50 protein-coding genes, 1 tRNA gene and 1 pseudogene (2 of these 52 running past the window's edge) are annotated in these 57,671 nt (G+C 65.8%); 20 read left to right on the top strand and 32 right to left on the bottom strand.

The window, feature by feature from the left end:
* The 3 genes in view from BFL43_RS24525 to argS are tightly spaced (each overlapping or abutting the next) and all read right to left on the bottom strand, a layout consistent with a single transcriptional unit that may run on beyond the window.
* Positions 1-262, bottom strand: the 5' end (the start) of a protein-coding gene (locus BFL43_RS24525) for a homoserine dehydrogenase (RefSeq protein ID WP_084895621.1). The gene continues 1,049 nt to the left of window position 1, outside the view; only the first 262 of its 1,311 coding nucleotides appear in the window; it begins with the start codon at positions 260-262; its stop codon lies beyond the left edge, outside the window.
* Positions 259-1,683 (bottom strand): diaminopimelate decarboxylase, encoded by a 1,425-nt coding sequence (gene lysA / locus BFL43_RS24520; RefSeq protein ID WP_084895619.1) that lies wholly within the window; start codon positions 1,681-1,683, stop codon positions 259-261. Before lysA ends, BFL43_RS24525 begins: the two co-directional genes overlap by 4 nt.
* Positions 1,680-3,332 (bottom strand): arginine--tRNA ligase, encoded by a 1,653-nt coding sequence (gene argS, locus BFL43_RS24515; RefSeq protein ID WP_084895617.1) that lies wholly within the window; start codon positions 3,330-3,332, stop codon positions 1,680-1,682. Before argS ends, lysA begins: the two co-directional genes overlap by 4 nt.
* Before the next feature lie 191 nt (positions 3,333-3,523).
* On the opposite strand from argS, the gene BFL43_RS24510 reads away from it, so the two are divergent.
* Positions 3,524-4,399: a DUF3105 domain-containing protein gene (locus BFL43_RS24510; protein ID WP_084895615.1), complete on the top strand. Its 876-nt coding sequence runs from the start codon at positions 3,524-3,526 to the stop codon at positions 4,397-4,399.
* A gap of 5 nt (positions 4,400-4,404) precedes the next feature.
* A complete protein-coding gene (locus BFL43_RS24505; protein ID WP_240498454.1) occupies positions 4,405-5,232 on the top strand; it encodes a DUF305 domain-containing protein in 828 nt (275 codons plus the stop codon).
* 75 nt (positions 5,233-5,307) lie between these two features.
* Here BFL43_RS24505 and BFL43_RS24500 read toward each other — a convergent pair whose 3' ends face one another.
* From BFL43_RS24500 to BFL43_RS24465, 8 genes are all read right to left on the bottom strand, one after another.
* Positions 5,308-5,688, bottom strand: a complete 381-nt coding sequence (locus tag BFL43_RS24500; RefSeq protein WP_084835164.1) for a DUF5313 family protein — start codon at positions 5,686-5,688, stop codon at positions 5,308-5,310.
* Positions 5,689-5,738: 50 nt separating this feature from the next.
* On the bottom strand, positions 5,739-6,221 hold the full coding sequence (locus BFL43_RS24495; protein WP_084895611.1) for a MarR family transcriptional regulator: 483 nt from the start codon (positions 6,219-6,221) through the stop codon (positions 5,739-5,741).
* A 44-nt stretch (positions 6,222-6,265) separates the two neighbouring features.
* Positions 6,266-6,631: a hypothetical protein gene (locus BFL43_RS24490; RefSeq protein WP_084895609.1), complete on the bottom strand. Its 366-nt coding sequence runs from the start codon at positions 6,629-6,631 to the stop codon at positions 6,266-6,268.
* Between the two features lie 91 nt (positions 6,632-6,722).
* A tRNA-Arg gene (locus tag BFL43_RS24485) sits at positions 6,723-6,795 on the bottom strand.
* A gap of 66 nt (positions 6,796-6,861) precedes the next feature.
* The gene (locus BFL43_RS24480; RefSeq protein WP_084895607.1) at positions 6,862-9,471 is read right to left on the bottom strand and encodes an AAA family ATPase; all 2,610 of its coding nucleotides are present in this window, start codon (positions 9,469-9,471) and stop codon (positions 6,862-6,864) included.
* Complete coding sequence (locus BFL43_RS24475) at positions 9,468-10,670, bottom strand: metallophosphoesterase (RefSeq protein ID WP_084895605.1); 1,203 nt, start codon at positions 10,668-10,670, stop codon at positions 9,468-9,470. Before BFL43_RS24475 ends, BFL43_RS24480 begins: the two co-directional genes overlap by 4 nt.
* A 115-nt stretch (positions 10,671-10,785) precedes the next feature.
* On the bottom strand, positions 10,786-12,447 hold the full coding sequence (locus BFL43_RS24470) for a hypothetical protein (protein ID WP_143695526.1): 1,662 nt from the start codon (positions 12,445-12,447) through the stop codon (positions 10,786-10,788).
* Positions 12,444-13,745, bottom strand: coding sequence for a hypothetical protein (locus tag BFL43_RS24465; RefSeq protein WP_143695524.1), 1,302 nt, complete (start codon positions 13,743-13,745; stop codon positions 12,444-12,446). The genes BFL43_RS24470 and BFL43_RS24465 overlap by 4 nt, the downstream gene beginning before the upstream one ends.
* 102 nt (positions 13,746-13,847) lie before the next feature.
* On the opposite strand from BFL43_RS24465, the gene BFL43_RS24460 reads away from it, so the two are divergent.
* Entirely contained in the window at positions 13,848-15,416 is a 1,569-nt protein-coding gene (locus BFL43_RS24460; protein WP_084895599.1) for a molybdopterin-dependent oxidoreductase, read from the top strand.
* Positions 15,417-15,422: 6 nt separating this feature from the next.
* On the opposite strand, the gene BFL43_RS24455 is transcribed toward BFL43_RS24460, so the two are convergent.
* The 3 genes from BFL43_RS24455 to BFL43_RS24445 are packed head-to-tail and all read right to left on the bottom strand — an operon-like array spanning position 15,423 to position 18,366.
* Entirely contained in the window at positions 15,423-16,067 is a 645-nt protein-coding gene (locus BFL43_RS24455; RefSeq protein WP_084895597.1) for a TetR family transcriptional regulator, read from the bottom strand.
* Between the two features lie 58 nt (positions 16,068-16,125).
* Positions 16,126-17,661 (bottom strand): MFS transporter, encoded by a 1,536-nt coding sequence (locus BFL43_RS24450; RefSeq protein WP_084895595.1) that lies wholly within the window; start codon positions 17,659-17,661, stop codon positions 16,126-16,128.
* Between the two features lie 3 nt (positions 17,662-17,664).
* Positions 17,665-18,366 carry a PadR family transcriptional regulator gene (locus BFL43_RS24445; protein WP_084895758.1) on the bottom strand — a complete coding sequence of 234 codons (702 nt, stop codon included), beginning with the start codon at positions 18,364-18,366 and terminating at the stop codon, positions 17,665-17,667.
* Positions 18,367-18,459: 93 nt separating this feature from the next.
* Here BFL43_RS24445 and BFL43_RS24440 point away from each other — a divergent pair, with 93 nt between their 5' ends.
* The 4 genes from BFL43_RS24440 to BFL43_RS24425 all read left to right on the top strand — a co-directional run bounded on the left by BFL43_RS24440 (position 18,460) and on the right by BFL43_RS24425 (position 28,136).
* The gene (locus tag BFL43_RS24440; RefSeq protein WP_084895593.1) at positions 18,460-19,512 is read left to right on the top strand and encodes a glutathione S-transferase C-terminal domain-containing protein; all 1,053 of its coding nucleotides are present in this window, start codon (positions 18,460-18,462) and stop codon (positions 19,510-19,512) included.
* 7 nt (positions 19,513-19,519) lie between these two features.
* Complete coding sequence (locus tag BFL43_RS24435; protein WP_084895756.1) at positions 19,520-20,299, top strand: hypothetical protein; 780 nt, start codon at positions 19,520-19,522, stop codon at positions 20,297-20,299.
* Between the two features lie 83 nt (positions 20,300-20,382).
* Entirely contained in the window at positions 20,383-24,132 is a 3,750-nt protein-coding gene (locus BFL43_RS24430; RefSeq protein ID WP_240498463.1) for an ABC transporter ATP-binding protein, read from the top strand.
* A gap of 134 nt (positions 24,133-24,266) precedes the next feature.
* A complete protein-coding gene (locus BFL43_RS24425) occupies positions 24,267-28,136 on the top strand; it encodes a multifunctional oxoglutarate decarboxylase/oxoglutarate dehydrogenase thiamine pyrophosphate-binding subunit/dihydrolipoyllysine-residue succinyltransferase subunit (protein WP_240498453.1) in 3,870 nt (1,289 codons plus the stop codon).
* A 69-nt stretch (positions 28,137-28,205) separates the two neighbouring features.
* Here the strand turns inward: BFL43_RS24425 and BFL43_RS24420 are convergent, their stop codons facing one another.
* Positions 28,206-28,814, bottom strand: coding sequence for a TetR/AcrR family transcriptional regulator (locus tag BFL43_RS24420; protein ID WP_084895588.1), 609 nt, complete (start codon positions 28,812-28,814; stop codon positions 28,206-28,208).
* A 72-nt stretch (positions 28,815-28,886) separates the two neighbouring features.
* Here BFL43_RS24420 and BFL43_RS24415 point away from each other — a divergent pair, with 72 nt between their 5' ends.
* The 3 genes from BFL43_RS24415 to BFL43_RS24405 are packed head-to-tail and all read left to right on the top strand — an operon-like array spanning position 28,887 to position 32,193.
* Positions 28,887-30,404: an NAD(P)/FAD-dependent oxidoreductase gene (locus BFL43_RS24415; RefSeq protein WP_084895586.1), complete on the top strand. Its 1,518-nt coding sequence runs from the start codon at positions 28,887-28,889 to the stop codon at positions 30,402-30,404.
* Complete coding sequence (locus BFL43_RS24410) at positions 30,401-31,261, top strand: SDR family NAD(P)-dependent oxidoreductase (protein ID WP_084895584.1); 861 nt, start codon at positions 30,401-30,403, stop codon at positions 31,259-31,261. The genes BFL43_RS24415 and BFL43_RS24410 overlap by 4 nt, the downstream gene beginning before the upstream one ends.
* Positions 31,258-32,193 carry an alpha/beta hydrolase gene (locus BFL43_RS24405; RefSeq protein WP_084895582.1) on the top strand — a complete coding sequence of 312 codons (936 nt, stop codon included), beginning with the start codon at positions 31,258-31,260 and terminating at the stop codon, positions 32,191-32,193. Before BFL43_RS24410 ends, BFL43_RS24405 begins: the two co-directional genes overlap by 4 nt.
* On the opposite strand, the gene BFL43_RS24400 is transcribed toward BFL43_RS24405, so the two are convergent.
* The 3 genes from BFL43_RS24400 to BFL43_RS24390 form a co-directional block, all read right to left on the bottom strand.
* The gene (locus tag BFL43_RS24400; RefSeq protein ID WP_143695522.1) at positions 32,173-33,048 is read right to left on the bottom strand and encodes a glycine betaine ABC transporter substrate-binding protein; all 876 of its coding nucleotides are present in this window, start codon (positions 33,046-33,048) and stop codon (positions 32,173-32,175) included. The two genes, BFL43_RS24405 and BFL43_RS24400, sit on opposite strands and share 21 nt — an antisense overlap.
* Complete coding sequence (locus BFL43_RS24395) at positions 33,045-34,238, bottom strand: NADP-dependent malic enzyme (protein WP_084895580.1); 1,194 nt, start codon at positions 34,236-34,238, stop codon at positions 33,045-33,047. Before BFL43_RS24395 ends, BFL43_RS24400 begins: the two co-directional genes overlap by 4 nt.
* Positions 34,239-34,337: 99 nt before the next feature.
* The gene (locus BFL43_RS24390; RefSeq protein WP_084835137.1) at positions 34,338-34,958 is read right to left on the bottom strand and encodes a MarC family protein; all 621 of its coding nucleotides are present in this window, start codon (positions 34,956-34,958) and stop codon (positions 34,338-34,340) included.
* A gap of 109 nt (positions 34,959-35,067) precedes the next feature.
* Between BFL43_RS24390 and corA the strand changes: the two genes are divergently transcribed.
* Positions 35,068-36,138, top strand: coding sequence for a magnesium/cobalt transporter CorA (gene corA / locus BFL43_RS24385; RefSeq protein WP_084895752.1), 1,071 nt, complete (start codon positions 35,068-35,070; stop codon positions 36,136-36,138).
* Here the strand turns inward: corA and BFL43_RS24380 are convergent.
* Positions 36,135-36,746 (bottom strand): suppressor of fused domain protein, encoded by a 612-nt coding sequence (locus BFL43_RS24380; protein ID WP_084895750.1) that lies wholly within the window; start codon positions 36,744-36,746, stop codon positions 36,135-36,137. The two genes, corA and BFL43_RS24380, sit on opposite strands and share 4 nt — an antisense overlap.
* A 73-nt stretch (positions 36,747-36,819) precedes the next feature.
* On the opposite strand from BFL43_RS24380, the gene BFL43_RS24375 reads away from it, so the two are divergent.
* The gene (locus BFL43_RS24375) at positions 36,820-37,554 is read left to right on the top strand and encodes a metallophosphoesterase (RefSeq protein WP_084895578.1); all 735 of its coding nucleotides are present in this window, start codon (positions 36,820-36,822) and stop codon (positions 37,552-37,554) included.
* A complete protein-coding gene (locus BFL43_RS24370) occupies positions 37,544-38,407 on the top strand; it encodes a chromosome partitioning protein ParB (RefSeq protein ID WP_084895575.1) in 864 nt (287 codons plus the stop codon). The genes BFL43_RS24375 and BFL43_RS24370 overlap by 11 nt, the downstream gene beginning before the upstream one ends.
* 73 nt (positions 38,408-38,480) lie before the next feature.
* Here BFL43_RS24370 and ugpC read toward each other — a convergent pair whose 3' ends face one another.
* From ugpC to BFL43_RS24345, 5 genes are all read right to left on the bottom strand, one after another.
* Positions 38,481-39,653 carry a sn-glycerol-3-phosphate ABC transporter ATP-binding protein UgpC gene (gene ugpC, locus BFL43_RS24365; RefSeq protein WP_084895573.1) on the bottom strand — a complete coding sequence of 391 codons (1,173 nt, stop codon included), beginning with the start codon at positions 39,651-39,653 and terminating at the stop codon, positions 38,481-38,483.
* Positions 39,654-39,656: 3 nt separating this feature from the next.
* Positions 39,657-40,487: a carbohydrate ABC transporter permease gene (locus tag BFL43_RS24360; protein WP_084835141.1), complete on the bottom strand. Its 831-nt coding sequence runs from the start codon at positions 40,485-40,487 to the stop codon at positions 39,657-39,659.
* 8 nt (positions 40,488-40,495) lie between these two features.
* Positions 40,496-41,431: a sugar ABC transporter permease gene (locus BFL43_RS24355; protein WP_084895571.1), complete on the bottom strand. Its 936-nt coding sequence runs from the start codon at positions 41,429-41,431 to the stop codon at positions 40,496-40,498.
* A complete protein-coding gene (locus BFL43_RS24350) occupies positions 41,428-42,912 on the bottom strand; it encodes an extracellular solute-binding protein (protein WP_240498452.1) in 1,485 nt (494 codons plus the stop codon). The genes BFL43_RS24355 and BFL43_RS24350 overlap by 4 nt, the downstream gene beginning before the upstream one ends.
* Before the next feature lie 232 nt (positions 42,913-43,144).
* Positions 43,145-43,630, bottom strand: a complete 486-nt coding sequence (locus BFL43_RS24345) for a general stress protein (protein WP_084835144.1) — start codon at positions 43,628-43,630, stop codon at positions 43,145-43,147.
* Between the two features lie 395 nt (positions 43,631-44,025).
* On the opposite strand from BFL43_RS24345, the gene BFL43_RS24340 reads away from it, so the two are divergent.
* The 4 genes from BFL43_RS24340 to BFL43_RS24325 all read left to right on the top strand — a co-directional run bounded on the left by BFL43_RS24340 (position 44,026) and on the right by BFL43_RS24325 (position 48,339).
* Complete coding sequence (locus BFL43_RS24340; RefSeq protein ID WP_084835145.1) at positions 44,026-45,318, top strand: CBS domain-containing protein; 1,293 nt, start codon at positions 44,026-44,028, stop codon at positions 45,316-45,318.
* A complete protein-coding gene (locus BFL43_RS24335; RefSeq protein ID WP_084895567.1) occupies positions 45,318-45,962 on the top strand; it encodes a DUF1003 domain-containing protein in 645 nt (214 codons plus the stop codon). Before BFL43_RS24340 ends, BFL43_RS24335 begins: the two co-directional genes overlap by 1 nt.
* A gap of 209 nt (positions 45,963-46,171) precedes the next feature.
* On the top strand, positions 46,172-47,119 hold the full coding sequence (locus BFL43_RS24330) for a lytic murein transglycosylase (protein WP_143695541.1): 948 nt from the start codon (positions 46,172-46,174) through the stop codon (positions 47,117-47,119).
* Positions 47,120-47,181: 62 nt separating this feature from the next.
* Positions 47,182-48,339 (top strand): Mrp/NBP35 family ATP-binding protein, encoded by a 1,158-nt coding sequence (locus tag BFL43_RS24325; protein WP_084895746.1) that lies wholly within the window; start codon positions 47,182-47,184, stop codon positions 48,337-48,339.
* A 28-nt stretch (positions 48,340-48,367) separates the two neighbouring features.
* Here BFL43_RS24325 and BFL43_RS24320 read toward each other — a convergent pair whose 3' ends face one another.
* Positions 48,368-49,147, bottom strand: a complete 780-nt coding sequence (locus BFL43_RS24320) for a TetR/AcrR family transcriptional regulator (RefSeq protein WP_084895565.1) — start codon at positions 49,145-49,147, stop codon at positions 48,368-48,370.
* 118 nt (positions 49,148-49,265) lie between these two features.
* Here BFL43_RS24320 and BFL43_RS24315 point away from each other — a divergent pair, with 118 nt between their 5' ends.
* Both BFL43_RS24315 and BFL43_RS24310 read left to right on the top strand, forming a co-directional pair.
* Positions 49,266-50,171 (top strand): ATP-binding cassette domain-containing protein, encoded by a 906-nt coding sequence (locus BFL43_RS24315; protein ID WP_240498451.1) that lies wholly within the window; start codon positions 49,266-49,268, stop codon positions 50,169-50,171.
* A complete protein-coding gene (locus BFL43_RS24310; protein WP_240498450.1) occupies positions 50,168-50,890 on the top strand; it encodes an ABC transporter permease in 723 nt (240 codons plus the stop codon). The genes BFL43_RS24315 and BFL43_RS24310 overlap by 4 nt, the downstream gene beginning before the upstream one ends.
* 383 nt (positions 50,891-51,273) lie before the next feature.
* Here the strand turns inward: BFL43_RS24310 and tatB are convergent.
* The 4 genes and pseudogenes from tatB to sigE form a co-directional block, all read right to left on the bottom strand.
* A pseudogene (gene tatB, locus BFL43_RS29945) lies at positions 51,274-51,570 on the bottom strand (Sec-independent protein translocase protein TatB); the annotation flags it as partial.
* Positions 51,571-51,616: 46 nt separating this feature from the next.
* Positions 51,617-53,050: a trypsin-like peptidase domain-containing protein gene (locus tag BFL43_RS24300; protein WP_240498462.1), complete on the bottom strand. Its 1,434-nt coding sequence runs from the start codon at positions 53,048-53,050 to the stop codon at positions 51,617-51,619.
* A gap of 205 nt (positions 53,051-53,255) precedes the next feature.
* Positions 53,256-53,759, bottom strand: coding sequence for a hypothetical protein (locus BFL43_RS29800; RefSeq protein WP_084895744.1), 504 nt, complete (start codon positions 53,757-53,759; stop codon positions 53,256-53,258).
* A 158-nt stretch (positions 53,760-53,917) separates the two neighbouring features.
* The gene (gene sigE / locus BFL43_RS24290; RefSeq protein WP_240498461.1) at positions 53,918-54,532 is read right to left on the bottom strand and encodes an RNA polymerase sigma factor SigE; all 615 of its coding nucleotides are present in this window, start codon (positions 54,530-54,532) and stop codon (positions 53,918-53,920) included.
* A gap of 411 nt (positions 54,533-54,943) precedes the next feature.
* Between sigE and BFL43_RS24285 the strand changes: the two genes are divergently transcribed.
* Positions 54,944-55,591 carry an O-methyltransferase gene (locus BFL43_RS24285; RefSeq protein ID WP_240498460.1) on the top strand — a complete coding sequence of 216 codons (648 nt, stop codon included), beginning with the start codon at positions 54,944-54,946 and terminating at the stop codon, positions 55,589-55,591.
* Between the two features lie 40 nt (positions 55,592-55,631).
* Here the strand turns inward: BFL43_RS24285 and BFL43_RS24280 are convergent, their stop codons facing one another.
* The 3 genes in view from BFL43_RS24280 to BFL43_RS24270 are tightly spaced (at most 11 nt apart) and all read right to left on the bottom strand, a layout consistent with a single transcriptional unit that may run on beyond the window.
* On the bottom strand, positions 55,632-56,426 hold the full coding sequence (locus tag BFL43_RS24280) for an SGNH/GDSL hydrolase family protein (RefSeq protein WP_084895557.1): 795 nt from the start codon (positions 56,424-56,426) through the stop codon (positions 55,632-55,634).
* Positions 56,419-57,522, bottom strand: coding sequence for an NDP-sugar synthase (locus BFL43_RS24275; RefSeq protein ID WP_084895740.1), 1,104 nt, complete (start codon positions 57,520-57,522; stop codon positions 56,419-56,421). Before BFL43_RS24275 ends, BFL43_RS24280 begins: the two co-directional genes overlap by 8 nt.
* 11 nt (positions 57,523-57,533) lie before the next feature.
* Positions 57,534-57,671, bottom strand: the final stretch of a protein-coding gene (locus tag BFL43_RS24270) for a glycosyltransferase family 2 protein (protein ID WP_084895738.1). 801 nt of this gene lie beyond the right edge of the window; the window shows 138 of its 939 coding nt (coding positions 802-939); its start codon lies off the right edge, out of view — the gene reads right to left on this strand; it ends in the stop codon at positions 57,534-57,536.

The raw sequence follows: 57,671 nt of genomic DNA, 5'->3' as shown, positions 1-57,671 counted from the left end.
GATCGATCCCGCCGATCAGTTCGACGACGATGTCGACATCGTCCCGGACGATCAGATCCTCGGGCTTGTCGGTGAGCAGCGCGGGGTCGATCCCACGGGGTTTGCTGACATCGCGCACCGCGACACCACGCAATTCGACGGGGGCCCCTACCCTCGCCTCGAGGTCAGCGGCGTTGTCGGTGATGATGCGCACCACCTCGGTCCCGACATTTCCCATTCCGAGCACCGCGACACCGATCGGGCGCGCTTTCTTCTCCGTCACTCGTTCACCTCCAAGCTCAGTAGATCCTCGACGGTTTCCCGACGCAACATCAGCCGCGCCTCACCGCCGCGGGTGGCGACCACCGCGGGTCGCGTGATCATGTTGTACCGGCTCGACATCGAGTAGCAGTAGGCGCCGGTCGCACCCACCATCAGCACATCCCCGGGCGCCACGTCGTCGGGTAGCCAGCAGTCGCGGATGACGATGTCGCCACTCTCGCAGTGCTTTCCGACTACACGACTGACAACGGCACGGGCCTGCGAGACACGCGAAGCCAGGCGGACGTCGTACTCGGCCTGATACAGCGCCGTACGGATGTTGTCGCTCATGCCACCGTCGACCGACACGTAGCGACGGTGCGCGCCGCCCGGTCCCAGCTGCACGTCCTTGACCGTGCCGACCGTGTACAGGGTGACCCCGGCCGGGCCGGCGATGGCCCGCCCGGGCTCCACGGCGATGGTCGGCGTGGGCAGGCCCAGCGCGGCCGATTCCCGCTCCACGATCACCGCCAGCTTGTCGGCGACCTCCTGAACCGGCGGCGGATCGTCGGACGGCAGGTACGAGATACCCAGGCCACCACCGAGGTCGAGGATCGACAACTGGGCGGTCTTCTCGACACCGAACTCAGTGACGACGTCGCGTAGCAGCGAGAGGACTCGATGCGCCGCGAGTTCGAAGCCACCGACGTCGAAGATCTGCGATCCGATGTGGCTGTGGAGGCCGACAAGCCTGAGATTGTCCGTCGAGAACACCTGCCGAACCGCGTCCATGGCCAGCCCGCCCGCTAGAGAGAAGCCGAACTTCTGGTCCTCGTGTGCGGTCGAGATGAACTCATGGGTGTGCGCTTCGACGCCCACGGTGATGCGAACCAGCACATCCTGGACCACCCCGAGGCGGCCTGCGATCTCGTCGAGTCGATCGATCTCGATCATCGAGTCGAGCACCACGTGTTCGACTCCCGAGGACACCGCCAGCTCCAGTTCGGCGGACGATTTGTTGTTGCCGTGCAGTGCAATCCGATCGGCGGGGAACCCCGCCCGCAGTGCCACCGACAACTCGCCTGCCGAACAGACGTCGAGCGAGAGTCCTTCGGAGTGCACCCACCGCGCGATCTCGGTGGACAGGAACGCCTTCGATGCGTAATGGACGTGCTGGGCAGATCCGAACGCCTGCGCCATCTCGGCACATCGCGCACGGAAGTCGTCCTCGTTGATGACGAACAGTGGCGTGCCGTACTTCTCGGCCAGCTCGGTCACCGGGATCCCACCGATCCGCGCGACATCGTGCTCGTCGCGATCTGTGCCCTGCGGGTAGACATGGGCCGGTAACTGTGCCAGTTCTGCAGGACTGTTCGGCCTTTCGGCCAACTGCGGAGCCGCCAAGACCTCCGCGTGCCGCGGGCCTGCCGGGTGTGCGTTCACATTCTCTCCGGTGCGCTGACGCCGACCATCGCCAAACCGTTGGCGATGACCTGCTGGGTGGCGCCGCACAACGCGAGTCGCGCGGCGTGGAGTTCGGTCGGCTCTTCGTCGCCTTGGGGCAGTACCCGGCAGCGGTCGTAGAACTTGTGATAGGTGCTGGCCAGCGACTCGAGGTAGCGGCAGATCCGATGTGGCTCACGGAGTTCCGCGGCCAACGCTGCCACTGCCGGGAAGTCTCCGATGGTGCGGATCAAGTCGCCTTCCGCGGCTTCGGTCAACAGTTCCAGGTGGTCGCAAGACAGCGAGAGCCCCAGCGAGGCGGCGTTGCGCCCGATCGCGGCGAGTCTCGCGTGCGCGTATTGCACGTAGTAGACCGGGTTTTCGTTCGACTGACTGACCAGCAGATCCAGATCGATGTCGATGTTGACGTCTACCGACGAGCGGATCAGCGAATAGCGTGCGGCGTCGACCCCGACCGCATCCACCAGATCGTCGAGCGTGATGACGGTGCCCGCCCGCTTGCTCATCCGCAGCGGCTGTCCGTCACGCACGAGGTTCACCATCTGACCGATGAGCACCTCGAGCCGGTCCGGGTCATCGCCGAGGGCGGCCGCAGCAGCCTTGAGCCGCACCACATATCCATGGTGATCGGCACCGAGCATGTAGATGCACAGGTCGAATCCGCGATCGCGTTTGTCCTTGAAATACGCGATGTCGCCGGCGATGTACGCGGCTTCGCCGTCACTCTTGATGACAACCCGGTCCTTGTCGTCACCGAATGCGGTCGACCGCAGCCACCACGCACCGTCGTTCTCGTACAGGTTCCCGTTGGCCTTGAGTTCGGCGATCGCCCGATCGACCTGGCCCGACTCGAACATCTTGTTCTCGTGGGTGTAGACGTCGAAATCGGTGCCGAACTCGTGCAGGTTCGCCTTGATCGCAGAGAACATGAGGTCGACGCCATGAGCCCGGAACGCCTCGAGGCGCTCGGCCTCCGGCAGTTCCAGGACATCGGGCACAGCCGCGACCACAGCCGCCGCGATATCGCCGATGTACGCACCGGCGTATCCGTCGTCAGGCGTGGGCTCACCCAATGCGGCGGCCAGCAACGACCGCGCGAACCTGTCGATCTGCGCGCCGTGGTCATTGAAGTAGTACTCGCGGGTCACAGCAGCACCCTGCGCGGAGAGAACCCGCCCGAGGGCATCACCGACGGCAGCCCACCTGGTGCCACCGAGGTGGATGGGTCCGGTCGGGTTGGCGGACACGAACTCGAGGTTCACCTTGAGACCGTCGTAGAGGGCTCCGGTGCCGAAAGCGTCGGCGCCGGCCAGGACATCGGCGACGACGGCGTTCTGGGCGTCCGCGGCGAGCCGGATGTTCACGAATCCCGGGCCGGCGATCTCTGCGGACGCGATGCCGTCGCGGGTGAGCAGCTCTTCGGTCAGCCATCCGGCCAGCTCACGCGGGTTCACGCCGACCTTCTTACCGAGCTGCAGCGCGATGTTGGTGGCGTAGTCGCCGTGCTCGGGGTTGCGCGGTCGTTCCACCACAACAGCCTCCGGCAGCGCGGACGAATCGAGTCCGTGGTCGGTGAGCACTGTGGAGGTGGCGGCATGCAGCAGTACCGCGAGGTCGGCGGGGGTCACGATGCACCATCCTATTGGCCGGTGCCTCCTCGATGACAATCGCATTGCTTTCGCCTTGACCCGGGCCGAGGAGTTCGGGGGGCTCGGACCGAGTTTGCTTACGTTTCGGCCCAAGTACACTGTGTGATCGCCGGTGGACCTCCTCGGCAGCGTCATGTGCGCACCCCATAGAACTGCACCGAAAGAGATCCATGGCTGACGCCAAGAAGCAGGGCGGCAACGTTCCCAAGAAGCCCAGGAATTCCGGCAAACCGGCCAAGAAGAAACCCGGTCAGATCCCGGTCGTGAAAGCCGGCGGGGGTGGCAAAGCGATTCCGTGGGCGACCATCGGCGCGGTTGCCGTGGTGCTGCTGATCGTGGCCGGCCTGGCCGTCTATCTCGTGCCGAAGTACATGGACCAGCGGGAAGTCGCGAAGTTCACGCCGTCGTCGTCCAACCCCGATCCCTCGGACAAGATCGACGGGGTCGAAAAGATCTTCTACCCCGCCGGACAGCACGTGGAACCCACCCAGCGCGTCGCGTACGACAAGTCGCCGCCCTTCGGCGGTCCGCACGACGCGGTGTGGGCCACCTGCACGGGCATCGTCTATCCGAACGCGTTGCGCACGGAGAACGCGGTGCACGCCCTCGAACACGGGGCCGTGTGGATCACCTACAACCCGGACACCATCGCTCCGGGCGATCTCGACACGCTCAAGAGCAAGGTCGAGGGTGAGCAGTACCTGCTGCTCTCGCCGTACCCGGAACTCGACAAGCCGATCTCGCTGCAGTCGTGGGGACACCAGCTCAAGCTCGATTCGGCAGGTGACGAACGCGTCGACCAGTTCATCGAAGCCCTGCGGCGCAACTCGAACACCGGCGTGTACCCGGACAACCCCGAGGAAGCGGCGTACCCCGAGGTCGGCGCCGAATGCGCGGCAATCCCAGGCGCCTTCGACCCGAGCAATCCGCCGCCGGCCGACGTCGGCCCGGTGCCGGCCGATGCAGTACCGATGACCGGTGCGGGATCGACCCAGGCAACCGACGAGAACGGCATGGGGATCCCCGAGCCTGCTCCGGCCGGCTGATGCCTGTGGGCACACCCGACGAAGAATCGCACAACCCGCCGGACTCGGACTCCACGCCGGAGACCGATACGGAGTCGACAAAGGACGAGGCAGAACCGGCGACTGCGTCCGCCCCGGCTGAACCGGCGCCCGACCACAACCGAAAGCAGCTGTCCGCGTTACTCGTATTGGGTGCGGTCGCGCTGCTGCTGGTGGGCGCGGTTGTCGGTTTGTTGCTGCGCACCACGTTCGATGGTGGCGACGACAATCGACCTGCCGCGGACTCTGCCGCGGTGGGCTTCTCGCAGGACATGATCCGCCACCACCAGCAGGCGGTCGAGATGGCAACCATCGAGCTGTACGGCGGGAGCGATCCCCAGGTGCGCAGCCTCGCCTACGACATCCTCACCTCGCAGACCAACCAGGTCGGCCAGATGCAGTCCTGGTTGTCGCGCTGGGACTATCCCCTGGACAATCCCGGTGAGCCGATGGCCTGGATGGAAGGTCACAGCGGGGGCCACGCGCACGGCGGTTCAGGTATGGAACCCAGTACCGGCATGACCATGGACACGCCCGATTCGGGAGTGCCGATGCCAGGGATGGCGAGCACCGACGACATGAACAAGCTCCGAACCCTGCAGGGCGCCGAATTGGACAAGTACTTCCTGCAACTCATGTTGCGCCACCACCAGGGCGGGCTCGAGATGATGGAGTTCGCGACCGAGCCCGACCACGTCAGCGAGGACTACGTGCGCAGGCTCGCTCAGCAGATGGTCAACGTCCAGGAATCCGAGTCGGACACGATGACGAAGATGCTCGAAACACGTGGAGCGCAGCCACTTCCGATGAACTGAATCGCCCCGTCGACGGCTGTATCGGCACGGCCGGATCGGCACGGCCGGATCGGCACGGTCGGCGGCTGGCCGGGATCAGTCGCGGCCGTGCAGCCGCTCGTAGGTCGTGCGATCGGTCGCATGACGGCGCGCCCGTTCGGGACTTTCCAGGTCGACGGGCAGACCGTGCAGTTCGAGCCTGTGCGCCCGGTTCATCGGCATGTACGCCGCGCAGTAGAACACCGCGAGGATCAACCCGAGCAGGATCATTGCCAACCGCAGATAGATCGGCCCGGGGAAGAGCAGGAACGCCGCGAACACCGGGGTGAACGGGATCATTCCGCGCACCAGGTGTCGTGGCACTCGCCAGGGCCCGGTCAGATCACGGCGCACCCAATCCTGCATCGAGTCGGGCAGTTTCCGTCCGGCTGTGTAACCGAGCCACTGCCATGGTGTCGGCCTGGTCCGTTCGGTCATGTCACTTTCTCCCTGTCGTAGAGACGCACTCCGCGCGTCCGCTGAGGTGGTCACGGCTCGAGTGAGATGGAGCCGGATGCGATGGCTGCAGAGGCCGCTTCATTGACCTCGGTCAGCACTCGGCGCAGTTCCTCCAGAGCCGCCAGCTCGACTCCCAGGGTGCGAACCACTGCCGGCGGGATCTTCTCCGCCTGTGTGCGCAGCGCCCTCCCCTGCTCGGTGAGTTCGATCGCCAGCTGCCGTTCGTCGGCCGCGGTGCGGGTACGGGTGATCAGGCCGGCCGCTTCCAGTCGCTTGAGCAACGGCGAGAGTGTCGGGGAGTCGAGCTGGAGCGCTGAGGCGATCTCCCGCACGGACATCGGCGCCCGCTCCCACAGGGCGAGCATCACGAGATACTGCGGATGGGTGAGCCCCAGCGGCTCGAGCAAGGGTCGGTACACACCGAGCACGGTCCGATTGGCGACTGCCAGCGCGAAACAGACCTGCCGTTCCAACGCCAACGGGTCACGGTCGAGGACCACGTTTTGTTCCATCGGCTTCGACCCCTTAGTTATGACACTAATAGTTAGTGCACTAACTATATCTCCGGAGTAGGCGAGCCGCAAGGCCCATCGATGCGCCGCTCAGGCGCCTCGGTGGGCGGGAAGTCGATGACCGAGCGCCAGTACGACTCCGGCACCTGCTCACCCGCGCGCAGGATGATCGACAGCCCGGTCGCCATGAAGATGCCGAGAATCCCCAACCAGAGGCCGAACAGTCCGATGGCGATCCACGCAGCGACCACCAGGGGCGGCCACGGGTCGAGGATGATGAGCAGCGGCGCGAAGGTGAATCCCATCCCGATGTACCAGGAGGATCCGGCCCGATCCATGATCAGTACCGCGCGCAGCCAGCGCGGGGTACCCGGTGGCAGAAGAGTCGTCGAGACCGAGGGAGTATCCATGGCTTCAACGATGGCGGCGACAACGTCTGCGATCGATTACCCGCGAGGTAAGAAAACTCGCAGACGCCGGGAAGGGGTACGAGAAGATGTGTGCCCCCGGCAGGATTCGAACCTGCGGCCTTCCGCTCCGGAGGCGGACGCTCTATCCCCTGAGCTACGGGGGCTCGTTGGGCGAGAGTCAGCCTAGCGCATCTGCGAACCGCAACCCAAAACGCCTGCGGCGCGCCACCTCAGACTGCAACGAGATGCGCTCCCCCGACACTGCTGTAGCGCGCAGGCGTGCAGGTCAGCACGATCACCTGGGTATGGCGACCGGCGTGGCCGAGCACCGCGCCCATGCTCGCCAGCCGCTCCGGATCGGTGTATCCCAGCGCGTCGTCGATGATCACCGGTACCCCGTCGTCCGGGTCGACCAGCATCGCGCACGCCAGCCTGCTGATGATCCCCAGCTGCTCCTTGGCGCCCCCCGACAGCGCGTCGTGGTCCACGGTCACCCCACCTACCGTGCGCGTGGTGATCCGCAACTCTTCGTCGACCCCGACCTGCAGGGTCGGACCGAACACGACCTTCCCGAGCCGCAGGATCTGGTCGGTGAACGGCTGAACATATGTGCGCCGAGTGGCATCTCGATGTCGCTCGAGAGTCTGCAACAACAACCTGGCCGCCTGCGCACGAGTGTTGATGCGATCGAAATCACCACGGGCGCCGACCAACTCGGTCTCTGCCTGATGCACCTGGTCGAGTTTGCCGTCGTCACGGCGGATCTCGATCCTGGTCCGCAGCTCCGCGATCTCGTTGCCGAGTTCGGCCAGCCGCGGTTCGCCGCGTTCCACCACCGACTGCATGTTCGCGTGCTGCAACTCCAGGGATTCGAGGTCGGCATCGTCGATCCTCGCGACGACGCGACGAACCTCGGAGTCTGCGTGAGCCAGCTCTGCCAGCAGCCGCTCGCGCAGCCTGTCCGGGTCGTCGCCGGGATGGTCAGCACCGTCCAGACTGCCGATCTCGTCGTTCTGCCGCGCGAGTTCCGCGCGGTCGGCGACCAGTTCATCGCACCGTGCCCGCAGAATCCGCAACTCGCTGTCGACGCTGCGGTGCTCACTGCGCAGTTCGGCTGTCCGTGCCGCGGCTGCGGCCAACCGTGCCGCGGCGGTGCCTGCGCGTCGTTCGGCTTCCTCGACGTCCGGAACATCAGGATCTGCGGCTGCGGTGACCTCGAGACGACTCACGAGCTCCGACAGCTCGGCACGCAGCGCACCTTCATCACCGCCGGCGATGATCGCCGCGAGCCGGCCACGCAGGTTGTCGACCTCCGTTTCGGCTCGCTCACGAGCCCGAACCAGCCCGCGCAACTCGGCGACGTCGTCGACCCCCGCTTCGGCCAACGCGTCGGCGAGTTCCCGTTCGGCACGGGAAAATCGGTCGATCAGGGATGCCGATTCGGCGCCCGCGGACAACACGAGGCGAACCACGCCGGCCACCTCGACGACTGTGTCGCCGGTGATCGCCAATTCGGACTCGTCGGTCTCGGCTCCGTTGACCGTGACCGGCGCGTCGCCCAGCCTGCACACGCTCACGGTGGCTGCCGCCGACTCCAGTTGCGCACGCGTGATGGTCACCGTCTGCAGCAGCTGTTCGACGGCCTCGAGGTCCTCACGGTCGTGCACGAGGCCCGCTACTTTGCGCTGTTCGTCCGAGAGCGCACTGCGTACGTCTGCCACGCGCGCCAGGAGCGCGGTCAGTTCGTCACGGCGGGCGACGAGGTTCGCCGAACGGGCCGCGGCGCGCGCGCTGCGCACCAGGGACGTGGCTTCGGTATCGGCCCGGCGCAACTCATCGAGCTCTCGCTCGACGTCTGCAAGGACAGCGGCGGCCTCCGCATCCTTGCGTTCGAGCGTCGCGATGGCGCGTCTGGTGACGTCCACGGCCTTGTCGCAGTCCGCGATCCGCTTACGGGCGGCGGCGCGCTGTGCGACATCGCGTTCGTGCAACCGCAACTGACTCCTGAGCAGAGCGGCGGCCGACGTCGCTTCGGCGTGCTGCCGTTGCAGGCCGCTCGATTCGGCGGACCGTTCGGTCAATGCCGACAGTTCCACCTTCGCGAACTCGAGCGAGTTCGCCAGTTCGCGACGGTTCCCGGTCAACGTCTCCAGACGCGCGTGATCGCCACCCAATTGTTCCATCGCGGCTGCCAGTTCGTTGCTCAGTGCCAGCGCCTCTTCGAGACGGGTTGCTGCCGAGGCCAATTCACGTGACGGGCGACCCTGCCCTGCAGTGAAGTACCTTTCATATTCGGCCCTCACCGCGTCGAGCAACATCGCGTCGCCCTCGCCGTCGCCGACGCCGGCCTTGGTCGTTCCCGCCGCCGCATCCAGTGCGCGTGACAGCGCCGAGCTGGCAGCGAGATCGCCCACCGTCGGATCCCCGGCCTGCAGCAGCCGCAGAGCCTTGAACAGGGTCGCATCCACCTCATCGGCGAGAATCGAACCCACCCTGTCGTGGGCGGTACGTCCCGAGAGCTGCTCTGGCGCAGGTTCGTGGATGACCAATTCTGTGCGAGCCGCCTTGTTGTACTGCTTGGTATAGGTGAACCGGTAACGGCCGCAGGTGATGTCGGCTTCGACTACCGTCCCGGCGTCCACCCCTGCCGGCGATACCGCCCGCACCTTCGCGCTCTTGCTGTCCGAACGCACTTCGAGCAGGAGATCGAGAGCCTCGATCATCGACGATTTCCCGGCCTCGTTGGCGCCTTCGACGACGGTGACTCCGTTCTCGGCGAAGTGCACCTCCCGTTCGACGACACCGCGGAAGTGACTCAGCCGCAACCGGTGCAGCTTCATGCGCTCCCACCCGCCAACCGGAAGAGCAGAGCGAGCGCCTCCTGAGCCGCGATCGCATCCTCACCGTCGCCGGCTGCGCTGGCCGACAATTCGGCGGCGGCATCGCCGATGAAACCACTCAACTGCAGGTGCGCGAAGTCGTTGTCGTCGGGCCTGATGACCAGATCATGACGCAGTTCCCACCAGGTGAGTGCCGCGAAGCGATCGGTGAACTCCTCGATCATCGTGTCCAATTCGGACCGTTCGGTGATACTCACCGAACCACGTAGCGCGAGCTGAACGACGGTCTGAGACTTGTTGCCGAAGGCATCGAGCCTGCGGCGGAGTTCTGCGATGTCGTCGCCGCCGTTCACATCGTGCTCGACGGTGCGAAACGCCCACTCGCCCACCTGATGTGGGGTCACCGTCACCGACTGGGCGGGAGCGCTGTCGGAGGCGGACTCACCACGGGTCAACTCGACGACGAGCACCTGGCCCGGTTCCGCCTCGCGATGGTCGTAGTTGGTGACCTCCTGGGCACCGGAGTACCAGATCCGGCCGGAGTCACCGATCTCCGTCGTCGAATGCCGATCACCCAGTGCCACATAATCGACCAATCCGGCGGCAACCGCGCGCTCGAGCTCATCCACCTCGATCAGCGAAGGGTCTGCGGATTGCGGGGCGAAGACATCGACCCTGCCATGACCCGCCAGGATACGGATGTCATCGCTGGGTACCAGGCAATCGAGTTGCTGGGTCACCAGATCGGACAGAGGAACCTTGGTGGTCCAAGGGGCCGCGATCAAAGAAACACCGGGGCGCACCTGCACCACACCGGCCGTATCCAGCACATGGACATGATCGGGCTTGTTGTCGGCGAACACCCTCGAGTTGTAGATACTTGCAGCGTCCATCGGATCGTGGTTGCCCGGAAGGAGATACACCGGGCACGGCACCTGCCGCAGATGATCAAGACTCCGGCGGATCACCCGTGAGGAGACCTGCCGATCCTCGAACACGTCGCCGCATACGAGGACGAACTCCGCGTGGTGGGCGTCGGCGAGTCTGCCGATTCGTCCGATGGCCTCCTGCCGCGCGGCGGTGTAGCGGGCCTGGGCGTCGCCACGCAGAAAATGCCGGGTCATCCCCAGTTGCCAATCGGCCGTATGGATGAAGGTCACGTGCTGTTCGGGCAAGAACAACGGCAGCGCTGCACTCACAGTGACCTCCTCTCCGATCGCCGGTGACAGCGACGATCCTACGAGGGGTCTCCGACAGACCGTTGGACGTCGGCCGGTGGGTCACCTGCGAGTACCGACACCTCAGGTGGCGCGGCTAACCCGGCGCACTCTCGACGACGACCGTACCTGCCACCCCGGCGACCAGCAGGCGCGTCGGCCCCGGCACCGCATATCCACTTCGGTAGCCGTCCCCGACATCGTAGTTCGACTCCATCTCAATCCTGCGGCCCTCGGCATCGACGACGACGATCTCGCAGAAGTACGGTGCGTTGTCGCTGGTACAGGAGTAGTCGACCAGGTCCGCCGAGGGCTCTGCCTCGATCACGCTCACCCCCGCGTAGATCGCGCTCGACACGGGAGCTATTTGCACCGTGATCTCGTCAGAGACCCCGATACGTCCCACCGGTTCACGCGCAGCCAACCGTGAGAAGTCCATGTGCACGACTGCTGTGAGCAGGTCGGCGTCGACGCCGGCCAGTTCACGCACGGCGATTCCCATCCAGTCGAAGTAGGTGGCGACGGGGCTGACCTTCCAACCGCCGTCCTGCGGGATCGCGACGAGGTGCCCGAGCGACCGGTAGAGCCTGCTCGCGAACTCTCCGCCATCGGAGATACATCCACCCTCGTCCGGTTCGTCGTCGGCGACGAACCGGACGCAATCGCCGTCGAAGTCGATCGTCGACCGCCGCCCGTCCGCCCCCAACTCGAGCCCGATGTGCGAAATCTTGATGCGGGCCTGCCTGTTCTCCCCCGGCGTGACGTCGAAGTCGGTGTCCCGCACCGTGATCTGCACATCGGCACCCAGACCCAGGTCAGGGTCGGACTCGAGTTCCGCGTTGATACCCGCGGCGTAGGTACGCAACAGCCGCGCCTCCACGCCGCCCATGGCGTCGGCCACGTACCCGATGTCGGCGGTCGCGATCGTCTCGGCCAACCCCTCGACGAATCCGGCTGCAGCTTCGTCCGGTGAGTCGAAGGTGACGTCCGATTCACCAGAATCCGCGGTCTCCCAGCCGGACTCCTCCGCCAGGTACTGCGCGCCGGTGAACATGGGACTGACGAACCAGCCACCACCACGGCGTACCGACATCAGAAACGGAGGTTGAGCGTCACCACCGATGACCACGGACTCGCTGCCGGAATCGCGCTCGGATCCGCCCCGGTATTCGTACGACACCTCGGGCCCGTCGATCGACACCGTGACCCCGATGGACCCGAGGCCCTCTATCCCGGCGTCGGGGATCAGATCGGCCAGCGATTCGGTTGTCTTCTCGTCGATCTCGATCACGATCGTCGCCTGCTCTATCGTCACCTTCGACAGGTCTTGCGCGATCTCGTCGCTCGACAGGGACAGGTCCGACACGTCGATGTTCACGCCGTCCAACTGGTCGGTCATCGAGTCCGCAGAGCCGCCGATCGACCCCTGCAGATCCGCTGTGTCGCGTAGCAACCCGGCGACCTGCAATGTCTCGTCGGGCGGCAGCAGCAACCCCAGAGCCGTCCAGTCCTTGTCCTCGAGAGCGTCGAAGAACCGCTGAACCGATGCGGTGGCCGACGTCGCTCCTCCCACCGCGTTGACCAACAAGCGATTGGCGACGAACCCGGCCGTCGTCAGGAGCGCGATCACGACGAGGACGATGAGAACCTTTGCGGCGGCGCGGCCGCGCCGCCGCGGCGGCGGCCCGGACGGCGACTGCCACTGTGGTGGAAGCCCGCCGGTCGGGTATGGCGGGGCACTCGGGGGTACGTGGCTCATCGCCCGGTCCCGTCGGGCTGCGCGCCGGGGCCCGGTGCTGCCCAGCTGATGAATCCGTCCGGTGGTGACCCGGGTTGGGGGCGCGAGTGCAGTCCGGGGGCCAGCAGCTCACGCCAGAAGATCAGCGCGGGGACGATCACACCGGTCAGCCACAGCGCCATCGGCGCCGGATAGTTCCAGTTGATACGAACGCCCATGGTCACGAGTACCGCGAGGCCGATCGCGAAGAGCACCGCAGCCACTGCGAGCAGTGCGCCGCGCTGCGGGGCGGCACTCCCTGACAGGCGCTCCCGGAGGTAGGTCGCACCTGCGACGGCCACCGTGAAGAACACCAGTGCCGCCAGGGTGGCGACGGACGCCGAGTACAACGTCAGCCGAACCACCGACACCGCCACCCACAGCGTCGACACCACGAGTACCAACCTCAGTGGGGGCAGGTAGTAGTCGCGCTGTGTCATGGCGAGAGGGGTGGCGAGCGCCGGAGATGCCGCGGCCGCCCCGAGACCACCGAGGAACCCGATCCCGAGGTAGCCGAGCTGGACCGTGTCCACGGAATCGAAAGGGGCCCCGGGGATCGAGACGACCAGGGCCCAGGTCGCCGCCGCCCAGCCGAGGAGGGACAGGCACAGAGCCCCGCCACCCCTGCCTGCCGCAGCGGCCGCCACGAGCTGCCCGACGATGGCGAGCCAGCACAGGGCGACCAGAGCCGTGACGAGTGGATCGAGGACCCCGACCCTGATACCGGCGATCGCATCGACGCCGTCGACAAAGCGGTACAGCGCCGTCGCCACCGCGGACAGCGCTGATGCAGCGAACAGGCCGCCGGTGATTATCAGTACTGTCCGCGCCTGTGAGCGGGTCCTGCGCAGATCTACGACGTCGAAGAGTTCGGAATCCCGTGGCTGGGCGGCCAGCACGGCACCGGCGAAGCCGATCCACACCGCGGGACCCAGACCTGTGCTGCCGTAATCCCATTCGGCCCAGCGGCTGAACACGTCCCAGCCGAGGTACACCGCGACAAGTGTCAGATAGGGAACACCGAAGAGAAGTTTGGTCAGCCGCAATCTCGCCGGGGTCCAGCGCGGACCGAACACACCGCGACGGCTGGCCGCGGGCAGCATCAGGGAGAGCAACGAGAGCGCGGTGACGATGGCGACATCGACGCGGAGGGCACCGACGTCGTCGGCATTCCATTGCAGCGCAAGCGACACGAGCAGTGCCACAGCGGCGAGGACGTCCCGCGTGCGGTCGGCCCGCGTCGGTATCGCCCCCGGCATCAACAGTTGCCCCGGTGTCAAATCTGCCTGACTTCTCCTCCCCGAGCCCCACGAGAGTTCACATCGTAGGTCATCGATCGGCCGATCAACCCGCACGCGGCGCCGACGCGGATACTGGATCGCATGTCCTTCACTCCTCGCCAGGGCGCAGCGGCCGCCGCGCTCGCCGGTATCCTCGGCGCCGCCTTGGGTGTCGGGGTGGGTTATGTGCTCGCGCCGCTGGTGGACAGGGGCGCGGCTCCTCTCACGGCAGTCGGTGGCGCGGTCATCGATCGTGCGCCCGAAGCCGCCCGCGAGTTCGCCATCGAAGCGTTCGGGACCTCGGACAAACCGGCGTTGCTGGTGCTCATCGCGCTGATCATGGCGGCGCTGGCGGCCTGCGCCGGGCTTGCGGAACTTCGCAGGCCACCGGTCGGGCTCGTCCTGTTCGCGCTCGTCGGGGTCCTGGGCTCCATCGCCGCGGCGACGCGGCCGACCGCAGACATCACCTGGGCGGTGCCGACGATCCTCGGGGTCGTGGTGGGTCTGGCCGCCCTGCGCGGACTAAGACGTCGGATCCGACCCCGCACCGACCCGACTCCGCGAGACGCCGGAGCCGGCATCGGACGGTCGGACGACGCGGCCGACGCAACCGACAGGAGAAAGTTCCTGCTCGGCGCGGGGGCAGTCGGCGGCGGTGTGATCGTCACCGGCCTCGGTGGTGTGGCCCTGCGACGTTCTGTCGGCAATGTCGGAGCGGACCGCGCCGCGTTCGACGTACCGACCGCAACCAACTCGGTGACCACCGCGGCGCCGGGCGCCTCGCCCGGCACACCTTTCCTCACCCCGAACGACGACTTCTATCGCATCGACACCGCGCTCACGGTGCCGCAGGTCGACAGCGAACGCTGGTCGCTGCGCATCCACGGCATGGTCGAGCGGGAGGTCCGTATCGACCTTGCCCAGTTGCGTCGCGAGCACACCGCTGTCGACGCTGTCGTGACGCTCACCTGTGTGTCGAACTCGGTCGGTGGCGATCTCGTCGGCAATGCCACCTGGACCGGCTACCGCCTTCGAGACCTGATCGCCGCGGCAGGGCCCGCCGCGGAGGCGGACATGGTGCTCTCGACCAGCGCCGACGGCTGGACGGCCGGCACCCCGCTGGCTGCACTCACCGACGGCCGTGACGCCATGCTCGCAGTCGGGATGAACGGTGAGCCTCTGCCGATCGAGCACGGGTACCCGGTTCGGATGGTGGTCCCGGGGCTCTACGGCTACGTGTCCGCGACCAAGTGGGTCGTCTCGTTGGAGGTCACCAGATTCGATCGCGCACAGGCATATTGGACGACCCTGGGGTGGGCCGAAAAGGGACCGATCAAAACGAGTTCGCGTATCGACGTCCCACGCCCCAACTCGTCGGTCTCGACGGGACCGGTCACCGTCGGCGGGGTCGCCTGGGCCCAGGGCCGCGGCATCAGCGCGGTGCAGGTGCGCGTCGACGACGGCCGGTGGCAGGACGCCGAACTGATCGACCCCGACCTGGTCGACGCGTGGCGGTTGTGGAAGTGGGAGTGGGACGCAGAGCCCGGCCGCCACCAGTTGACCGTCCGCGCCATCGACGGCGAGGGGAATCCGCAGACCGAGACCAAGGCCCCCTCGGTCCCCGATGGAGCCAGTGGACTCGACACGATCGGTGTGACCGTCCGCAGCTGAACCGCGTCAGCGCGGTGTGGCGCTCGCGGCGATCCAGCCGGCGATCTGGGCGAGAGATGCACGGGCTGCGTCATCGTCGCGGTCCACGAGCCACCACTGGACCGTTCCGAACAAAGTCTGCAACGCAGAGCGGACAAGAATCCGCTCCGACACCTCCCACCGCATCTCGCAGCGATCCCCGATTTCGCGGAGATAGGCGTGTCCGTACTTCTCGGCGATCTCGTTCTGCATCTTCGCCTGCCCCGCCGACGCCGACTCGGTCGGCTGCCGCAGCGAGAACAACATCGATTCGAGCATCAACAGCCACCGATTCGGGAACTCGGACGCCCGTCGCCACACCGCGATGAGAGCTTCTTGTATCCACTCTCGCAACGCCTCTCGGCCGGTACCCAGATTTACAGTCGGCACCGACGCCAACAGGGCCTCGAGTTGTTCGGCGACCACCTTTTCGATCATCGCCGCGACGAGTTGCTCTTTGTCGTCGAAGCAGTAGTGCACGACACCGAGCGAGACCTTGGCCTCTTCGGCAACGCCGCGCACGGTGACCGCGCTCATCCCGCCGCGATCGGCCAGCGCGAGGGCACAGTTGATCAACTGCGCACGCCGGGCCTCCATCGACAATCGTCGTGATCCCGGGACGTCACTGCGCATGGCGCACAGTACATATCGCAGCGGCAATCGCGTCAACCGGGCAACGCGTCCTCACTGGTCAATCCCGCGTCGCGGCCGCTGCCGCAGCGGACTCGGTCTCGACCGGCCTTTTGTCCGCCGGCGCAATCATGTGACGCGGCTTGGCCATGAAGGTCGCGGCCACCACACCCAGCAGTAGTGCGGCGGCAGGCAGGAACAACGACTGGCCCATGGCCGAGGAGAAGCCGTCCCGCACCGCTTCGGGCAGTTGGCCCACCACCGCGTCCATCGACTGCGCGCCGAATGCCGGCACCTCGGCGGCGATGCGGGTCTGCATCAGGGCACCGACAGCGGCGCTTCCGAGCACCGAGCCGATGAGCCGGGTCGTGTTGTAGACGCCGGCTCCCGCGCCGGCGCTGCTCATCGGCAGATTGCGGGTCGCTGTCGCACCCAGTGGTGCCCAGATGCCGGAACTGGCGACACCCATCAGCGACACCGGCAGGAGCAGCTGCCAGATCGGTGTGGTGGGGGTGGCGATCACGCCGAGCCAGGCAATCGCTATCGCGTTGAGCAGCAATGCCGTCGCGATGATGTTGCGCGGATTGACCTTGTCCACCTGTCGGCCCACGATCGGGGCGAGCACACCGGTCAGGACTGCCATGGGGACGGTGACCACGGCCGATTCGGTCGGAGACAGGCCGCCGACCAACTGCAGGTAATACATGAGCGGCACCATCATCCCGGCCGTCGCGAATCCCATCGTCGCGATGCCGAGACTGGCGAGCGAGAAATTGCGGTCGAGGAAGAGTTTCAACGGTACCAACGGTTCGGCGGACGACCGTACCTGCAGGATCTTGTGCTGCCAGTAGACGAACAGGCCCATGACGGCGACCCCGATCCCGATGAGGGCCCAGATCCAGGGCGCCCAGTGGTACTTCTCGCCATCCTGGATACCGAATACCAAGGCAGTCATGCCGATACCGCTCAGCGCCACCCCGATCAGATCGAAGTTGCGCTTGTTGGTGGGCACGGTGGGGACGAGCTTCCAGGCCAGCACCAGACCGATGATCCCGACCGGGACGTTGACGAAGAAGATCCATTCCCAACCGAGACCGTCGACCAGGATGCCACCGGCCAGCGGGCCGAGCAGCGTGGCCACACCGGCCACTGTCCCCCACACCCCCATCGCCGCACCGCGTTTCTCGGCGGGAAACATCCTCGTGATGAGCGCCATCGTCTGGGGGGTGATCAGTGCCGCGCCCACCCCCTGCAGACCGCGGGCGAGAATGAGCATCTCGATCGACTGAGCCAGCCCGCACAGCACGCTGGCGACGGTGAAGACGATCAGGCCGAGCTGGTAGGTGCGCTTGGGGCCGAACCGGTCGCCGAGTCGCCCGGCAACCAGCATCGGCACCGCGTAGGTCAACAGATACGCACTGGAGACCCAGATGACGCCGTTGACGTCGGTGTCCAGCGCTCGTTGGATCGCGGGCTGGGCGACCGCCACGATTGTCATGTCGACCAAGATCATGAAGAAGCCGATACACAGGGCGCCGAGCGCGAGCCAGGGCCTGGTGGAGATCGGTGCGGTGGGAGCCGCGGTGGGACTGCTCATCGATCAGACCTCGTTCCGTGATGGTGTGCCCGACCCCGGGGTCGGTGCCTCGTCTGCGTGGTGGCTGTCTGCATGGTGGCGCTCGTCGTGGTGTTCGTTGTTCGCTCGGCGGTGCCATTCGTCGAGCCACATCAGTTGTCCCGTTGCGAGACGGTCGCGCAACTGCCCGATCCATGCGATCTGGGCTGCCAGTGCGACCCGCCGACAGCCGGCGTCGAGCATGAACATCTCCGGTAATTCCCTCGCTTCTGCGAGCGAAACCTCCGCGTCGATCGCATCCAGATGGTTCTGCATGGCGTGCAGTCGCTGTTCGAGGAGATCGACGACCTCACCACGACCGATCGTGTGCGCTTCGGCCAGCGCCAGATACAGCGCCGGGTATTCATCGGCAGGCGTGCTCAGCATGACCGCGATGTTGTCGCGCAGCATCGCTCTGCCGTCGTCGGTGATCGCATAGACCGTACGCTCAGGCCGATTGCCCTCGCGCTGAACCTCGCTGACGAGCAGCAGTTTTCGGTCGTGGAGACGATCGACGGTGTGGTAGAGCGAGCCAGGGCGCAGCTTGGCGAATCGGTCTTCCCGGCGTTCGACGAGGGTCTGGAACATCTCGTACGGGTGCATCGGCCGTTCGGTGACGAGGCCCAGGACGAGGACCGCGAGAGGGGTCAACTCGACGCGTGCTGCTCGACCCTGCCGCCCCGACATCGTGCCCACCCCCGTCAACCCGAATACTCCGGACGGAATGTACCGCTCCGAACCCACAAAGCCCAACCGCGACGAGCGACTACTCTGGGAGCGATGAGCATCGAGGAGGCAGACGCGGGGACCGAGTCCCCCGGCAGCTATGTGACCACCGGCGAGGAGTTCGTCCGTGACACGAACTACATCGACAACCGGATCACCCGCGACGGCGTCGGCCCCGCCGGCGAGACCTTCCGGGTCGAACCGGGCCGTTACCGGCTGATCGTCGCGCGGGCCTGCCCGTGGGCCAATCGCGCGATCATCGTGCGCCGACTGCTCGGCCTCGAGTCTGCGCTGTCGATGGGGATGTGCGGACCCACCCACGACTCCGACAGCTGGACGTTCGACCTCGATCCCGGTGGCGTCGACCCGGTGCTCGAGATCCCACGCCTCAAGGACGCCTACCTCGAGCGATATCCCGACTACCCGCGAGGTATCACCGTGCCCGCCATCGTCGACATCCCGACCGGTGCGGTGGTGACCAACGAGTTCCGGCAGATGACCCTCGAATTCTCGACCGAGTGGGTCGATCACCACCGCAAAGGCGCACCCGATCTGTATCCGGTGCGGCATCGAGAGGAGATCGACGAGGTCATCGACGTCGTCTTCAAGGACGTCAACAACGGCGTCTATCGCTGTGGATTCGCCGGCGATCAGCGGGCCTACGATGTCGCCTACGACCGGCTCTTCGAACGCCTCGACCAGTTGTCCGACCGCCTGCGCGAACAGCGATACCTGGTGGGCGACACCATCACCGAGGCCGACGTGCGACTGTTCACGACGCTGGCCCGCTTCGATCCGGTGTACCACGGTCACTTCAAGTGCAACCGCAGCAAATTGAGCGAGATGCCCGTGTTGTGGGCGTATGCGCGCGATCTGTTCCAGACCCCCGGGTTCGGCGACACCGTCGACTTCACCCAGATCAAGCAGCACTACTACATGGTGCACACCGATATAAACCCGACCGCGATCGTGCCGCGCGGCCCCGACCTCTCCAACTGGCGCAGTCCCCATCACCGCGAAGAACTCGGCGGTAGACCCTTCGGCGACGGAACCCCGCCGCCCCCACCCCGTGACGGCGAAGTCGTACCTGCCGGACAAGGAGCCTGAACTCCGCATGGCAAAGAAACAGCTCTCCTCCATCGGTGACGGCCAGGTCGTCGGCGCCGCCCGCAAGACCGAGGGTGTGGTCGACAACCTGGTCGACCACGCTCAGCACCTCCAGGCGCCTGCCGTGGCCAAGTACGTGCACCACCTGCGCCGCGAGCACCCCTACGAGTCACCCGCCCAGATCATCGAGCGCCTCGAGCACCGATTCCTGCTGGCTGTCACCGGATCCGGCGGGGCGGTCGGCGCGGCCGCCGCGTTCCCCGGAATCGGGACCGTCGCGTCATTCGCCTCGCTGGGCGCCGAGACGGTCTTCTTCATCGAGGCATCCGCGCTGCTCTCGCTGGCTGTCGCCGAGGTGCACGGCATCCCGATCACCGATCGCGAACGCCGAAAGGCGCTGGTGTTGACCGTCGCACTCGGCGAGTCCGGCCTTGCGGTGGTGCGTGATTCGCTGGGAGCGAAGTCCGGCAATCTGGCTCGCGCCTTCGGCGGTGTCATCCCCACCCCGGTCCTCAAGACGCTCAACAAACGCCTGGTCAAGACCTACTTCAAGAAGTACACACTGCAGAAGCTGCCGCTCGCCTTCGGGAAGCTGCTCCCTGCCGGTTTCGGCGCGGTGATCGGTGGTGTGGGCAACCGTGCCCTCGGCAAGATCATCGTGAACAACTCGCACAAGGTGTTCGGTCCGGCCCCGATGGCATGGCCCGCGGCGGGCGGGCCACCGCACATCGTGTCGGGTGGTGCCCCGCAGATCGTGTCCGGTCACGACGGGCCGATGTCTAGTTGACCCGAACCGAAGGGGTCCGTCTCACCCGTCCCGAAGGGGGCCGGACGAACAAGCCCGAAGGGTCCCAGCTCACCGATCGCTGGATCCGGCGACTGGGTCGTGAGTGTCTGCGGCACCGCCGTCTGGTTGCGATCACCCTCAGCGTCACCGGCCTGGCCGTCCTGATCGACCTGACCGTACCGCTGCTGACCAAGGCAGCCATCGACGAGGCGACGGGCGCGGCGTCCCACGGATACACGATCGGGGCCATCGCGGTAGCGATGGCTGTGCTCGCCTTCGTGCGTTTCGGCTGCCAATACGGCAGACGTGTGACCGCAGGCCGTTTGTCGCTGAATGTCCAGAACTCGCTGCGATTGTCGCTGCTGAGCAGCGTGCTCCGACTCGGTGGCGCCGCGCAGGACCAGATCCGTACCGGCCAGGTGGTCTCGAGGTCCATCACGGACCTACAGCTCGTACAGGGGTTGCTGGCCATGGTCCCGCTCTCTCTCGGCGCCGCGGTGCAGGTTGTCCTCGCTCTCGGCGTGATGTTCTACCTCTCACCACCGTTGACGCTCGTGGCCCTGTTGGTGATCCCGACGGCGGCGGTCGTCGCGTTCGCGAGCCGCAAGAAACTCTTCGCCGCGACCTGGTCCGCACAACAATCGGCGGCGGACCTCGCCCAGCACGTCGAAGAGACCGTCACCGGGGTGCGGGTGGTCAAAGGGTTCGGCCAGGAAGAACGAGCGGTGGACGAACTCGTCGGCTTCGGGCGGCGACTCTATGCCCGCCGGATGCGGTCGGCGAAGATCAACGCGCGATTCGCACCGACGCTCGCCGCAGTACCCCAGATCGGCATGGTGGCCATCATCGCGCTCGGCGGCTATCTCACGATGAACGGATCCATCACCGTCGGGACGTTCCTGGCCTTCGCCACCTACGTGACGACCATGACAGGTCTGGCGCGACTGCTGACGAGCCTGCTGGTGTCCGCGCAATTGGCCCGCGCCGCGGTCGAGCGGGTCTACCAGGTGATCGACGAGCCACCCGATCCCGCGCTCGCCGCGACCGGCCGCCTCCCCGACGGACCTCTCGGCCTGACCCTGCGCGACGTCGGCTTCACGTATCCGGGCGCTTCGTCACCTGTGCTTTCCGGGGTCGATCTCGACATCGCGCCCGGCGAGGTGGTGGCCGTCGTGGGCAGGCCCGGATCCGGCAAGTCGACGCTCGCACTGCTCGCCGATCGATTTCACCGGCCCCAGACGGGGATCATCGAATTGCGGGGTGCGGACCGCGGGTTCGACGTCGGTGACCTGGCCCCGGACGAATTGCGATCGGCTGTCGGCGTCGTGTTCGACGAGCCGTTCCTCTACTCCGACACCGTCGCCGCGAACATCGCCCCGAACGCCCACGTCGGCAAGTTCGACGAGGACGGCCCGCTGCCCGGCGGTATCGAGTCCGCAGCCAGGCGGGCGCATGCAGATGGCTTCGTCTCGGGCCTGGCCGACGGATACCGGTCGGTGGTCGGCGAGCGCGGCCTCACCCTCTCGGGTGGTCAACGTCAGCGCATCGCCCTCGCCCGGGCCCTGTACGCCGATCCCCGCATCCTGATCCTCGACGACGCCACGTCCGCGGTGGACGCGCAGACCGAGGCGGCCATCTTCACACACCTGCGTACGTCGACGCGCACGATGCTGATCCTCGCGCACCGACGATCCACCCTCACGCTCGCGGACCGGGTGGCAGTCCTCGACGCAGGCCGCATCATCGACGTCGGGACCGAAGCGGAGCTCACGGCGCGCTGCCCGCTGTTCCGTTCGCTGATGAGCACCGATGTCGACGAGGTCGACGACCTCGAGGACGAGTTCTCCGAGCTCCTCCTGCCCATCGAAGCGCTGTGGCCCTCCGACGCGCCTGCGCCTGTCGAACGTCGACGCAGGCAAGCGCCCCCGGCAACCCTCGGCGTCCGGGGCGGAGGGGGCATGTCCGGCGCGCTCGGAGCGATGGCCCCGACACCCGAACTGCTCGAGTCCGTGGCCACCCTCCCGCCGGCGACCGAGGATCCGGCCACCGACGACACAGAGATACGAACCGACCGGCCCGACTTCTCGCTGCGTCAACTGCTGCGTCCGGTGCGCTGGCTGCTCGCAGTCGTGGTGATCTGTATCTCGGTCGACACGCTGGTCTCCCTCGCCTTCCCCACCATCGCGCGTTACGGCATCGACGGCGCGACGGACGAACAGTCCGGCCATTTGTGGATCGCTGCATTCGCGGGCCTGGGCGCGGTCGCGATCGGTTTCATCGCCGCCGCGGTGATGACCGTGATCACCTCCCGGGCCGGTGAACGAGTGCTGTACGCGCTGCGGGTCCGCAGCTACGCGCACCTGCAGCGCCTCGGTTTGGACTACTACGAGCGCGAACTGTCCGGCCGGATCATGACGAGGATGACGACCGACGTCGATGCGCTGTCCACGTTCCTGCAGACCGGACTGTCGACCGCGATCGTCAGCTCTCTCACGCTCGTCGGCGTCGCGGTCGCACTCATCTTGACCGACGCCTCGCTCGGACTGCTGATGCTCGCCGTGTTCCCGCCGATAGTCATCGCCACAGTGGTCTTCCGGCGCATCGCCGCCCGCGCGTACACCCGCTCCCGCGAACTCGTCAGCGAGGTCAACGCCGACTTCCAGGAAAACGTGGGCGGCGTGCGCACCACCCAGGCCTACCGCCACGACGGATTCGCGATGGCTCAGTTCACCGCCCGCGCAGCCGCATACGTGCGCGCGCGAATGGTCTCGCAGCAGGCGATCTCGATCTTCTTCCCGTTCATCACGTTGATGTCCGACCTGGCCACCGCGGGCGTGATCGCCTTCGGCGCACATCAGGTCGCCGTCGGCGAGACCAGCCCGGGCACCCTGGTGGCCTTCGTCCTCTACCTCGGGATGCTGTTCGGACCCGTCCAGCAGCTCTCGCAGGTCTTCGACGGATACCAGCAGGCCCTGGTCGGGCTACGCCGGATCTCCGACCTGCTGGCCACCCGGAGCCGCGTCCGATGCCCCGACGGCGCGGACGGGACCGCGCCCGCGAGTCGAGCAGACGAGCACGGTTTCGCCGGGCATGCCCAGCTCGACGGCGTCGGCTTCCGCTACCCGGGCGCGGTGCGCGACGCCCTGTCGGACGTCGACCTCGATCTGCCGGCAGGAACGTCACTCGCGCTCGTCGGGGAAACCGGTGCGGGCAAGTCCACGATCGTCAAACTCCTGGCCCGCTTCTACGACCCGACCACCGGATCTGTCCGGATGGACGGCACCGACATCCGCGACTTCCGGCTCGGGCACTACCGGTCCAGACTCGGCGTCGTGCCGCAGGAGCCGCATCTGTTCACCGGAACGGTCGCCGACAACATCGCGTTCGGCAGGCCACAGGCGACCCACGACGAGATCGTCGCCGCGGCGCGCGCGGTCGGCGCGCTGTCGATGATCGCGGAACTCCCGGGTGCGATGGCACATCCCATCGGCGAACGCGGCCAGGGACTCTCTTCCGGGCAGCGGCAGCTCATCGCACTGGCGCGGGCGGAGCTGGTGAACCCCGACCTGCTGTTGCTCGACGAGGCCACCGCCACTCTCGATCAGGCGACCGAACGCCGGGTGATGGCGGCGGGCAGGCACCTGACGGGCTCGCGCAGCTCCGTGATCGTGGCGCACCGCCTGGCCACCGCTGCCAGGGCAGATCGGATCGCGGTGGTCGCGGGCGGACGGATCGTAGAGCTCGGAACTCATTCGGAACTCTTGTCGTTGAATGGCAGGTACCACGCGCTGTGGAAGGCGGGTATCGCTCCGGATGAGGTCCCGAGTCAATGACGACTCGTGGTGGTGACCGACCGGCATAGCCCCGCCGACGCATGGGGACTAACCTTGACACCCGGAGACTTCGCAAAAAGCGTCAGGTCGGCTTGGCAGCCAGACCAGTAAAGGAATTGAGGCGAGATACTGCCGTGAGCAGCAGTTCGATTTCAGACTTCGGGCAGAACGAGTGGCTGGTTGAGGAAATGTACCAGCGCTTCCAAAAAGATCCGAGCTCGGTGGATCCGAGTTGGCATGACTTCCTCAAGAACTACGCCTCGGAAGGTAACGGCTCCGGGGACAGCAGCCCCGGAGCCACCGGCTCGGGGAGCAAGACCGCCGGCGATGGTGGGTCCGCAGGGAAGAGCGAGAAGAAGTCCGGCACCGACTCGTCCGGCAATGGTGCATCGGCGCCGAAACCGGCCGTGGACGCAACCCCGGCGAGCAAGGCCGCCGCCGGGCAATCGGACACCAGCCGGGACGCATCGGCGCAGACCACGGCCCAGACCACGCCTGCACCCGAGAAGCAGAGCCCGCCGAACGACGCCGCCAAGGCCGCGCCCAAGAAGACCGTGCGCCCGACGACCGACGCCCCGCGTAAAGACGCGAAGAAGTCGGCGCCTGCGAAGGCGGCTCCGGCCGAGACCACCGACGAGGCCACGAACAAGGTGCTGCGCGGCCCCGCCGCCGCGATCGCCAAGAACATGGCGGCCTCGCTGCAGATCCCTACCGCGACCAGTGTGCGTGCGGTGCCCGCGAAGCTGATGATCGACAACCGGGTGGTCATCAACAACCACCTCGCCCGCACCCGCGGTGGCAAGATCTCGTTCACACACATCCTCGGGTTCGCGATCGTCCAGGCGATCAAGTCGTTCCCCGGCATGAACCGGCACTTCGCGGAAGTCGACGGCAAGCCGAACGTCGTCCAGCCGGCCCACACAAACCTCGGACTCGCGATCGACCTGCCCGGCAAGGACGGGTCCCGCACCCTCGTCGTCGCGGCGATCAAGCGCACCGAGACCATGAACTTCGCGCAGTTCCACGCGGCCTACGAGGACATCGTCCGGCGGGCGCGTGAGGGCAAGCTCACCGGCGACGACTTCGCGGGCGTGACCATCTCGCTCACCAACCCCGGCACCATCGGGACAGTCCACTCGGTACCGCGCCTGATGAAGGGGCAGGGCACCATCGTCGGCGCCGGTGCGATGGAGTACCCGGCCGAGTTCCAGGGCGCCTCCGAAGAGCAGATCGCCGCGCTCGCCGTCGGCAAGCTGATGACGCTCACCTCGACCTACGATCACCGCATCATCCAGGGCGCCGAGTCCGGCGACTTCCTGCGCACCATTCACCAGCTCTTGCTGTCGGATGAGTTCTTCGACGAGATCTTCACCACCCTGCACATCCCGTACGAGCCGATCCGCTGGCGTCGCGACATCCCCGAAGGTGCCGTCGACAAGAACGCGCGCGTTCTGGAACTGATTGCGGCATACCGCAATCGAGGTCATCTGATGGCGGACATCGATCCGCTGATGATCGATTCCGACGCCCGCTCGGCGCACCCCGATCTCGACGTGCTCACCTACGACCTGACGCTGTGGGATCTCGATCGCAGTTTCAACGTCGGTGGTTTCCACGGCGAGAACAAGATGAAGTTGCGCGATGTCCTGTCGATCCTGCGCGACTCCTACTGCCGGCACGTGGGTGTCGAGTACACCCACATCCTCGAGCCCGAGCAACAGCAGTGGCTGCAGGAACGCGTCGAGATCAAGCACGTCAAGCCACCGGTGGCCGAGCAGAAGTACATCCTGTCCAAGCTCAATGCCGCCGAGGCCTTCGAGACGTTCTTGCAGACCAAATACGTCGGTCAGAAGCGCTTCTCGCTCGAAGGTGCCGAAGCCGTCATCCCGATGATGGACGGCGTCATCGATCAGTGCGCCGAGTACGGCCTCGACGAAGTCGTCGTCGGGATGCCGCACCGCGGACGCCTCAACGTGCTGGCGAACATCGTCGGCAAGCCGTACTCGAAGATCTTCACCGAGTTCGAGGGCAACCTGAACCCGTCGCAGGCGCACGGATCCGGCGACGTGAAGTACCACCTCGGAGCCGAGGGCAAGTACTACCAGATGTTCGGGGACAACGAGATCAACGTCTCTCTGACCGCGAACCCGTCTCATCTCGAGGCGGTCGACCCCGTCCTCGAAGGACTGGTGCGCGCCAAGCAGGATCTGCGCGACCTAGGTGACGGCGCCTTCACGGTGCTGCCGCTGATGCTGCACGGCGACGCCGCGTTCGCAGGCCAGGGCGTGGTTGCCGAAACCCTCAACCTCGCCATGCTGCGTGGTTACCGGACCGGCGGCACAGTCCACATCGTCGTCAACAACCAGGTCGGCTTCACCACCGCACCCGAGGCGTCCCGCTCGTCCGAGTACTGCACCGATGTGGCGAAGATGATCGGCGCGCCGATCTTCCACGTCAACGGCGACGACCCCGAGGCCTGCGTCTGGGCCGCGAAATTGGCCGTCGACTATCGGCAGAAGTTCAACAAGGACGTCGTCATCGACCTCGTCTGCTACCGCCGTCGCGGACACAACGAGGGCGACGACCCCTCGATGACGCAGCCGGCGATGTACGACGTGATCGACACCAAGCGCAGCGTCCGCAAGAGCTACACCGAAGCCCTGATCGGTCGTGGTGACATCTCGACCAAGGAGGCCGAGGACGCCCTCCGCGACTACCAGGGTCAGCTCGAACGAGTCTTCAACGAGGTCCGCGAGCTGGAGAAGTATCAGGCCGCCCCGAGCCCGTCGGTCGAGTCCGATCAGGTTCTCCCGGTCAAGCTGGAGACCAAGATCTCGAAGGAGACGATGGAGCGGATCGGCGACGCGTTCGTCAACGTCCCCGATGGCTTCACCGTCCACCAGCGGGTCAAGCCGGTGCTCAAGAAGCGCTACGAGATGTCGCGAAACGGCAACGTGGACTGGGCATTCGGCGAGCTGCTGGCCTTTGGGTCACTCGTCGAAGAGGGCCGGACCGTGCGCCTGTCCGGCCAGGACTCGCGCCGCGGCACGTTCACCCAGCGCCATTCGGTGCTCATCGACCGCGAGAACGGCGACGAGTACACCCCGCTGCGAACCGTCGCGGAGACCAACCCGGAGAACCCCGGCCGGTTCCTCGCGTACGACTCGGCGCTGAGCGAGTACGCCGTCGTCGGGTTCGAATACGGCTACTCCGTCGGCGACCCCGACGCTCTCGTGCTGTGGGAAGCCCAGTTCGGTGACTTCGTCAACGGCGCGCAGTCGATCATCGACGAGTTCATCTCGTCGGGTGAGGCCAAGTGGGGCCAGACCTCCGACGTGGTGCTGCTGCTCCCCCACGGCCATGAAGGTCAGGGTCCCGACCACACCTCAGGACGCATCGAACGATTCCTGCTGCTGTGCGCCGAGGGTTCGATGACCGTCGCGCTGCCGTCGACACCGGCGAGCTACTTCCACCTGCTGCGTCGTCACGTCCTCGACGGGATCAGCCGTCCGCTCGTGGTCTTCACACCGAAGTCCATGCTGCGTAACAAGGCTGCGGTGTCCCCGGTCTCGGAGTTCACCGAGGGCAAGTTCAAGTCCGTCATCGACGACCCCGCATTCGATTCCGGCGGCGACCGCGAGAAGGTGCGCCGCGTCCTGCTCGTGTCCGGCAAGTTGTACTACGAGCTGGCTGCGCGCAAGGAGAAGGACAAGCGCGATGACGTCGCGATCGTCCGGGTCGAGCAGCTCTATCCGGTGCCTCACAAGCGGCTTCGCAACGCACTCGGGCAGTACACGAACATGGAAGAGATCTTCTGGGTTCAGGAAGAGCCGGCGAACCAGGGGGCGTGGCCCTTCTTCGGGCTGAACCTCCCGGAAATGTTGCCGGAGTTCTTCCAGGGTCTGCGCCGGGTGTCGCGTCGTGCGATGTCCGCACCGTCGTCCGGCTCCTCGAAGGTCCACGCCGTCGAGCAGCAGGAGATCATCGACACCGCGTTCGGCTGATCCCCCAAACCCCGATAATGGTGGGTTTTGGCGAGCGTTTCCGCAGGTCACGCTCACCAGAACCCACCATTATTGGTTGTTCGGGTCGGCAGCCAGGGTCGCCAGCAGTGGCAGCGACCGGGCGATCAGTTCGACGATCTCGTCGCGACTGACGCCGGCCTCGTCCTGCAGCCAACGGACGGTGACCTGCTCGCTGAACGTCACCCAACCGTGCACCGCCAGTTCGATCAGCGGCGTGCGATGCAGCTCGAGCAGGGCAGCGAGTCCCAGGACCCGTTCGGCCATCACGGTCCGGGTGTCGTCGGCGACCTTGCGCATCGCGGGGTCCGACGCCCCGGTCCCCTGCAGGATCGCGAGGTACGCGGACCGGTTCGCCGAGACGTAGTCGATGTAGGCCGTCAGAGACCCCCGCGCAATGGCGATCGGGTCCTGGACGTTCAGATCGGGTTCGGTGCGTTCGAGCATCCGCCGGCTCTGCTCGGTGGTCAGTGCCACCAGAAAGTCCTGTTTGGACTCGAAATAGTGGAACAGCAGCGCCCGCGACACCCCCGCCGCCTCGGCCACCTCTTCCACCGACACCTGATCCAGCGCGCGGTCGTCGAGCATCCGCAGGCCTTCGCTGATCAGCTGATCCCGACGGGCCTGCGGGCTCATCCTGGTGCGCCTCGCTGTGGTCACAAACGATGACCATACTGACTTTGTGTCAATAGCGCTATTGACAAGCCGTCAATAGCCGGTATGTTCTTACCCATGAACGTTGTAAAGATCGCCATCATCGGCGCGGGCTTCTCCGGACTGGGCGCAGCCATCAAGCTGCAGCAAAACGGCTTCGACGACTTCGTGATCCTCGATCGCGGGAGCGACTTCGGCGGAACCTGGCGCGACAACACCTACCCCGGCGCGGCCTGCGATGTCCCTTCGCACCTGTACTCGTACTCGTTCGCCCTGAACCCGTCGTGGAGCCGCTCGTTCTCGCAGCAGCCGGAGATCCACCGTTACATCAACCACGTCGCCGACAAATACGACCTGGGGTCGAAGACGAAGTGGAACACCGAGGTCACCAACACCGCTTGGGACGAGGACTCCGGACAGTGGATCATCGACACGTCCAACGGTCAGTTCCGCGCAGACTTCATGGTCGCCGGCGTCGGCCCGCTCTGTGAACCGAAGCTGCCCGACGTCAAGGGTATCGAGGGCTTCACCGGCGAGATCTTCCATTCCGCCCGCTGGAACTCCGACTACGACCTGAAAGGCAAGCGGGTCGCCGTGATCGGCACCGGCGCCTCGGCCGTTCAGATCATTCCCGAACTCGCCAAGACCGTGGGACAGCTCGACGTCTACCAACGGACCGCACCTTGGATCCTGCCGCGTGCGGACCGGCCGTACTCGTCCGGTGAGAACTGGGCGTTCAAGAACATCCCCGGATACCAGCGAGCAACCCGCGCGACCATCTACGCGGCACACGAACTCGTCTCCTTCGGCCTCACCCATGCCCCGAACATGCTCGCCGCAGGCAAGATCGCCGGCAGACGGAACATCGCCCGCGGAATCTCGGACAAGAAGCTCCGCGCCGCCGTCACCCCGAACTGGAAGGTCGGCTGCAAGCGGATTCTTCTGTCCAACACGTACTATCCCGCGCTGAACCAGGACAACGTCGAACTGGTCACCGACCCCATCAGAGAGGTCACCGCGACCGGGATCGTCACCGCCGACGGCGTCGCCCGCGAGGTCGACGCGATCGTGGTGGCCACCGGATTCCACGTCACCGACTCCCCCGTGTTCGAGCACATCATCGGCAAGGACGGCCGCAGCCTCGCCGAGGTCTGGGAGAGCACCGGGATGCAGGCGTACAAGGGCACCACCGTCAACGGGTTCCCCAACATGTTCCTGATGGTCGGACCGTCGACCGGCCTCGGTCACACCTCGATGGTCTACATGATCGAGTCGCAGCTGAACTATCTCGTCGACTACTTCAAATTGCAGCGGCAGTACGACATCGCGCGGGTCGAGGTCCGCCCCGACGTCCAGCGCGACTACAACGTCGGTATCCAGGACAACCTGAAGTCCAGCGTGTGGGAGACCGGCGGCTGCGCCAGCTGGTACAAGGACGCCTTCGGCAACATCACCACCTTGTGGCCCGGATTCACCTTCAACTACCGGCGCATCACCCGTAAGTTCGACCTTGCCGCCTATGACACGGCCAGTGCGCGGTCTCTGAACCCCACGGCCGGCACGATCCCCGCAGCGAAAGAAACGGTGACCTCATGAAAGATTTCAAAGGCAAGGTAGCAGTGGTGACCGGAGCCGGATCGGGCATGGGCCGCGACCTCGCGCTCCAGCTCGCAGGCAAGGGCGCTCTCGTCGCAATCAGCGACGTGAACCCCGCAGGTCTGGAAGAGACCGAGCGTCTTCTCAAAGCCCAGGGTGCGCAGGTTCATGCGCAGCTTCTCAATGTGGCCGAACGCGAGGCGGTCCTCGAGTATGCGGACACCGTCGCCGAACATTTCGGCAAGGTCAACCTGGTGATCAACAACGCCGGAATCGCCCACCACGGCGAGGTCGAGATCACCGAGTTCAAGCAGTACGAACGCGTCATGGACATCGACTACTGGGGCGTCGTCAACGGCACCAAGGCGTTCCTGCCGTACCTCATCGCCTCGGGCGACGGCCACGTGGTGAACACCTCGTCGTTGTTCGGAATCCTGGCCATGCCCGGCCAAAGTGCCTATAACGCGGCAAAGTTCGCGGTGCGGGGTTTCACCGAGTCGCTGTACCAGGAGATGAAGATCGCCGGCCATCCCGTCCAGGTGACGTGTGTGCATCCCGGTGGCATCAAGACCGCGATCGCCCGCAACGCAACCGTCTCCGATGGCCACGATCAGCGAACCACCGCAGAACTCTTCGACAAGAAGCTGGCCCGCACGACGTCGGCACGCGCCGCCGAGATCATCATCTCGGCCATCGAGAAGAATCGCCCCCGAGTCCTCGTCGGTGCGGACGCGAAGGTCATCGATCTGCTGGTCCGCGCAGGCGGGTCGATGTACGAGGTCGTCATCGCCAAGTTCGCCGGGCGCCTCGCCCCGAAACCGGAGACCGTCATCCAGCATCCGTCGGAGCTCCTGTGAGAGCACCCCGACTGGCACTGTCCATCCCGGTCAGTGAGGTGCTATTCAAACCGTTGTTCCGGCTGTCGCTGAACGCCCGGTTGTCCCCGTCGATCCAGCGAAAGCTGCTCGACGCGAGCGCCTTCGCAATTCCTGCGCTCCCCGATCAGGTGATCCGTCAGATCACCCTCGCGGGAAGGGCGACCGAGAGGATCACGGTCGGTCCCACCCACCACGGCCGCGCGATCCTGTATCTGCATGGTGGCGCTTACACCGTCGGTTCGGCGCGGTCTCATCGCGGGCTGACCACCACCCTGGCGCGGGCCGCCCAAGCGGAGGTCTACGTTCTCGATTACCGACTGGCACCGGAACATCCGTGTCCGGCCGCGGTCAACGATGCCGTCGCAGCCTTCCGCGACCTGATGAGCCGCGGATATGCCCCGGAATCCATCGCCATCGCGGGAGACTCTGCCGGTGGTGGGCTCTCGGTCGCCACCGCCAGGGTTCTGATCGACGAGCACGAGATCACCCCGGCTGCTCTCGGACTGATCTCCCCCTGGGTCGACCCCGCCGTCAGGCAGTCCGACGACGACACCGGCAGTGGGGCCACCGACATCGTGGTCAACGGCGCGTGGTCCAGCCAGGCCGCGGACATGTACCTGGGCGACGGCGATCCCGACGATCCGCGGTATGCACCCGGCCGGGGAGATCTCACAGGACTCCCGCCGACCCTGGTCCAGATCGGCCGGCCCGAGATCCTGTTCGATCAGGTCACCGAGTTCGCGGGTAAGCTGCGGGCCGCCGGTGTCGAGTCGACGCTCAGCGACCTCGGCCGACTGTGGCACGTCGGACATGTGGCCGCGCCACTCATGCCGGCGGCGAATGCGGCCGTCGAGGAACTGGGCGACTTCTTGAGTGCTCACCTCCGTACGTCAGAGGCTGTGCTCACCTAACCAGCGCTGCGCGACCGTGGAGATCTCTGCACCACCGTCGACCTCACGAGACATCGTGGTGAGGTCGGCGGTGGTCAGTTCTCCGGCCACCTTGTTCATCGCCTGAAACAACCCCCGGCTCAGGGATGCGGTCCGGAAGACGGGCACCAGGTCTTCAGCGCGCAGCACGTCGCCCGTGTCGGCCAGCCCTTGCAGACCCGAATCATCTGCGACCACCGGAAGCGGTGGGAACAGGCCGGCGGCCCTGCCTGCCGCGACCTCGGCAACTGCCGCCTGCGGGTCCAGCTGTTGCGGCGGCGCGAACGCGCAACCCGCCGCACTCAACGCCGCCGCGATCTCCGGGGTCGGTTCGTCGATCGTCACCAGCGGCAGGCCTGCGGGCAGGCGTGCACACTCGGCGAGTTCATCTACGCCGGCAGAGGTCGCGAGCGACTCGGCGACGAACACCAGCGGCTTGTTGGCCACGCTGGTCACATCACCCGCCGAAACACCCTGCGGCAAAGCCTTGTTGAGTTGGGCGTAGACGTCTTCCGCCGACAGCGCGGTAGTACCCGGATCGAGTTGCCCGAGCAGTTCGCCAGACCAGGCGGGCATCAGATCGAGCGAGCGGTCGTCGAGTTTGCCCAGCAACTCCGCATCAGTTCCCACCGGATGTTCATCTGACACCTGCGCCCCTGCGCCTCGCAGCGCGCCGGCGTAGATGGCAGCGGCGACCCGGCTGGGGGTGTCAGCAGTCGAACCGGTCACCAACGCCTGCGGGGTCGGCCCCGGCTCGGCGCACCCCGCCACCAGCAAGGCAGCTACCAGCGCCAACGCGGGCAGTACGCCGCGCCGACCAAGCGATACCGCAATCACCCCTGGCCGGCCACCCGTGCGACCGCGGCGGCGACTGCCGGCGCGACCCGGGGGTCGAGCGGGCTGGGCACGATCATGTCCGCCGCGAGATCGTCCCCGAGGACCTCGACGATCGCGTCTGCGGCCGCGAGTTTCATCTCCTCGGTGATCCGGCGGGCTCCGGCATCCAGCGCACCCCGGAACACCCCGGGGAATGCCAGCACATTGTTGATCTGGTTCGGGAAGTCGCTACGACCGGTCGCGACGATCGCCGCGTACTTGGCGGCGACATCCGGATGAACTTCGGGATCCGGATTGGAGAGCGCGAAGATGATGGCGCCCGAGTTCATCGTCGCCAACGCCTCTTCCGGGACCTTGCCGGCACTGACGCCGACGAACACGTCAGCTCCGACGAGCGCGTCGGACAGCGATCCCGTGCGGCCGTCGGGATTGGTACGGCCCGCGACCTCCTCCTTAACGCTGTTGAGGTTTTCGCGTCCGGCGTGGACGATGCCTTTGCTGTCGATGACGGTCACGTCAGAGATGCCGTCGGCCAGCAGGATGTTCGTGCAGGCCACTCCCGCGGCGCCGCAACCGGAGATCACGACCTTGAGCTCACCGCGCTGACGCTTCTGAAGCTTGCTGGCGGCCTTGAGCGCTGCCAACAGCACGATCGCGGTGCCGTGCTGATCGTCGTGCATCACCGGGCAGTCGAGCGCTTCGATGATCCGCTTCTCGATCTCGAAACACCGCGGCGCCGAGATGTCCTCGAGGTTCACCGCCCCGAAGGAATGTCGGAGACGCACAAGAGTTTCGACGATTTCGTCGGGATCGTTCGTGCTCAGCACGAGTGGAATCGAATCGAGACCGGCGAAGTTCTTGAACAGCGCCGACTTGCCCTCCATCACCGGAAGCGAAGCACTCGGTCCGATGTCGCCGAGTCCGAGCACCGCGCTGCCATCGCTGACGACGACGACCAGGCGGCTCGTCCAGGTGTAGCGGCGCGCCAGTTCGGGCTGTTCGGCGATGGCGCGCGAGACCTCTGCAACTCCTGGGGTGTACGCGATCGAAAGAGCGCGTTTGGTGTCGAGAGGGGCGGTGATGCCCACCGACAACTTTCCACCCTCATGTCCGGTGAAGATCTCCTCACGGGTGATCGCCCTGGCATCTGCTTCGGGTACGGGCGTTTGAACGCCGCTCACGTCAGTCACGGCGATTACGCTACTTCAACTCGAAAAGCTCTCAGGGCATTACCTGCCGATCGTGAGGAAACCGCGACCCTGGGTCATCGCGACCTGTTTGATCGACGCTCAACCTGCGGCGATGAACCCCTTGATCGAGTCCGCGATCAGCTGCACGGCGATCGCTGCGAGCAGCAGGCCGGCGATCTTGGCCATCAGGGTGATCCCGCCGATACCGAGGATCTTGATCAGGACCGTCGAGAAGCGCAGTACCAGCACCAAGATGATGTGGATGCTGACGATCGCGGCACCGATCGCCAGGTATGCACTGGTGGCCCCGTCCGCCTGACCCACGTTGACGATGACGGCAGCGATCGCACCCGGGCCCGCGAGGAGCGGCGTCCCGAGCGGCACGAGCGCGACGTTGACGTCATCGGAGACCGACTGTGGATTGCCCGCGTTTCCGAGCCCGGTGAGCAACTGCAATGCCACCAGCAGGAGCAGCAGGCCTCCGGCACCCTGCAAGGCCGGGATCCCGATGTGCAGGTAGTTGAGGATGGCGTTACCGGCGATCGCGAAGACAGTGATGACCAGAAAGCTCACCGCAGGTGCCTGCCAGGCGGCCCGGTTGCGCACAGCGGGCGGCCGATGGCCGACCAGGGACAGGAAGAGTGGCACCTGACCAGGCGGGTCCATGATCACCGCGAGCGTGATCAGCATCGTGAGATAGAGCGTGGTGTCGAACCCCATGGGGTTCAGTCTTTCATCACTCCCCGTTGGCGGTGGCGCCGACGATCCGGGCGTAGCATCCCCTGTGGATCGAGCACCCGGCCGACCGTTCTCGCACAAGGAGGCTGCCATGCCCTCGCGGCCACATCTTCGCAGCAGCTCGGCGAGCCCGAAACCGACTGCCCGAGTGCCGGTTCCGGCATCACGGGCCGTGGTCGACTGCGCCGTCTACGTCGAGGGCAGACGGCTGCCCGGTTTGCGTACTTTCTCCCACGCGCTCTCCGAGGTCCGGACGTCGGGCACCGGGTATGTCTGGGTCGGTCTGCTCTCGCCGGACAACCGTCAGATGGAGGGCGTCGCAGAGGCTTTCGGTCTTCACGAACTCGTTGTCGAGGATGCGGTGCAGGCCCATCAGCGCCCCAAACTCGAACAGTACGACGACATTCTGTTCCTGGTGCTCAAGACCGTGAAATATCTTGAGCACGAGACGCTTCAGGTGGCCAACGAGGTCGTCGAGACGGGCGAGATCATGGTGATGTGCGGACCTGATTTCGTGATCACGGTCCGCCATGGCGACCACACCGGTCTGGCAGGTGTCCGCAAGCATCTGGAAGCGCGTCCCGAGCAACTCGCCCTCGGGCCCAGTTCGGTGATGCATGCCGTCGCCGACCACGTTGTCGACACCTACGTCGAGGTCACCTCCAGCATCGAACACGACGTCGACGCCGTCGAAGAAAACATCTTCTCGCCGGGGCGGCGCATCGAGATCGAACCGGTATACCTGCTCAAGCGCGAGGTGATGGAACTTCGCCGCGCGGTTGACCCGCTCGACCTCGCACTGCGCAGGATGACCTCGTCGGACAACAAACTCGTCCCGAAGGAGGTTCGCCGCTACTTCCGAGACGTGCAGGACCACCACAGCAGCGTCAACGAACGCATCGCCACCTACGACGAGGTGCTGACCTCGCTGATCGACGCCGCGCTGGCCAAGGTCGGCATCCAGCAGAACACCGACATGCGCAAGATCTCCGCGTGGGTCGCGATCGCGTCCGTTCCCACGATGGTTGCCGGGATCTACGGGATGAACTTCGAGAACATCCCGGAACTGCAGTGGAAATACGGGTACTACGCAGTGCTGTTGATCCTCGTCACGGTCTGCGTCCTACTGTGGCGGACCTTTCGGAAGAATCACTGGCTCTAACCGATGGTTGCGCCCGCCCGGATCGGATCGCGAACGTCGATGCCCGCCTCGACCCAGGCAGCGCGAAGAGCCTCGACGCCCTTCAGCCGAATCCACGCGGCCTCGTTTGCGGTCACCGGGATGGCCCGGAAGAAGTTCACGTCTTCGCGATCGCCGGACAGCACACACGGCGGGATCGGGTCGGCCTCCACCACGACAGCGCTACACCTCGACCCCTCCCACAGCGGTTCTCCGAGGTCGATCAAGGCGTCGGCGGTCAGCACCAGCCCCTCGACGGCAGGAGCCGCCGCGAGCATGGCAACCGAGCGATGCAGTCCGGGCAAGGGCGCCGACGCATACATCCGGACGACGATCTCTCCCCTGGGCCCGGCGTTCGGATCGACCACGATCTGATCGGGCTCGCCCATGGGATGCCGACTACAGCCGAGCGAGACGTACTCGACCTCCTGAGCAGGACCCGTGGGGTCTGAGCCGCCGGTAAATCGCAGCACGTCAATGGATTCCAGACCCAGAAAGGTCACCGACGCCCGCTGGGGTTCGATGCCCTCGAAAGCTCTCTTCAGGTGCGCCGTCACCTGGTCGATCACCGACGATTCTGACTCACTCATCGCCACCCCAGTAAAACACCACCATCTCGCGGAGACGGGCCCTGGGCTGCACTCGCACGCTAGGGTCGATGGGATGGTGCGCGTGCTCTCGGTATCGGACGAAGTCGTCGACAGCCTCAATCACGGGGCGGCCGACGAGCTCGCCCCTGATCTGATCATCGGCGCAGGCGATCTGCCCTTCGACTACCTCGAGAAACTCATGGCGCGGTTCGGGGTGCCATGCGTCTTCGTCCCCGGAAACCACGATCGTGACCTCACCGGCTACAAGCGCACCCGCAGCGGGTGGACGCAGGCGGGACTTCCGGTGAAGTACCCGGGCCCAGAGGGGGCGGTCAACGCTGACGGCCGCATCGTCACCGTGGCCGGCGTGCGGGTTGCCGGGCTCGGCGGGTGTATCAGATACAACGAGGGGCCGAATCAGTATCGCGAGGCGGCTCAGCGGCAGCGGGCGAATCGGCTTGCGCTCCGTCGCTTCCGCCATCGGGTGATGCCAGGACAGGGAGCGGTGGACATCCTGCTCACCCACAGTCCCGCTCGCGGCATCGGTGACGCCGAGGACGGGCCCCACCGCGGCTTCAAGTGCTACCTGCCACTGGTCTATCGTCTTCGCCCACAATTGTTGCTACACGGGCACATTCATCCGCATGGGCAGACGCCGATGGATCACACCATCCTGCTGAAGAAACAGATCCCGGGGCAGACCGTGCGACGCAGCACCATCTCGATGAACACCGTCGGTTACTGCCTGTTCGACATCGAGCCGGGTGGATCCGGGGTCGAGGTGCACCGGAGACGCCATGGCGCGTGACACGGGTTTTCCCGGCGCAGACGCCGAGAACGACTTCAGCAGGCAGCGCCGACGTGCTGAACTGGCCCGGCTCTCTGCGTGGCTGACACGGCAGCCCGCCGACGTCAACACGATACTGCCCTTCGACGAAGTGGTTGCGGCCCTGGGGAAGACCGGCGAAACCTTCCTCGGTCTCGTGGTCGTCGACGTCTCCTCGATCGTCGGTAGCGTCGACCGCACCCGCGACTTCGACCGCTACTTCCGGCCGACATCGGCCCGGATCAGGGAACGCTGGCAGCGCCTGGCCACCGCACAACGGCGCGGCGAATCCGTCCCGCCGGTACAGCTGTACCGGATCGGGACGATGCACTTCGTGATCGATGGCCATCACCGGGTATCCATCGCCATCGCCCGTCGGTTCAGCAAGATCGACGCCTACGTCACCGAGATCCACACCCGCATCTCACCGGAAGGGATCAACGCGCGTTCCGACCTGATCATGAAGGATCACCGACGCCTGTTCGCCTCTCGGGTTCCACTGGAAGGCAAACAGCGCGAGGCGATCTGGTTCGACGATCCTTTCGACTACGCCGAACTCGCGGAGAACGTCGAAGCCTGGGGCTTCCGACTCGGCCAGGAGACCGGCACGTTCATGGGTCGGGCGGAGGTGGCACGCCGCTGGTTCGGGGAGGAGTTCCTGCCCGTGGTGCGCATGGCACGACGAGCGGACATCCTGCCGGAGATCACCAGCGACGCAGAGCTCTACATCTGGCTGGCGTGCGAGCGCTACCGCATGGTGCGCAGGCACATCTGGGATGAGGACATCATCGACGAACTCCGCATTCGGTCACGGCGCCGCGGCAAGCTCCCCTGAATCGACTGCGCCGACCGGACCCTACCGTCCGTTGACCGAGCCCTACCGGTCAACGGACGGTGACGGGGTTTGCTCAGAGGCTCAGGTTGGCACCACTCTGCTGATCGAAGACCGAGACCTTCGAGGTGTCGTAGTACAGTTCGGCATTCTGGCCCTTGGACACCGTCGACTCAGGGGACAACCGGGCGATCAGCTGTCCGCTGCCCATCGGCTGGCCGGCGTCCGCGGCGATGTCGGCGAGCGCCTGTGCGGACGCATCGCCACCTTCGACCGAGAAGTACGCGTAGTTGTCCGATCCCATCGACTCGAGCACGCTGACCTTCGCCGTGAAGGTCGAGCCCCGCGACTTCGTCAATGTCTCGACGAGACTCGCATCTTCGAAATGTTCGGGGCGGATGCCGATCAGCACTTCGCCGCTGCTGCGCACCGACTTGGCGTTCTCGATCACCCGGCCCATGTCGGCCGGCGTGACCTCACCAAGCGCGGTCTCTATCCCGTTCTGGGTCAACCGTCCCGGCAGGAAGTTCATGGCAGGCGATCCGATGAAACCGGCGACGAACAGGTTCGACGGCTTGTTGTACAGCTCGGCCGGTGAACCGATCTGCTGCACGAGCCCCGACCGCAGCACCACGACCCGGTCGCCGAGCGTCATGGCCTCGGTCTGATCGTGGGTGACGTAGACGGTGGTGGTTCCCAGTCGCTGTTGCAGTTGGGCGATCTCGGTGCGGGTCTGCACACGCAGCTTCGCGTCGAGGTTCGACAGCGGCTCGTCCATCAGGAACGCCTTGGGCGAACGGACGATTGCACGGCCCATGGCGACACGCTGCCGTTGACCACCGGACAGGTTCGCCGGCTTGCGATCGAGGTACTGGCCCAGATCGAGGATCCTGGCGGCCTCGTCGACCTTGGACGCGATCTCCTGCTTCGACATCTTCGCAAGGGTCAGCGGGAACGCGATGTTGTCGCGCACCGTCATGTGGGGATACAGCGCATACGACTGGAACACCATCGCGATGTCGCGGTCCTTCGGCGCCTTCTCGTTGACCCGCTCCCCCGCGATACGCAGTTCACCGGACGAAATGTCCTCCAGGCCCGCGATCATGTTGAGGGTCGTGGACTTTCCGCATCCGGAGGGGCCGACCAGGATGATGAACTCGCCATCGGCGATGGTGATGTCCACCTCGCTGACGGCCAGCGAACCGTCAGGGTACTTCTTGCTCACCTGGTCCAGAACGATCTCGGCCATTGGTTATCCCTTCACAGCGCCGGAGGTCAGACCGGCAACGATTCGACGTTGGAACAGCAGGACAAAGATGATGATCGGGATCGTGATGACCACGGCGGCCGCCGCGATCGAACCCGTTGGTTCCTCGAATTGGCTACTGCCGGTGAAGTTCGCGATTGCCACCGGCGCGGTGATCGATCTCTCGGTGGAGGTCAGCGAGATGGCCAGCAGCAGATCGTTCCACGCGAAGATGAAGACGAGAATCGCCGCGGTGACGATACCCGGGGCCGCGAGAGGTGCGATGACCTTGCGGAAGGCCTGCGCCGGCGTGGCCCCGTCCATCTTCGCGGCTTTCTCCAGCTCCCAGGGGATCTCCCGGAAGAACGCCGACAACGTGTAGATCGCAAGCGGCAGCGCGAACGTGATGTACGGCAGGATCAAGCCTGCCCAGGTGTCGAACAGGCCCAACCGTCGTTCGATGTTGAACAGTGGCGTCACCAAGGAGATCTGCGGGAACATCGCAATCAGCAGCGCGGCGCCCACCAGGGCTTTCTTGCCCGGAAAATCAAGGCGGGCAATGGCATAGGCAGCCATCGTGCCGAGTGCGACGGCGATCACGGTGGTGATCAACCCGATACCGATCGAGTTACGCAGAGCGGACGTGAATGCACTGGTCTCGAAGATGCTGGAGTAGTTGTCCAGGGTCCACTCTTTCGGGATGAAGCTACCGTCCTTCACGCTGCCGGGCGGCTTGAAGGACAAGCTGACGATCCACACCACCGGGATCAATGCGTAGAGCAGGACCAGCAGGTTGACGACCGACCAGCTGATCCGTTTTCCCATCAAGGTATTCATCGGTCCGGTTACCGCCCCTCGTTGTCAGAGCCGGGTGCCGAGGCCCCGAACAACTTGATGAAGATGAACGCGATGATCGCGACACACACGAAGATGAGCACGCTGATCGCGGAACCGACCCCCAGGTTGAAGGCCTTGAACAGGTTGTCGTAGCCCAGCATCGAGACCGAATAGGTGTTGTTGCTGCCGCGGGTCAGGATGTAGATGTTGTCGAACACCCGGAAAGCATCGAGGGTACGGAACAGCAGCGCCACCAGGATCGCGGGTTTCATGAGTGGCAGGATGATCCGCCACAGCCGCGTCCAGGCGCCCGCACCGTCCATCTGCGCGGCCTTGAGCAGGTCGTCCGGCACCAGCGCCAGGCCGGCGAGGAGCAGCAGCGCCATGAACGGCGTCGTCTTCCAGACCTCCGCCAGGATGATGATCGCCAGCGACGGCCACTGCTCGGTGAGCGGTGCGCTCCCGTCCGGGAGCAGGTTCGCGAGATAACCGGTGCCGGGGGTCCAGGCGTAGTACCAGGAGAACGCGGCGACCACGGTCACGATGCCGTACGGGATCAAGACGACCGTGCGGATCGCGCCCTTGGCGAAGAGGGTTCGGTGCATCACCAGGGCGATGGCCATGCCCAGCACCAGCTCGATGATCACCGACACCACCGTGATGAACAGCGTCACGCTCAGTGCCGTCCACCAGTAACTGTCCGTGAGAACGGTCCCATAATTGCTGAACCAGATGAACTCGTTCTCACCGGGAGCCGACAGGCTCGCCTTCTGCAAGCTCAGCCAGAATGCGTAGACGATCGGATAGCCGGTGACGAGGATCATCATGATCACCGCCGGGGTGATCAGCCACAATCCCAAGCGGCGCTCTGCCCGCTTGCCCTCGCTGAGCTGCGCCTTTTTCTTCTTGTTCGGCGCGGCTTCCTTGTCCAGCGTTGCGGTCATGGGATCAGCCCCTCCCCTTCGATGGCCTTGGTGACCTGCTCGGCGAGAATGTCGACCATCTGCTCCGGATCCCAGGATCCGACCGGACTGAGCTTCGCGGTGATCAAGGTCGAAATCGCCTGGTAGTCAGGAGAAGCCGGTCGCAATGCCGCCGATCCGGTCTCGAGTTGGGCCTTGATCGCGTCGCCCATCGGGTATGCGTCCTGAAATTCCGGGTCGTCGTAGATCGACGCGATCGTCGGTGGCGTACCACCACTGATCGAGTACAGCTTCTGCGACTTCTCGTTGGTCAAACACGCAGCGGCCTTGAAGGCGAGATCCTTCTGTTGCGAGGTATCCGCAACCGCGATGTTCACGCCGCCGAGTGTGACCTTCGACTGTTCGTCCGGGAGCACACCCGGATAGCGGGAGAAGTCGAAGGCGGTCTGTACCGCGGCATTGACCGGGGCCAGTTCGGCGTCGGCAGGAGGGTTGTCGGGATCGGCGAACAGCGGGCCGAACTCGGCCTTGACGTCCGATAGGAACGCAACGTCGCCGGCCGCGGCATTCGACCGCATGGACGGGAACACGAACGGCCAGTTGACCTCGAAGGTTGCCTGCCCGCTTTCCATTCCGAGCCGAGCCGAGGACTCATCGCTGTTGGTGATCGAGGGATCGGCACCCGGAGCGGTCGCGACTGCCTTGAGCGTCTGCAGTGCCTTCAGGGTGGCGGCGCGATGCTCGGGGGTGTCGTTGAGTGTTTGCTTGTTCGGGTCGTCCGGGTCGAGCACCTCACCGCCGGCACTGGCGAGAACCGAGTTGAACCACACCATCAGGCCCTCGTACTGCTTACCTTGCACCATGATGTAGCTGGGCCCACCGGCCTTGCGGATCTCCTCGTTCTCCGCCAGCATCTGGTCCCACGTCGCCGGCGGGGTCGGCCGGTTCAAGAACTGTTCGATGACATCCTTGCGGTACCAGAGCAGCTGGGTGTTGGTCCAGGTCGGAATCGCGTAGAGACGTTTTTCGTTGTCATCGTTGGTCTTCCAGAGAGCGGTCTCGTAAGGGCCCCCGAGGGTCGTCGCCTTGATCTCCGCAGCCATCTCGTCGGGAACCGGTTCGATCCAGCCCGCGTCGGCGAACTCTGCTGTCCACACGACGTCCATGCCCATCAGATCCAGGCCCTTGTCGTTGCCCGCCAATCGACGCGCCAACTGCAGGCGCTGGTCGTCCGCAGCCTTCGGCAAAGCAAACGTCTTGATCTTGTACTCGCCGTTGGACTCCGCGGTACACGCGTTCCCGGCTTCCTCGATGAACGACGCGCCATCCGCGGGCGCATAGACGTTGATCGTCCCAGTCGTGTAACCGGAGCTACATGCACTGAACACCGGAAGTGCCACAGCAACTGCCGCACAAGACAATCCGAACTTTTTCAAACCGCCGTACTTGTTGGGTCCTGCTGATCGACCGTCATTCTCGGCCGAATCGCCTTTGCACCGCACGCAGCCTCCTCGATGAGTCCGAAAGGTGCGCCGATCGCTACCGACGCACCCCTCCATGCCTGCAAGTTAACTTATAGGCGTCTGAGAGTGACGCGCAACACAGTCGGCATGATCGTGCCAACCTGACATCAAATCGTTCCCCCCGGTCACGGACCGGTATCACCTGCCCGGGCCCGCTACGCTGCATCTTCGCGGGCGCAGGACCTGGCAATGCACTCTCCGACCGGCGGTACTAAGGAGTGAGACGGCTGAGCATGTCCCGGGCGCGTTCGGCGCTCTTGGGGTCACAGAGGACGTCATAGCGGCCGGCGACCAGCTGCATGGTCGAGGAGAAGTCGCGCTGGCCGCGCGTCGCTGCGTACGGGATGGAGGTCGACACGACACCGAACACAATGCCCCCGACCAGACCAAAAAGCAACGGTACCAATGGATTCGTGTCGACAACGATTCCGACGAGCAACCCGAAGAAAAGGCCGAGCCAGGCACCGGACACGATGCCACCGCCGATCACCTTCCCCCAGGTCAGACGTCCCAGCACGCGTTCGACCTGCATCAGGTCGACACCCACGATGGTCACGTCCTGGACCGGGAAGTTCTCGTCGGACAGAAAATCCACCGCGCGTTGCGCTTCGGCGTACGTCGTGTACGAGCCGATCGGCCATCCCTTGGGTGGGGTCGGCAGTCCGGGGCGTGGCGTCGGGCGTATCGGGTTACTCATGGTCTCTGCTCCTCGTATTACCGGATCGGCCTGAATCCGCCATCTGCAGTCTGCGACGCATTCGGCCCGTCTGATGGAGATCATCTCAGAACCGGCACCGAGCCTGCCATCATCGCAAGGCGCTTCACCACCAGTCGCCCGCGATCACGGCCTGCACCGCAGGGCTGTGGCGGTCACGTCCACATCGAGGTGAGAGAGGCCACCGCGCACGGTAATACACGCCCCCGCCTGTCAAACACGGCTCTTGTCAGTGCGTTTCGAACAGAACCCATCCGGGTGCATCACCTCCCCGGCACCCGGAATTCACCCACCTCCCGTACCGGTGCGGGGTGATGACAGATGAGAACTGTCCCCGCGGAAGACGCGCTCGGACGCGCCCCACTACCCTTACCCCCATGGCAGCGGTGAGCAAGGCATTCGTGGCCAGGCTTGCCGGTCTGGCCGTCATCGGACCCGACGGCGAATCCATCGGCCGGGTGCGAGACGTGGTGGTCTCCATCCGGTTCGGCACCGGCCAGCCGAGAGTCCTCGGGCTGGCTGTCGAGCTGACGACCCGTCGACGGATCTTCGTCCCGATGTTGCGGGTGACTGCCATCGAGCCGAACTCGGTCACCCTGAGCACCGGAACCGTGAGTCTGCGACGGCTGATCCTGCGTCCGGGAGAGGCTCTTGTCCTCGGACAGATAGTGGAATCGCGCGTGCGCGTCGACGACCCCGACCTCGAACATCTCGCCGACGAGGACCTGGCCGTGGTCGACGTCGCCATCGAACGCAGACGCACCCGCGACTGGGTGATCTCGCGCGTCGCCGTCCGCGGCGCCCGCACCCGCCTCGGCCGACGGGGGGAAACCCACGTGGTCGAGTGGAATCATGTCCTCGGATTGACCCAGAGCGCCCTGGCCCTGCCCGGTCAGGGGGTGGCCCAGATCCTGTCCCAGTTCGACGGCATGCGGGCTGCCGACGTGGCACACGCGCTGCGTGAACTACCGTCGAAGCGGCGCCAGGAGATCGCATCGGCACTCGACGACGAACGACTCGCCGACGTCGTACAGGAACTCCCGACCGACGATCAGACCGACCTCCTCGGACACATGGCCGTCGAGCGGGCCGCAGACGTCCTCGAAGCGATGGACCCGGACGATGCGGCCGACCTCCTCGGTGAGCTGCCCGGCGCCGAGGCCGAGGCGTTGCTGCAGTTGATGGATCCGCAGGAGTCCGAACCGGTCCGCCGGCTGATGCTGCACTCCCCCGACACCGCCGGTGGTCTGATGACCACCGAACCGCTGGTCGTCACGCCGTCGACCACGATCGCCGAAGCCCTCGCCCGCGCCCGCAACCCGGACCTGACGCCGGCGTCCGCGTCCCTGACGTTTGTCGTGCGACCCCCGACCGCCACCCCGACCGGCAAGTACCTCGGCTGCGTCCACATCCAGGCCCTTCTGCGGGAACCACCCGCCAACCTCGTCGGTGGAATCATCGACGATCGGCTTCCCAACCTCGGCCCGAACGACTCCCTCGAGAAGGTCACCCGTTACTTCGCGACCTACAACCTCGTCTGCGGACCCGTCATCGACGATGACGGACACCTGATCGGGGCGGTGACGGTCGACGACCTCCTCGATCACCTGCTGCCCGAGGATTGGCGCGAGACCGAAGGCGATGACGATCTGGCCGAAGGGCTGCGCTGATGAGCCCCAGTGATCGTGACAACCGGTCCACCCCGAGAACTGAGCGGCAGAATGCCCGTTCCGTACGGCGACTCGACACACCCGGCCAGAACCGCCGCTGGAAACTGAACCTCGACTCCGACGTTGTCGGGGTCTACAGCGAGCGCGTCGCACGGTTCCTCGGCACGGGCCGGTATCTGGCCATCCAGACGATCATCGTCATCATCTGGATCTTCCTCAATCTCGTGGTCATCAGTCTGCGATGGGATCCATACCCGTTCATCCTGCTGAACCTGGCCTTCTCCACGCAGGCCGCCTACGCGGCGCCACTGATCCTCCTGGCCCAGAACCGCCAGGAGAACCGCGACAAGGTCTCGCTCGAAGAGGACCGCATGCGCGCCGAACAGACGAAGGCCGACACCGAGTTCCTGGCCCGCGAACTCGCCGCCGTTCGGCTGGCCGTCGGTGACACCGTGACTCGCGACTACCTTCGACGCGAGCTCGACGACCTGCTCACGGAACTCTCCGATCGGTTGCTCGGCGACCAGGCCAAACGGGACGAGCAGGCCAAACGGGACGAGCAAGTGAGGCGGGACGAGCAACTCAGGCGCGACGACCACGAGCTCGAAGACCGCAAGCGGTCCGGCGGCCTGCTCGACGACTGATCGCTCGCGCTGCCGGCATACGAACCCGGCCGGACGGATGGCTCTGCGATAAACATCGGTTTGCCCGCGCACGCATTCCGCAAATATGTATTGTGGGTCACATTCGCCGTGCGACATGGCGGTCGGGGAGATCAACACAGGAGTTGCGGGACGTGCGGTGGGGTCGAGTGCAATTGCTGACCGGTTGTGCGGTCATCGGTATCGGCCTGATGGCCGCCGTGAGCTCTAGCGCCTACAGTGGGCCCGCACCCACGCTCACCGCTGCCACCGACATCGAGCGGCCGGTGACACCTGCCGCCGAGATCCTCCCCGTTGCGGCCCGTCCGCAACTCGACTTCCTCCCGCCTGCGCCTGCACCCGCCGACGACCTCCCACAAGTCATCGATCCGCTGTCGGTACCGCGGATCCGGGCAGATGCCCTGCCGACGGGCCCGCTGGGAATTCCCGGAATCGTGTTGCAGGCGTACAAGATGGCTGAGCAGCGCGTCGCTGCGGAGTCACCTCAGTGCAAACTGCCCTGGTTCTTGCTCGCCGGGATCGGCCGGATCGAATCCGGGCACGCCGGCGGCGGCAACGTCGACAGTTCCGGCACCACGCTGACCCCGATCGCGGGCCCGTTGCTCAACGGCCACCTGTCCGGTAACGCAGTGATCACCGACACCGACGGCGGCCGGATCGACGGAGACCCGGGCCACGATCGCGCGATGGGACCGATGCAGTTCATCCCCTCCACCTGGGCCTCGTGGGGCAGTGACGCCAACGGCGACGGGAAGTCCGACCCCAACAACATCTTCGACGCCACCTACTCGGCCGGCCGATACCTGTGCTCCGGTGTCACCGACATCATGGGCGAAAAGACCAAGGTCAGCGCAGTGCTGCGCTACAACAACTCGATGGAGTACGTGTCGAACGTGCTGTCCTGGGCGGCGGGGTACGCGACCGGTGCGGCGCCGACCGACACCGGTCCGCTGCCCGCCCCGACGTCATCGAGTTCGTCCAGCAGCAGTTCCTCTTCGCCGGCGCCTGCGAACCCGAGCTCGCCGTCCGCGTCACCGTCCACCACTAAGACCACAGAGCCCTGTGTGATCATCTGCTTGCCGCCCGAGGTCCAGTCGCTGCTGCCGCCACCTCCTCCCGCACCCGCACCGGCTCGCTGAACCGCCCCGGTTGCGCGTACCGAAGCGGGGTGGATGAGACCGCGGGCGTAAACTCGCGCCTGATGACACAAGCAACGTTGCCAACGGAATCCGCCATTCGCGCGGCACTGGCCAAGGTGGACGACCCCGAGATCGGGAAACCGATCACCGACCTCGGGATGGTCAAGTCGATCGCTGTCGCCGACGACGCCAGCGTGGCCATCGTGATCTACCTGACGACGTCCGCGTGTCCGCTGCGGACCGAGATCACCCAGCGCGTCACCACTGCCGCCGCCGACGTCGCCGGGGTCGGGCGCGTCTCAGTGGAACTCGACGTGATGAACGACGAGCAACGCACCGAACTACGCAAGAGCCTGCGCGGAGACCGCGCGGAGCCTGTGATCCCGTTCGCCCAGCCCGGCTCCCTCACGCGCGTCTACGCGGTGGCCTCGGGCAAGGGCGGTGTCGGAAAATCCAGTGTCACCGTGAATCTCGCTGCGGCACTTGCCGACCGAGGCCTGAAGGTCGGCGTGCTCGACGCCGACATCTACGGCCACTCGGTGCCGCGGATGCTCGGAAACGACGCCAAGCCCACACAGGTCGAGAAGATGATCCTGCCGCCGATGAGCCACGGCGTGAAGTTCATCTCGATCGCACAGTTCACCAGTGGCAACACACCGGTGGTCTGGCGCGGCCCCATGCTGCATCGGGCACTGCAACAGTTCCTGTCCGACGTCTTCTGGGGGGATCTCGACATCCTCTTGCTCGATCTGCCACCGGGCACCGGCGATGTGGCGATCTCGGTGGCACAGCTGATCCCCGGTGCCGAGATCCTGGTGGTCACGACCCCACAGCAGGCCGCGGCCGAGGTTGCCGAACGCGCGGGCGCCATCGCACTGCAGACCCGCCAGAAGATCATGGGCGTGGTCGAGAACATGTCCTGGATGGAACTGCCGGACGGCAGTCGCATCGAACCATTCGGATCCGGTGGTGGCGCCCGGGTGTCGGAGCGCCTGACCGTCGCCGTGGGAGCGGAAGTCCCGTTGCTCGGGCAGATCCCGCTCGACCCCGCGCTGCGAGAAGGCGGTGACGAGGGCATGCCCCTGGTGCTTTCTGCCCCCGACTCGACCGCCGGCGCCGCTCTGCGGCAGGTCGCCGAACGCCTTGCCGTTCGCAAACGCGGTCTGGCAGGCATGAATCTGGGCATCGACACCACCCGGAGTGCAGGCCCGAAAAGCTGATCGCACCAACGCATCCGGGCACGCCGGCTCAGCGGCGCAGGAGCGCCTCGATCCCGTCGATGATGCGCGCCAATCCGAACTCGAACGACGAGGCGGGGTCTGACATCGAGTTGTAGGCCTCACCGGCGGCTCGGCCCACGCGAGACGAGATCGGGTAGTCGCGGCCTTCCATCAACCGCTCCAGAACCGGCGAGTTGATCTCCCACCACTGCTGGTCGGTCATGCCCGATTCCGTCCTGGCGCCTGCCGCCTCGATCGACGACCGCGCCGAACTCTCCGCGAAGCCCGCGAGCACGGCGATGGTGTGATCCATCTCGAGATCTCCCAGACCGACACCCTCGATCGCCGCCAGTTGCCATTCGTACCGAGCCGATCCATTCGGCCCGATCCACGGCCGCGCCTTCTGTACGTGTAGCAACCATGGATGCCGATGGAACTCGTCCCACAGCTGCCGCGCGATCTCGGTCATCCGGTCCCGCAGGGTGCCCGAGTAGGCGGGCTGGTCGGCCTCGCCCATGACCTCGTCGACCATGAGGCCGATCAGCTCCGCCTTTCCCGGCACATAGGTGTACATCGACATCACACCCAGCCCCAGCTTGTCGGCAACCTTCCGCATCGACAGAGCCGACAGCCCCTCGGAGTCCGCCAGTGCGATCGCCGCGGCGATCACCTCGTCGACCGACACCCGCTGCCGCGGTCCACGAGAACCTCGGGGCGCGCCGGCGCTACGCCGCCAGAGCAGTGTCAGCGTCCGGTCGACCACCGGATCGGCGGATCCGCGCTCTTCGGGCGAACGGGTGTCATCCATCTGCACAGAATACGTCGTGTGGTGTACGGTGAACGTCCCCAAGTCCGTACACCATACGAAGTTAGGCGACACATGACTTCTACACCCGCTATATCCGCGCGTGGACTACGCAAACGATATGGAGACAGCTGGGCACTCGATGGGTTCGATCTCGAGGTCGCCGGGAACGATCCACGGCCTTCTCGGACCCAACGGCGCAGGTAAGAGCACAGCGGTGCGGGCACTGACCACCCTGATCGACCTCGACGACGGTGCCGCGACGGTGGCCGGTCGAAACGTCTCGACGCAGTCGCGCGCGGTACGGCAGCGGGTCGGACTCATCGGCCAGTCCCCCGCCCTCGACGAGGTACTCGGAGGCCGGCAGAACCTCGTGATGTTCGGTCGTTTGTTCGGGCTCGAGAAGGCCCGCGCGCGACAGCGAGCAGACGAATTGCTCGAGGTCTTCGACCTCACCGACGCAGCGACCAGAGCGGTGGCGAACTACTCCGGCGGGATGCGCCGCCGACTCGACATCGCTGTCGGACTCATCCTGACCCCGGCGGTGCTGTTTCTCGACGAACCGACCACCGGTCTGGACCCTCGGGCCCGCAACGAGGTCTGGCGCACCGTGCGCGAGATCGCGGCAGCGGGCACCACGGTGCTGCTGACCACCCAGTATCTCGACGAGGCAGACCAGCTCGCGGCGACCATATCCGTGATGAATCACGGCCGAGTCATCGCCGAGGGTTCACCCGACCTGCTCAAGAGCCGCATAGGTGGTGACCGGGTCACCGTGACCGTGTCCCAGAGCACGCCGCTCGAGCGGGCGACCGACCTCCTGAGCGAGGCCCTCTCGGCACGCCCGACCGTCGTGGACGCCGACAGCCGAACGCTGACGTTCGAGATCGACACCGCCGCAGGCGGACTCTTCTCCGTGGTGCGCGCGCTCGACGCGGCCGCGATCGCACCCGCGGACCTCCTGGTGCGTCGTCCGACCCTGGACGAGGTCTTCCTCCACCTCACCGACGAAGGGAGCACACGATGAACGATCGACAGATGAGAGCGGCCACCGAGTCGACGAGAACAGGCACCCTGCGCGCGGGATGGATCATCGCCTCACGCGACCTCGCGCACTGGCGGCGTGATCCCTGGACACCGATCTTCGGGCTGGCGTTCTCGATCATGCTGCTTCTGGTCTTCGGGTTCCTCTTCGGCGGCGCGATCGACATTCCGGGAGTCGACGATTCGGACCGAGCCGACTACATTGCCTTTCTCGTACCCGGAATGCTCGCGTTGAGCATGATGTTCGGTGTCGAGACGACGACCGCTGCGATGGCCGCCGACGCCAAGAAAGGCATCACCGACCGCTTCCGTTCGATGCCCATCGGCAACGTCGCGGTGGCGCTCGGCCGGGTGGGCGCCGACATGCTCAACTCGGTCGTCGAGCTCTCGGTACTGATCGTCGGCGGCCTGCTGATCGGTTGGACGATCGACTCAGATCCCGCCTCGGCCGCGCTCGCGATCGTCCTGTTGCTGGCCCTGAGGTTCTCACTGTTGTGGGTCGGGATCTTTCTCGGGCTGACGTTCCCGAGCGAATCGGCGACCTCGGCGTTCAGGTCCTGGTCTGGCCGATCGGATTCCTCTCGACCGCGATCGTCTCGGTGGAGACCATGCCCGGGTGGCTCGGCACAGTGGCGGCCTGGAATCCGATATCGGCCACCGCCACGGCCACCCGCGACCTCTTCGGAAATCCGACGGGGGTGACCGGCGGACCGTTGGACGCGTGGGCCATCGGCTTCGCGGTCATCTGGCCTGCGGCGATCAGCCTGGTGTTCATGGCGTTGTCCACGAGGGCGTATCGGCGGCTGCGGCGCTGAGAGACGTGGGGCGCTGAGACACGTGAGCCGCTGAGATCAGGTGGCGTCCCAGCGATCGACCGAGCTCGTCGCGGAAGCCGCGGGCTCGGTCGACCCGCCCGTCTTGCTCAGGTCGGGGGTCTTACCCGCCCCGGTGTCGTTGCCGGACCCTGCGCCCATGTCGGACCCGGTGCCCTTGCTTGATTCGGTGCCCTTGCCGAGCGACACCACCGTGGAGTTCTCATCCGTGGTCGGCAGGGGCTGGGACACCGGCTTGATCTTCGACTGACCTGAATCGAACTTGCCCGTGAAGATCGAATCGTCACCGTCGAGCAGATGTTTGGTGATCACCGAACGCGGGCTCATACCGCGCAGCTCGTTGAGTTCGGCGAGCGGTTTGCGGAGATCTTCGAAGTCCGCCCCGAGATCGTCCTTGAGAGCGCTGGTGGCACCGGTCGCGTAATCGCGAACCTGCCGGATCGATTTCATGGTCCACGAGATCGCGCTGGGGAGACGCTCGGGACCGAGGATGACCAGGCCGGCGATCATCAAGACCGCTATCTCACCCCAACCGATGCTGCTGAACACCGCTCCAGGTTACTGTGCGCAGGCGAACTGTCGAATCGAACGGGTGTCAATCGCTGGCGGGGGTGATGGTCGCGTCGAAGGTGCGTCCGTCGCGCCAGTACTCGAACGGCACGTCCGCACCGATCTCGGAGGTACGAACGGCCACGGTGAGCTCGTCGGCGTCCTCGATGACCCGATCGCCGAATTTGGTGATCACGTCGCCTTCACGGATACCAGCTCGTGCGGCCGGCGATCCCTCGACCACGTTGCGCACCTGCGCGCCGAGCACGCGGTCGTTCCGCACCGAACTCGCGTTGACGCCGATCTGCGCGTGCACCACCCGGCCGTCCTTGATCAGGGCCTGAGCGATCGGGAGGAACTCGTTGACGGGGATGGCGAAACCGAGGCCGATGGAGCCGCCGCCGGGTGCCAGTCCGGCGGTGTTGATCCCGATGACCCGCCCCTGATCGTCCACCAGCGGACCACCGGAGTTACCGGGGTTGATCGCCGCATCGGTCTGGATGGCGTCGATCACCGCGTCGGTGTCGGATGTCTCGTCGGGCCGCAGTGGGACCGCACGGCCCTCGGCGCTGACAATCCCGCTGGTGACCGTCTGGTCCAGACCGAGGGGGGCTCCGAATGCGACGACTTCCTCGCCGATCTGGATCTTGCTGGAGTCACCCAGCTTCGCGACCGTGAGGTTGTCGACGCCGTCGACCTTGAGGACCGCGAGGTCGGTGCGGATGTCGCGACCCACGATCCGCGCCGGGACCCGGGTGCGATCGGAGAAGACGACCTCCAGCTTGGCGCTGCGATCGTTGGCCGCCATCGAGATGACGTGATTGTTGGTGACGATGTATCCCTCTTTGTCGATCACCACACCTGAACCGGTGCCGCCGCCGTCCGCGAGGCGGACATCGATCATCACGACGGACTTCTCGACCGCCTGCGCGACCCGCGCCACCTGGCTGCGGGGCTCGTCTTCGTTGTCGTCATCACTGCCCGAGAGGGAGACCGTATCGGAGTGCAGGGGTGAAGAAACCTCGGCCGTCAGCCGTCCGATCAGCCCGCCGGCGAGCCCGATGACCACAGCGATGACGGTGAGTACCGCGAGCGCCCTCCAGCTGACCTTGCGGTCGAAGAGGACTTCGCTGACGCCGAGTTTGGGGCCCGGGGTCGACGGTGGAGGCGGCACAGGAGTGCCGACCGCCGGCGCGCTCAGCGCAGCGGCCGCGTCGGGATCGCGCCACGGGTCGGCAGGCTCCGGTGTCGATTCCTTCACACCGAATCGGGAGTCGGGATCACGCTGAAGGGTGTCGGCACCCTCAGGACGGGAGAATGCCTCTTGCAGTACAGGGTCGGGGTCGGCGATCACCGGTTGCGCGGGACGCGTTCGACCGGCCTCGGGCGGGGCGAATGCGCCGGCGACGCCGTCGGGCCTGCCGAACACTGCGGTGGTCTGCTCCGGTACGGCAGGGTGCGAATTGGGGCGTGGCGCCAGTCGCGGCGCCTGGTCGACCGAGCCTCGCGCGAGATCACCGTCCGGCCGCCGCGGAGATGGCTGCGAGCCGTTGTTGTCAGCGTCTGTCACTGGCCCGCCCGAATCACCGGTCTCATCAAGAACTCGAACCCCTCGCTTGCAGCTGGTCGCCTGGACATCACCGGGTGTACCGGGTGATCCTCACCGAGGCTACCTGGCACCGGTCCTACCGATTGCGCCGCCGCTGACCGCGGTGGACGGGGAAGCCTGGAGCGTCCAGCGGCGATTCCTCGCCGACACGCCGATCGTCGCGGGCACCGCCGTCGGCCATTCGAATGTCGATCTCGCGGGTCGGGATCTGGTTCAGTTCGCCGAGCAGACCGGCGGGCATGGTGACCTCACCCGACCGACGGAGCGCGGCGCGGGCCGCGCTCTGGGCCTCGACCTCGGCCCGGCACTGTGAACACGCCTGGAGATGCTGGGACGCCCGCATGTAGGCATTCATCCGCAGTTCGCCGTCGACGTATGCAGCGACCGCTTCGGTCGCGAGATGCTCGGTCGAGAGGAACTTTCGGCCCCCGGCGCTGCCGGGTGCGCGATAACTCTTGTTCTGGGTCAGCATCGACGATGCCGGTAACCAGCCGAGCACCCGACGGCGGTTCCGCAGGCCCTTCGAAGTGTCGTGCTCGGAATCCTTGGTGCGCGAATCGTCGGGAGTGCGCTCGTCCATCGTCTTCACCCCTTCGCATCGGTGTCGCACCTGCGACGTCAGAATCCGACTGTACGGAATCCCGGCGCGGACCGCCGGTTGTCGTCGTCATCCACCGAAACAACGTTCGTGCAGTCCCGCGAGTTCCGCGGACCGCGGGTGTCTGCAGTCGTAGTGCCTCAGAAGTCCTGCGCGAGGACGGAGCGGCCCGAGTGGTGACCACTGGACGCGAGATGATCCCGGATGGCCTGCCGGCCGCGGTGGATGCGGCTGCGCACGGTACCAAGCTTGACCCCGAGGGTGGTGGCGATCTCCTCGTAGGACAGACCTTCGATGTCGCAGAGCACGACTGCCGCACGGAACTCGGGAGCAAGGGAGTCGAGTGCACTCTGCAGGTCCGGGTCGAGGTTCGCGTCATGGAAGATCTGCTCGGGATCGGGCTCGTTGCCGGGAACCCGCTCGTAATCTTCGGGCAGTGCCTCCATCCGAATCTTGTTGCGGCGCCGCACCATGTCGAGGAACAGGTTCGTGGTGATGCGATGCAGCCACCCTTCGAACGTCCCCGCCTTGTAGCTCGACAGCGAACGGAACACCCGGATGAAGGTCTCCTGCGTCAGGTCTTCGGCATCGTGCTGGTTACCCGACAGGCGGTAGGCCAGCCGGTAAACGCGGTCTGCGTGCTCACGAACCAGATCGTCCCAGGCCGGCATGAGAGTGGAATCGCCGGTCGCATCGAACCTTGCGGTACCGCCTTCGGGAATCGGATCGCCGGTCGTCTCGAGCACGCCTGTCACACCATCGGAGTGGCCTTCGCCCACCGCAATGTCTGCCCTGTCGGTTTCGGTGTTGGCATCGATCACGATCAACTCCACTTTTCTCCCCAGGACCAACTGCTCACGCCGGTCGTATTGCGCACCCTCAAAGATGGGATCCAGGTATTGATACCCAATCGGTCCAACATCGAAGCCTGCCTGCTTTGTTCCCCTATGACCTTGTCTGACCGGGGTGTGCACGCACTATGAGAGGGCTGAGTGTTACCTGAGAGTCACAACCATTTTCTCGCAGTTCAGCGGGCCATTCACCGCCGATCCGCACGCCGGGCAGCTCAGCGCGCCTAGGCCATCATGGGCGGCGACGGCGCTAACCTCGTACCCGTGTCAGATCACAGCGTCCCCGCAAACTCCGAAGCGACGGGATCAGCCACCATCGATCCGACGGTGCTGAGCCGCTACGCCGAAGCTGCGATCGTCGAGGACGAGGCGCTGCGGCTGGCCCGGGAGCGCTCGGACGAACTCGGCGCACCGGCCATCACGCCGGCGGTCGGGGCGACGTTGTCGCTCCTGGCCCGTCTGGTGAACGCCAAGGCGGTGGTCGAGGTCGGGACGGGCGCGGGCATCAGCGGCCTGTGGTTGCTCAACGGCATGCGCACCGAAGGGGTGCTCACCACGATCGACTCCGAGGCCGAACATCATCGAGCAGCGAAACTCGCGTTCAGCACCGCCGGGATCGGCCCGTCGCGCACCAGGCTGATCAACGGCCGAGCCGCCGAGGTTCTCCCCCGACTCTCGGACGCCGGATATGACCTGGTGTTCATCGACGGCGCCGTGACCGATCAGCCCAGATTCGTCGCGGAGGGACTACGCCTGCTGCGCGCGGGCGGAGTCCTGGTGGTCCACAACGCCTCCGCAGACGGGACCGTCGCCGACCCCGCCAGCGCCGACCCCGCCGCGCTCGCCGCACGTGAGGCGGCCCTGCTCATCGCCGACGACGACTCTCTCCTGCCCGTCGTCATCCCACTCGGTCGAGGACTGCTCGCAGCAGCAAAAGCACAGGTAGAACCGGAGACGCCGTGAACAGGGGTGGGTCTCGAGACCGCCGGTCCCGGGTCCTCGATCAGCTCTCGCTCGGGGCCATCGCGGTCAGCTCGGGATACTTCGGCCGGATGGTGTCGCCCGTGGACACGCCACGCAGACGCCTACCCACCCAGGGAATGGCGTACTCCACAGTCCACTGACGACTGTCGCGCCGCCGCTGCGTGGGCGAAACCCGCTGCGCCGGACCCAGTTCCACCGGAATCAGATCGTTGTCGATGCCAAGTGCGCGGAGTACCTCGATCGCCATGTACACGTGTCCGGCGGTGGACATGTGCAGCCGGTCGAACTCCCACATGCGTGGTTCTGAGTACACCCGCATCCGCCAGAAGTCGACCAGCGTCACCTCGCGGCGTTCGATGACCTCCCTGAGCAATTCGTTGTAGACCGCGAACCGCCCACGTAACGCCCCGAACACCGACTTCCCGCCGGTGTCATAGGCGGTGAAGGTGACGACCGTGGCCCCGTTCGCCTGCAGTCGCCCGATCGCCTCGTCATAGGTCTCGATCAGCGCGTCGATGTCGGCACTCGGACGCAGAAGATCGTTGGCGCCCGCACAGATCGCCACCAGATCCGGATTCATCGCCAGCGCGGGTTCCAACTGCTCACCGAGCACCGCAGACAGGACCCGGCCCCGGATCCCCAGGTTCGCGTACCGGAACTCGGGGTCCGCCCGCGCCATCACCTCAGCGACCCGATCAGCCCAGCCCCGAACACCGTTCGGACAGCGAGGCTCGACGTCGCCAACCCCCTCGACGAACGAATCGCCCAGGGCAACAAAGCGTTTGAATCTCGGCGGCGCGCTCACCTCAGACATCGGTCGAGAACCTGATTCCACCGTCGGGGATCTTCACGCCCGGCCAGATCCGGGCCCCTCGCAGGAGCTCGCACCGGGCACCGATGTCGGCGCCGTCACCGATCACGCCGTCGCGAATCAGTGCCCGCGGACCGATTCGCGCACCGAATCCGACAATGGTCCGCTCGATCACCGCGCCGGCCTCGACCACCGCACCGTCGAAGATCACCGCACCGTCGAGGCGGGCTCCGGCACCGATCTCGGCACCGCGACCCACCACCGTGCCGCCGATCAGCAATGCGCCAGGTCCCACCGACGCGCCGTCGTGAACGAGGAACTCCCCGCGGTGTCCGTGCAGCGCGGGAGATGGCGCGATGCCCCGCACCAGGTCCGCGGAGCCCCGTACGAAGTCTTCCGGAGTTCCCATGTCGCGCCAGTACCCGGAGTCGACGTGACCCTGGACGTGGCGGCCCTCGGCGAGCAGACCCGGAAAGACCTCACGTTCGACCGAGACCGGCCGACCCTCCGGGATCGTCTCGATCACCGAACGATTGAAGACGTAGCAGCCGGCATTGATCTGGTCGGTCGGCGGATCCTGGGTCTTCTCGAGGAACGCGGTGACGCGCCCCTCGGAATCGGTGGGTACACAACCGAATGCACGTGGATCGGTGACCCGCACGAGGTGGAGGGTGACCTCTGCGCCCGAGGTCTGGTGGGTGTCGACGATCGAGCGCACGTCGGTCCCGCACAGGACGTCGCCGTTGAACACCAGGACGGTCTCCGCGGTGAGCTCCGACAGCACGTTCCGGATCCCGCCGCCGGTGCCGAGAGGCTCCGATTCGTGCACGTAGGTGATCGACAGCCCCATCTTGGAGCCATCGCCGAAATGCTGTTCGAACACCTTGGACTGGAACGAGGTACCCAACACGATGCGGGTGATACCGGCGGCGCCGATTCGTGCGAGGAGGTGGGTCAGGAACGGCAGACCTGCCGTCGGCAACATGGGTTTCGGCGCCGACAGCGTCAGGGGCCGGAGGCGAGTCCCTTTCCCGCCGACAAGGATCACCGCCTGGACATCGTCGACCGAGGTCGTCTGCGAGGTCTCATTCGAGGTCATGGTCGCACCTTTCACTTCAGCCGCCCGAGAGCGTCGGCACCGTTCAGAGAGTTGTCGCGGCCTTCGGCACGCTTGGCGGCACGGACCACGACCGCGGACCGTGCCGCGAGCCCCACCCGCAAGGCCAGCCGTACCGGCGCCTGCCACCA

The sequence above is a fragment of the Williamsia sp. 1135 genome, from assembly GCF_002095395.1.
GTDB lineage: Bacteria > Actinomycetota > Actinomycetes > Mycobacteriales > Mycobacteriaceae > Williamsia.
Note: the sequence above shows the minus strand (reverse complement) of the source record. Positions and strands in the feature narration are given on the sequence as shown.

Coding starts and splice junctions, on each gene's coding strand:
- BFL43_RS24510 (WP_084895615.1), top strand. CDS start 3,524: ATGGCTGACGCCAAGAAGCAGGGCGGCAACGTTCCCAAGAAGCCCAGG.
- BFL43_RS24500 (WP_084835164.1), bottom strand. CDS start 5,688: ATGACCGAACGGACCAGGCCGACACCATGGCAGTGGCTCGGTTACACA.
- BFL43_RS24495 (WP_084895611.1), bottom strand. CDS start 6,221: ATGGAACAAAACGTGGTCCTCGACCGTGACCCGTTGGCGTTGGAACGG.
- BFL43_RS24490 (WP_084895609.1), bottom strand. CDS start 6,631: ATGGATACTCCCTCGGTCTCGACGACTCTTCTGCCACCGGGTACCCCG.
- BFL43_RS24480 (WP_084895607.1), bottom strand. CDS start 9,471: ATGAAGCTGCACCGGTTGCGGCTGAGTCACTTCCGCGGTGTCGTCGAA.
- BFL43_RS24470 (WP_143695526.1), bottom strand. CDS start 12,447: ATGAGCCACGTACCCCCGAGTGCCCCGCCATACCCGACCGGCGGGCTT.
- BFL43_RS24460 (WP_084895599.1), top strand. CDS start 13,848: ATGTCCTTCACTCCTCGCCAGGGCGCAGCGGCCGCCGCGCTCGCCGGT.
- BFL43_RS24455 (WP_084895597.1), bottom strand. CDS start 16,067: ATGCGCAGTGACGTCCCGGGATCACGACGATTGTCGATGGAGGCCCGG.
- BFL43_RS24450 (WP_084895595.1), bottom strand. CDS start 17,661: ATGAGCAGTCCCACCGCGGCTCCCACCGCACCGATCTCCACCAGGCCC.
- BFL43_RS24445 (WP_084895758.1), bottom strand. CDS start 18,366: ATGTCGGGGCGGCAGGGTCGAGCAGCACGCGTCGAGTTGACCCCTCTC.
- BFL43_RS24440 (WP_084895593.1), top strand. CDS start 18,460: ATGAGCATCGAGGAGGCAGACGCGGGGACCGAGTCCCCCGGCAGCTAT.
- BFL43_RS24435 (WP_084895756.1), top strand. CDS start 19,520: ATGGCAAAGAAACAGCTCTCCTCCATCGGTGACGGCCAGGTCGTCGGC.
- BFL43_RS24415 (WP_084895586.1), top strand. CDS start 28,887: ATGAACGTTGTAAAGATCGCCATCATCGGCGCGGGCTTCTCCGGACTG.
- BFL43_RS24410 (WP_084895584.1), top strand. CDS start 30,401: ATGAAAGATTTCAAAGGCAAGGTAGCAGTGGTGACCGGAGCCGGATCG.
- BFL43_RS24390 (WP_084835137.1), bottom strand. CDS start 34,958: ATGGGGTTCGACACCACGCTCTATCTCACGATGCTGATCACGCTCGCG.
- corA (WP_084895752.1), top strand. CDS start 35,068: ATGCCCTCGCGGCCACATCTTCGCAGCAGCTCGGCGAGCCCGAAACCG.
- BFL43_RS24380 (WP_084895750.1), bottom strand. CDS start 36,746: ATGAGTGAGTCAGAATCGTCGGTGATCGACCAGGTGACGGCGCACCTG.
- BFL43_RS24375 (WP_084895578.1), top strand. CDS start 36,820: ATGGTGCGCGTGCTCTCGGTATCGGACGAAGTCGTCGACAGCCTCAAT.
- BFL43_RS24370 (WP_084895575.1), top strand. CDS start 37,544: ATGGCGCGTGACACGGGTTTTCCCGGCGCAGACGCCGAGAACGACTTC.
- ugpC (WP_084895573.1), bottom strand. CDS start 39,653: ATGGCCGAGATCGTTCTGGACCAGGTGAGCAAGAAGTACCCTGACGGT.
- BFL43_RS24360 (WP_084835141.1), bottom strand. CDS start 40,487: ATGAATACCTTGATGGGAAAACGGATCAGCTGGTCGGTCGTCAACCTG.
- BFL43_RS24355 (WP_084895571.1), bottom strand. CDS start 41,431: ATGACCGCAACGCTGGACAAGGAAGCCGCGCCGAACAAGAAGAAAAAG.
- BFL43_RS24345 (WP_084835144.1), bottom strand. CDS start 43,630: ATGAGTAACCCGATACGCCCGACGCCACGCCCCGGACTGCCGACCCCA.
- BFL43_RS24340 (WP_084835145.1), top strand. CDS start 44,026: ATGGCAGCGGTGAGCAAGGCATTCGTGGCCAGGCTTGCCGGTCTGGCC.
- BFL43_RS24335 (WP_084895567.1), top strand. CDS start 45,318: ATGAGCCCCAGTGATCGTGACAACCGGTCCACCCCGAGAACTGAGCGG.
- BFL43_RS24330 (WP_143695541.1), top strand. CDS start 46,172: ATGGCCGCCGTGAGCTCTAGCGCCTACAGTGGGCCCGCACCCACGCTC.
- BFL43_RS24325 (WP_084895746.1), top strand. CDS start 47,182: ATGACACAAGCAACGTTGCCAACGGAATCCGCCATTCGCGCGGCACTG.
- BFL43_RS24320 (WP_084895565.1), bottom strand. CDS start 49,147: ATGGATGACACCCGTTCGCCCGAAGAGCGCGGATCCGCCGATCCGGTG.
- BFL43_RS24315 (WP_240498451.1), top strand. CDS start 49,266: ATGGAGACAGCTGGGCACTCGATGGGTTCGATCTCGAGGTCGCCGGGA.
- BFL43_RS24310 (WP_240498450.1), top strand. CDS start 50,168: ATGAACGATCGACAGATGAGAGCGGCCACCGAGTCGACGAGAACAGGC.
- BFL43_RS29800 (WP_084895744.1), bottom strand. CDS start 53,759: ATGGACGAGCGCACTCCCGACGATTCGCGCACCAAGGATTCCGAGCAC.
- BFL43_RS24280 (WP_084895557.1), bottom strand. CDS start 56,426: ATGTCTGAGGTGAGCGCGCCGCCGAGATTCAAACGCTTTGTTGCCCTG.
- BFL43_RS24275 (WP_084895740.1), bottom strand. CDS start 57,522: ATGACCTCGAATGAGACCTCGCAGACGACCTCGGTCGACGATGTCCAG.